Raw genomic sequence first — 57484 nt, forward strand, 5'->3', positions numbered from 1 at the left:
GTGACCTTGAAATGAAACTGATTAATGCAAAAGACGAACGCTGCTGGCAATACGCCTCGAAAATCTTAACGCAAGTGGTGCTGTCGCTACAGAAAAAATCCCGCCCTTTGTGGACGCAGCGGCAAGTAACGGTAGCGGCACTGAAAGAATCTTACCAGTTGGCTGAGCTTTTCTTTCTCGTGGTGGATAATGCCACGGTGGGAGTCGTTTTTATTCAAAAAACCGATCCAGATTTTTGGCCCGAAATAACTGCAATGGACACCTGGTTTGTGCACAAGCTGGCGATTCTTCCGGCGAACCAGGGTGCTGGCATCGGCAACTTGGCTATGGAGTGTATCGAACGCGTGGCTAAAAACAATAATATCCGTTGGCTGCGGCTGGACTGTGACGACCGCCCGGAATTACACCGTTTTTATCGCCAGCTGGGGTTTGAGTTTGTCGATATAAAAGATATGAAAGCGTTTAAAGTGGCGCGGTATCAGAAGATGGTTTAATCCCAAGGGTGTATTTTTACGGGGTTGTAAATTCAGTGTTGCCCGGTAATATTGTTGCGGTTGGAGTCGCGATACCATTTAGGTGGGCTATTACTAGGTGAGCTATTACCTTTGGGATAGTTTATTAAAAGAAATCGCGATGACTTTTTGCTTGGCAGGGAAGCTTACGATGGGGCGACTCTTATAATGCTGTTCAGCGTTCAGCGTTCAGCGTTCAGCGTTCAGCGTTCAGCGTTCAGCGTTCAGCGTTCAGCGTTCAGCGTTCAGCGTTCAGCGTTCAGCGTTCAGCGTTCAGCGTTCGTTCCCCGTCAACCGCTCCCCTATCGCTTCAAACGTCCGGCCTCAGACATCCGACACCTCTACTTATTCCCCCATATCCGCGCCACGGCCCGATCTTCCCCCAGCGCCCCCACAATCAATCCATACAGTCCAGCCAGAATAAAAACAACCACGGGAAAGTAGTAACCGGGGTCGGCCCCTTCGGGAATCAGCCAAGCAGCCAGCAAGCCTAAAAAGGTAAAGGCCGTGCCGAAAAATAATAAAATTTTGCGGCTTAGTGGTTTGTAGTGGTAGGGCTCGCTGCCCGCCTCTAGCGGGGCGAGCAGCGGGCGGGCGATTTTACGTAGCGTGGTTTTCAAAACTTAGTCTTCCGCCTCGATGGCCGCTTTGTAGCCGTCGGCGTCCAGGGCGTCTTCCAGCTCGGCCAGGTCGGTGGGCTTAACCTTAAAGAACCAGCCGTCGTCGAAGGGCGAGCTGTTAACCTGCTCGGGTTCGTCTTCCAGGGCTTCGTTAACGGCAATCACTTCGCCGCTGATGGGTGAGTAAATGTCGGAGGCGGCCTTTACCGACTCGACCACACCGGCTTCTTCACCGGCGGATACGGTGGCGCCCACTTCGGGGGTTTCAACGTAAACCACATCGCCCAGGCTGTCTTGGGCGTGGTCGGTAATGCCGATGGTGACGGTGCCGTCTTCTTCCACACGGGCCCACTCGTGGCTGGGCAGATATTTCAGTTCGCTGCGAATTTCGCTCATGGTTGTGTCCTGTAAAAAATTAAACGAGTGACTGTCCGTGGCGGACAAAATTGGGTTTTACAATGCTGACGGGCAGCTGCTTTTTGCGCACCTCAACCAGTGCCTGGGTGTCGGCCGCTGCGGGTACACGGGCCATGGCAATAGAGTAGCCCAAAGTGGGTGAGAATGTCCCGCTGGTAATAATGCCGGTTTGCTCGCTGCCGGGAATGATTACGGTCTGTCCGGCGCGCAGCACGCCGCGCTCTTTGAGAACCAGGCCGACCAGTTTTTCGGTGCCTGTCTCGCGGGCCTGTTCCAGTGCCGGGCGGCCGATAAATTCGCGCTCGGCGGGCTCCCAGGCGATGGTCCAACCCATGTTAGCGGCAAGAGGAAGAACGGATTCGTCCATTTCGTGGCCGTATAGGTTCATGCCAGCTTCAAGACGCAGGGTATCGCGCGCGCCCAAACCACAGGGGCTGACTCCAGCGTCCAACAGCGCCTGCCAAAGGGCGGGGGCTTGATCGCCCGGTAGCATGATTTCCACGCCGTCCTCCCCGGTATAGCCGGTGCGGCCAATAAACCAGTCTTCTACGGGCGTGCCGGTAAAGACTTTTAAACCCTCTACCGCCGTCGCCTGGGCCGGGGTAAGAGCTTGCTTGCATTTGTCCAGCGCCTGGGGGCCTTGCACCGCGATCATCGCCAGCTCGGGTTGTTCGCGAACCACCGCGTCAAACCCGGCGGCCTGTTGGTTCATCCACTCCAGGTCTTTGTCGCGCGTGGCGCAGTTGACGACCACGCGATAGCCCTGAGCCCGGTTGTAGACAATCAAATCGTCAATAACGCCGCCGGCCTGGTTGAGCATACCGCTGTAGAGCGCTTTGCCGGGCTTGTCGTCCAGCTTGGCGACGTCGTTGGCCAGAAGTTTGCGCAGGTAAGCGCGGGCATCGCTGCCGGTGACATCGACCACGGTCATGTGCGATACATCGAACATACCCGCGCCTTGGCGCACCTGGTGGTGCTCTTCAATTTGCGAGCCGTAGTTGATCGGCATGTCCCAGCCGCCAAAGTCCACCATTTTGCCGCCAGCGTCGATGTGGCTTGAGTAGAGCGGTGTTTTCAGTCCCATAGTGTCTATCCGGGTAAAAGGCCACATTTTAGGGTAGAGGCGCACGGATAACCAGTGCCGAGCCTTGTAATCTGTGTCGCAACCACCATGACATTGACATGCTATGCTGAATACCCACGTGACTCGGAGTCTGGACTGTGAAGCTGATACTTAAGCTGTTTATGCTGTTGTTACTGCTGGTGATTCTGGCAGTAGCCTTTGTGTTGTTGTTTCTCGACCCCAATGTCTTTAAGCCGCGCATTCAGGCGTTGGCCGAGCAGCAGGGCATCCACCTGGATATTGCCGGCGATTTAGAGTGGCAGTTCTGGCCCAGTCTGGGTATTGCCATTAATGATCTTTCCGTTGCCAGCGCGGTAACCCCCGACGATACCCTGGCAAGTCTGCGCAGTGCCAGCTTACTGGTGGCGACCAAGCCGTTGTTTAACGGCGAGCTGCAGGTAGAGCATGTGTTGGTGGACGGCGCCGAGTTGACGCTGGAAGCCAGTGAAGATGGCACGAAAAACTGGCAGCAGCTAAAGCCTGACGCCCAACAGCGTGAGGCGCTGGCCAATATGACCGCTGCCGAGCAGCAGCAAGCGCGCCAGAATCAGGCCGCCGACGAGGCCGACGAGGCCGACGAGCCCAGCTCCGCGCCCAATGACGACCCCGGACGCGAACTGTCGCTGGCGGTGGAGCGCATCAGCGTTACCGACAGCCAGGTGGTCTACGCCAATCGGGCCGCCGGGCAAACCCTTGGTTTTACTCTCGAGCAGCTGGAGCTGACACAGTTTAATTTGCTGGAGCAACCTTTTGGGCTCGACCTTAAGGCCCGCCTGGACATAGAGGCGCCTGAGGCCTTGCCCGCCAGCCCGGTGCCGGTACAACTGGAGTTGGGGGCGCAAATGCAGCTTGATGGGGCGCTCAGCCGGTTTACCTTAAGCGATGGCCAGCTGAGCCTGGCCTTGGGGAAAGAGCAAGTGCCTTTAACCACCCAATTTAGCGCTAGCGGTAAAGATTTACAGGGCGCCCTAAGTTATGGCGCCAGTCTGGCGGTAGAGCCCTTTGATCTCAAAGCCGTGTTTGCCAGTCTGGGGCTTGCCCTGCCAGAAACCGCTAACCCTCAGGCGCTGACTCACTTGGCGTTAAACTTGGAAGTAACCGGCGGTCCCAATGCGATTTCACTGTCGCCATTGGAAGCCACTCTGGATAGCACTCAGTTCAGTGGCGAGTTGACGGTTAGTGACTTCTCCACACAGGCGTTGGCGTTAACCCTGGTGGGCGACAAGATTAATATCGACGATTATCTGCCCCCGCCACCGCCCGAGACGGATCAGGCCAGTAGTGCTAGCTCTGCGCCGGTAGCGGGTCAACCTGCTCCTCAGAAGAATCCTTCTGCGGGTTCTGGCAGTCCCAAACCGCAGGTGGATGAAATTCCTTTGCCTCTGGATGCCATTCGCGCGTTAAACGCTCAGGTGCAGTTTGATTTTGGTGAGGCGATTGTCAACAAACTTACCTTGGAGGATCTGCGCTTGCGCATTCAGGCGAAAGACGGCGTGGTGCAACTGACCGAGGCAAGCTTAAACACCTACCAGGGCACCGCCAAAGTTCAGGGCCAGCTGGATGCCCGTGGCTCGCGCGCCACAGCTGAATTTACCGGTGACGTTACCGGCGTGCAGTTAGAGCCTTTGCTAAACGATTTGCAGCTGGAGCAAAATGTGCAGCTGACAGGCGGCTTAAACGTTAAAGCTAAGGGTGCTACGCGCGGCGCTTTTGTCTCTGACTTAGTGAAACAGCTGGACGCCGAAGCGCAGTTGAGTGGGGCTGAGGTGACCATAGCACCGCTCAATGTCGAGAAGTACTTCTGCCAGATAGTCTCGCTGGCGCGAGATGAAGTGCAAAGCGCCGACGGCGAAACCAGTCAGACCCGCAATTGGCCAGAGTTTACCGAGATGAGCGCGCTGGACGGCACGATCAAGCTGAAAAACCAAGTGATCACCGTGGAAAACTTCGAGGCCGGAGTCGAGCAGTTGTTGCTGGCCACCCAGGGGCAGGTGAACCTTGCACAGCAAACTTACGACTTTAGACTGCCGCTGACGTTGCTGGAAAAATACACCAGTGAAGAGGGCTGTGCGGTCAATAGTAACTACTGGCTTAACCGCAGTTTATCCTTGCTGCGTTGTAAAGGCTCGCTTGAGAGCTTATCGCCACTTAAAGATTGCCGCCTGGACGGCAAAGCGCTAGAGTCGCTCACCGGCGATTACGCCAAGTACCGTCTGCAAAAAGAACTAACCCGCCAGCTGGGTGGCGACAGTGAAGACGGCGAAAAAGACGATAAAACCAAAGCGGTTGAAGGCATACTGAACCGTTTATTAAATTAAGAGAGCGAATGACCGATACTTTTGCGCGCGCCGTGCTCGAATGGTTTGACGAGCACGGGCGCAAGCACCTGCCCTGGCAACAAAACATTACCCCCTATCGCGTATGGCTGTCGGAAATTATGCTGCAGCAAACGCAGGTGACAACCGTCATCCCATACTTTGAGGCGTTTACCCAGCGCTTTCCCCAGGTACAAGACCTGGCCGCAGCACCCGTGGACGATGTCTTGCACCTGTGGACCGGCCTGGGCTACTACGCCCGCGCCCGCAACTTGCACAAGTGTGCGCAGCTAGTGGTGAGCGAGCACGGCGGAGAATTCCCCGACACCGTGGAGGCACTATCGGCTTTGCCCGGTATCGGCGAGTCCACCGCCGGCGCTATTGTCAGCATCGCGTTTAAAAAACACGCCGCCATTTTAGATGGCAACGTCAAACGGGTATTGGCTCGCTACCACGCCATCGAAGGCTGGCCGGGGCAGAGCGCGCCGTTAAAAGCCCTTTGGCAGAAAGCGCGCTTGCATACCCCCAAAAAACGCTGTAACCACTATACCCAGGCGATGATGGATTTGGGCTCCATGCTGTGCACCCGCAGCAAACCCGCCTGCGAGCTTTGCCCGGTGGGCGATGGCTGCGTCGCACGCGCTACAGGAAGGCAGCTGGATTACCCGGGCAAAAAGCCCAAAAAAGACAAACCCGTTAAACAAACCTATCTGCTGATGCTGCGCGCGCCCAGCGGTGAGCTACTGTTACAGCAGCGACCGCCCACGGGTATTTGGGGCGGGTTGTGGAGCTTTCCCGAGTTGGCCCTCGACCAGAGCGTAGAAAATTATTGCCACGAGCATCACGGCGAGGCGTTAAGCCTTGAGTACTGGGATAGCTATCGCCATACCTTCAGCCATTACCACCTGGACATTACCCCCGTGCTGGTACAATTGGCCGCGCGCGGCGATAAGGTGATGGAAGGGGGCGGGACACTTTGGTATAACGTCCACCAGCCCGAGGCTGTCGGCCTGGCCGCACCGGTCAAACGGCTGCTGGAAAGCCTCGCCCAGCTCGATCCACTCTCGCAGGAGACTCTATGAGCCGCACCGTATTTTGCCGCAAGCATAAGCAAGAGCTTCCCGGCATGGCACAACCGCCGTTTCCAGGCCCCAAGGGCCAGCACATTTACGAAAATGTCAGCCAGCAAGCCTGGCAGGAATGGTTAGCGCACCAGACCATGCTGATTAACGAAAAGCAATTAAACCTGATGGATACCTCCACCCGGGTCTATCTTGGTGAACAAATGAACAACTTTTTATCCGGCGAAGACTATGACGCCGCCGAAGGCTATATTCCCCCGGAAAACAACAAATAAATTTGTTCTAAGCCCTTGACTCCTAAAGGCGCAAACGGTTTAATACGCGCCTCTTGTGAAGGGCAACCCCCGAACAAGAAATGCCCAGATAGCTCAGTCGGTAGAGCAGTGGATTGAAAATCCTCGTGTCGGTGGTTCGATTCCGCCTCTGGGCACCATAAACAAAACCTCGCCCATTTGGGCGGGGTTTTTTTATGCCCATAGGTCGGATGAGAACCACCGCTTGGTTCGACAAAACTGTCGGGAACAGTTTTGGACGCCCGAATGGGCGGGCCGAAGGCCGAGCCCCAAGGAAGGGGCGAGCATTCCGCCTCTGGACAAAAGGCTCGGTCTTCGGATCGGGCCTTTTTTGTATCCGCGGGTTGAATACTGGCGAAATCGAACCAGCTCTTTATCGTGGTTCGATTGACTCGGGGCGTCCTTGCCCCTCGCCCTTTCGGGCAGCAGAGCTGTCCAGCGCGGCGTCCTATTGAGTTGGCCGCCTCTCGACAATTGCTCCTGCATTGTTCTAATACCTGACGTCCTTGTCAGTATCGACAACTGCTCCTGCGTTATTCTACCTCCTGCGTCCTTGCCGTCGTAGGCGCCATACAAGTTAAAAGGCTCGGTCGTCGGGTCGGGCTTTTTTGTGTTTTCCGCTATTGTGCGGACGCAACCGCTTATGCGGTGGCTCGAACGAATGCGGCGTATTCGATAGCGAGCCTAGTGAAGTCCGATGTGGCCCAATAACATTGGAATTGTAGGGTTTTGGGGTTCTAGCCGTAGGCTGTATGGTCTGAATCTTAGGTTGGTGATTTCGCTTTTTGGGGATGTTTGAGGTTTGGTAGCGACGAACCCAAATTAGTTTGACAACGTTGTCTTTTGGGGGTAGTGTCCAACCTAGGGTGTAAAGTTTGGGCGCCGACGCGATACCGGGGCCCGCAAAATAATGATGAGACTGCTTCGGCGGCATAAAAGGTGTACACACATGACTGAGCAAAAATCGACACAGGCTTCGCACAGTGCTGTAGTCCCGATGACCATTGTGGCCATCCTGTTTTTTATTTTGGGTTTTGCCACCTGGCTAAACGGCTCTTTGATGCCTTATTTGCAGCAAATTTTGCGTTTAACACCGTTCCAGGCTTCGCTCATTCTATTCTCGTTTTATATTGCGGTTACGTTTACCGGTATACCTTCGGCAATCATTGTTAAAAAAGTCGGCTATAAAAATGGTATGGCCCTGGGTATGGGCACCATGATGCTCGCCGGTTTGTTGTTTATTCCCGCAGCCAAAACGCAAATGTTCGCGATGTTTTTGTTCGCCCAGTTGGTCATGGGGACGGGGCAAACACTGCTGCAAACGGCGGTTAACCCTTACGTCGTGCGTATCGGGCCCGAGGAGTCGGCAGCGGTGCGGGTCAGTATTATGGGCATTTTAAATAAGGGGGCGGGCATTTTTGCTCCCATGGTGTTTACCGCCTTGATTGTCAGCAACTTCACTGGTCTGGTGGGCCAAGAGCTGACCCAGGAAAATATTAACGATATGGCGAACAGTTTGGTGTTGCCTTATTTGGGGATGGCACTGTTTATGGGGTGTCTGGCGTTAGCGGTTAAGTTTTCGCCGTTGCCCGAGCTGGTAGATACAGAAGATCACGAGTCCGGCAAAGGTGATGTTAAAGCAGTACTGGCCCATCCCAGCTTAGTGCTGGGGGTGGTCGCCATCTTTTTGTATGTCGCAGTAGAAGTGATCGCGGGAGATACCATTGGCGCCTACGCGCTGTCTTTAGGGATTGGTAACTACAGTGTTATGACGTCGTACACCATGGCGTGTATGGTGATCGGATATATTTTGGGGATCATTCTGATTCCGCGGGTGATTTCGCAGCAGACGGCCCTGAGCTCTTCAGCTGTATTGGGTTTTGTATTGGTTCTGGCGCTAACCATGGTGGACCGTGAAAGCACGGTCATTGCCAGTGCGATTTTGGTGCCGTTTGGTGCGGGCGCAATTCCGGATACGGTGATGTTGTTGGCACTTTGTGGTTTTGCGAATGCGGTCGTGTGGCCTGCGGTATGGCCTTTGGCACTGTCGGGTTTAGGGCGATTGACCAGTGTCGGTTCAGGGTTACTGGTGATGGGGATTGCCGGTGGAGCCTTTGGCCCTGTCTTGTACAGTTTGGCATCAGGATCTTCCGGTGCCGCTGAAGGGCAGCAGCAAGGTTATTTGGTAATGCTGCCATGCTATTTGTATATTCTGTTTTACGCCCTAAAGGGGCACAAGATGGCGTGCTGGAAAAAGAGCGAAACCTCGTCTGCGGTTTCGGGTAATAGTTAATCTTTTTGTGACCGATGTTGGTGCCCGGCCTAGGCCGGGCTTTTTTGTGCCTGTAATTTTAGGGAATCTCTGATTGCTTGTTTACATAGGTCATAATGTTGCGGTAGGTGTCGGTCCAGTAGCGATCGCGGTTGCGATCCAGAAACGCTAATAGCTCTCGGTGAGCCGAGTCGCTCACTGACAGGTGATCGCCGCCAATGCCGTGAAAAATAATCTGAACTAAGCCGGCATTGGCAGTCTGTTTTTTTACGTATTGAATGAGCTCTTCGCCGCTTTCGCCGTTGGGAAGCGCAATAACGCTAAAGTCGTCAGGTAATTTTGTTTCTTCACCTTTGATGGCGATAAATAAATCTGCAACCTCCTCCAAATAATTGCCGTCAGCGGTTTGTACGTGGCCGCAGGGCGGCGTAAAGGTGCGCAGGGTTTCGCCATCAATGGCGTACAAAAAGCTGTTGGCGAGTGTGACTTCGGCGCGCATCTGTTCGCGGGTGCGTTTGTCCATGTCGTTATAGGGTTTTACCCAGGCGGTACCCGGTTGGGATTTACTGCACGGGTGATATAGCGTGTGGTTGCCCAGTTCGTGCCCCTGTGTGGCGGCTTGTCGCCATTCGCTTAAACGCTGAGGAACCACTTGCGAGGCGAGTGTGAGATAAAACGAACCTTTGAGGTTGTACTCATTGAGCGCTGGAATAGCGTTATCCAGTTGGCTGTTCAGCGCATCGTCGTAGGAAAGACTGACGGCAGCTTGCTGGTTTTGTGGCCACTGGAATTCTGCCCAGGCCAGCGTGCAACTGCACAGTAGGAGGAGAAAGAGGTTGGATTTCGATAACATATTCGTGGTTCCTTGAGGCTATTTTTTTATTGCTTTGAAGGTTGGTCGGTTGGGCGGTACGCTCAGCTCCGGTTTTACAATAATCGCCATGACCGGCGGTAGTTTTTGCAAAAGACTATTCGTGATGTCTATCTAAGTGTTTGATTCTTAAGATTTATTCATATTGGTTCGCTTTCTGCATTAGAGCGTTTAACAGTCACGATATGGATAAAGCGTATGAATATAGTAAAACAAAGCCTATCAAAGCGCCTTCTCTTGAGCTCTTGCATTGCAGCCTTGGGGTTAACCGGTTGCGGGAGCGATGATGATTCCTCATCTCCAGTAATGTCCTCTTCCAGCAGTCAAATATCGTCCAGTCAAGCTTCATCCAGCAGTAGCTCGGTTGCCGATAATACGGCTCCGGTGGTTAATGCAGGCGGTGATCAGACAGTCACCGCCGGAGACCAGGTGGATCTTTTCGCCGAGGCGAATGACGCCGATGGTGAAGTGGCATCGCTCGCCTGGGAACAGGTGTCTGGCCCGCGTGCGCCTCTGACAATTGTGGACGGCAACACCGGCCACTACCGATTTACCGCGCCTAACACTGGTGTGGATGAGACGGTTGCGATGCAGTTTCGTTTAAGTGCGACAGACGATCAGGGCGCGACCAGTGTCGACACAGTTGCAGTTACTGTCAGCCGGGTCAATCAGGCGCCGGTGGTCAATGCCGGTAATTTCCGCACGGTTAATAATTCCTCGACGGTGACGCTCTCCGCGAGCGCCTATGATCCGGATGGTGAGATTGTCAGTTATCAGTGGCAGCAGGTCGATGGGGTCTCGGTTCAGCTGAATGACGCCACAACCAGAACCGCGAGTTTTGAGTTGCCCGAGGCGGAGGGAGAGCAGCGCTTTCGCTTTACCTTGCGCGCCGAAGATAACGATGGCGTAGCGAGTACCGATGCAGTGACCATTGTTGCGACTAATGCCGACGTGCCAGTGGTGGATATTGACTTTCCGCCGGTGCAGGGCGTTTATGCCGCCGGTGAAATTGATGTATTTGGCAAGGTCGCGCTGCAAGAGGGGGCTGAGCTGAGTAAAGTTACCGTGGATGGCGGTGTGACTGCAGTTGAAGCCGACGTTGATGATGATGGTTTTTGGCGTGCAGAAAATGTGCTTCTGCCCGAAGGCTCGCAAGAGGCGCGGGTTATGGTGTCGGCTTATGATACCGATGGCCGAGTTGGCTACGCCGAATCGGCTTTAACCCTAAGTGAAGAGGGGCGCGCCGGTGGCGGTGAGCAATGGATTCAGTCGACCGCTATGGTGCTTTCACCCGCTGGCGATCAGGCTTGGGTGCTTTCATCAGGGGATCTGGAAAGCGACGTGAAGCTGATTAGCATTGATTTACAAACCGGTTATCGCTCTACAGGCATCACTGATTTTACCGATGTGTCTCAGGGTTATTCAGCCGCCAATTATACCGATATGGTGTACGCCACTGATCGCGAAATGTTTTATCTGAGTGCCTGGTCAGAGATCGAGATTGAAGATCCGGAGACGGACGCCACTTACACCGAAGCGCGTGGACACATACTGGCCGTGGATCAAAACACCGGCTCGCGCACTGAGCTCGGTGTTAACAGCGAACGCGAGGCGCCTTTAAGTGGACCGCAGGGGTTGCTGTATCGCACTGATGAGCAAGCGATTTATATTGCCGACGAGTTTGCCGGTGAAATACTAAGCTACAACCTAGAGGCCGATATAACGACGCTAATCGCAGACCAGAACACCGAAGACGAAAGTATTGATACCCCTGTGCAATTGGGTTGGGATGCACCGCGCAACCAATTGCTGGTTATGCAAAGCGGTAATGCTGGGGCGGTTGACATGATGTCACTGGATTTGAGTCAAACCCCTGCGGTCAGTCGTTTGCTGTCCCCCGGTGACTCGGTATCTTTTGGGCCAATTCCTCTGGAAACCTCGGAAGCGGTAGCGATTGACGACGTCCGCGAGCGTGCCTATGTACTGACTAAAACCGCCGACAATATCACCGCCATTAATTTGGTGTCCGGCGAGCGCAGTATTATTGTCGAAGACGTCGATCCGCGCGGCCAAGCTTCTCAGGATATGGTTTACAGCCCCGTGCAAGATCTGCTGTATGTGGTAGGCGGTGAAGATTTTTATCAGAAGTTGCAGGTTGTTGACCCGCAGAGCGGGGATAAAGTTGTCTTGAGCAGTAGTCGTTTTTAAAGTGTCTAGAATGGCAGTCATCTTGGGGGCGTAAAGCCCCCTTTTTTGTGTGTTGTGCAGAGCGAACATACGAATTTAAAGCCCACGGCGATTAAATTTTTGACTATCCTGATGCGAATAGCGCACAGAGGAGGGGGCCCGCCTTTAGAAGAAAATCGCCCAGTGCGGGAAAATACCTCTGAATTTACAGATTGACCACTTCAGACGCTGCCACAGGTGAAACCCTCGCTGCCACTGGCTTTACCGAGCAAAGGCTTGTAGCATGACGGAAGGCGCAATATTCAACATAAAAGATTGATCATGACAAACTCTATTCAGCCATCCGATTATCGCGAACTTCCCTGTGACGCGTGTACTCGAGGCCAAGCCCTGGGCTTTGACTTTTCGATGGCGTTTCAGCCTATCGTCGATGTTTCTACCCGTACCGTGATGGGCTACGAAGCTCTTTGCCGGGGCCTTAACGGCGAAGGCGCGGGCCAGGTAATGTCCCAGGTGGATGATTCCAATCTGTACCGCTTTGATCAAACCTGTCGGGTTAAAGCTATCGCTCTGGCGGCGCAATTAAAGCTGCGGGGCTATCTCAGTATTAATTTTTTGCCCAACGCGGTCTATCGCCCCGAGCTTTGTATTCGTACCACCCTGGCCGCCGCACGCGAACACAATTTTCCGGTCGAGCGCATTATGTTTGAGATTACCGAGGCAGAAAAGGTCAGCGATTCGGCGCACCTGCGCCGCATTGTTGACTATTACCAGCGCAGCGGCTTTACCACTGCGCTAGACGACTTTGGTGCGGGCTATGCGGGGCTTAATTTACTTGCGAGCTTTCACCCCGATGTGTTGAAGTTGGATCGCGAATTGATCAGCGGGGTTGATGAAGCGCCGGTTAAAAAAATTATATTGCGGCACACGCTTGCTATGTGTCGCGACCTGGACATTATACCTTTGGCCGAAGGCGTAGAGACTCGCGCCGAGTTCGATACCTTGGTGGCTATGGGGGTCGAGCGTTTTCAGGGGTACTTCTTTGCCCGTCCGGGATTTGAGGCTTTGCCCGAGGTTAACTGGCCTTTGTAATATCGGTCTATTACCTATTTGGGAGAAAATTCTTTTCAGTTGCTCTCTCAGCTATATTTCATAGTGTGATATTTACAATTCCTTGCGCTGTTTCGGGGCGCATTTTCAACCCTCTCTGCCCGCTTGCACTGCTTTTGCCGTTTTTTTGCGTTTCGGACGTTGATTTCTGCGTTGGAACAACCCTTGCGTAGCGTCTAGTATCAAACAGTGAATTAAGTCACTTGCCGAAACAGATAGTGGAGCTTTATGACCCAAGACTGGCAGCAGCTGATGAGCGAGGCCCAGCGTATGCGGCGGCAACTGCACGCCGCTCCCGAGCTGGGATGGCAGGAAACCGGCACCGCCGAGGTGATCCGCGCAGAATTGACGCGTTTGGGTATTGAGTGGCGGGCCTGCGCCCAAACCGGCACCGTGGCTACCCTTAATGCCCAAGCGAAAGGTGAGCACATTGCCTTGCGCGGCGATATCGATGCATTACCCATTATCGAGCGTACCGATGTACCCTGGCAGTCTGCCCATGACGGCTGCATGCACGCTTGCGGTCACGACGGCCATACGGCCACCCTGTTGGCGTCCGCCGCTTGGTTAAAACGGGTAGAGTCTCAGCTATCCGGTCCAGTCACCCTTATCTTTCAGCCCGCCGAAGAGGGCGGCCATGGCGCGCGCGAAATGATTAGCGATGGCGCCCTGGAAGGCGTGGATAAAATCTACGGTTGGCACAACTGGCCCGCCATCGAGTTCGGAAAGCTTTTGTGCCCCGATGGTATTGTCATGTGCGGTAACGGCACCTTCGAGATTACCCTAACGGGGGTGGGCGGCCACGCGAGTCAGCCCGAGTTGTGCCGCGATCCGGTGCTGGCCGCCAGTGCGCTGGTGCAGGCGCTGCAGCAAATCGTTAGTCGCCGTCTTGCGCCACAACAGGCTACCGTGGTCAGTATTACTTCTATCAATGCGCCCAGTGCGCCGACAGTTATTCCCGAGCGAGCGGTTATTGGCGGCAGTATTCGAGTATCCGACACTCGAGCGCGCGATCAGGTCAATCAATTAATCGAATCGATTAGCCACCAGGTGGCCGCCAGCTACGATGTGGGGTGCGATGTAAAAATCATTCCCCGCTATCACGCCACCATTAACCATGCCCGCGAGGCTGCGAATGTGCGCCACGCCTGGACGGCACTTAATGGCGAGATGTCATTAGACTGCAAAAGTTTAGTGCCCATTATGGCGTCAGAGGATTTTAGTTATTACTTGCGGGAAATTCCCGGCGCTTTTGCGCTAATTGGCGCCGACGATGGGGGAACTCATCATCGCCATCCCTGCCACAGTCCCTACTACGATTTTAACGACCGCTTGTTAGAGCCGGTCACCCGTTTATACAGCCAACTGGTTGGAGCACCTTTACCCGATTGATTTAAAAACCCCATAAAACACTGCGACACGCGTGACTAAGGAGAAAGCTATATGAGCATATTTGAACAGCGTGAGTCTGAAATTCGCGGTTACTGCCGCGTCTATCCCGTAGTTTTTGATACTGCCAGCAATGCCAGGCAAAAAGATGATCAAGGGAACGAGTACATCGATTTTTTTGCCGGCGCTGGGGTGCTGAATTTTGGTCACAATAACGAGCGAATGAAGCGGGCGGTTATCGATTACATCGAAAGGGACGGGGTAACCCACCACCTGGATATGCACAGCACCGCGAAACAGACGTTTATGGAAAGCTTTGCCAAAACCATTCTCGAGCCTCGCGATATGCCTCATAAAATGCAGTTTATGGGGCCCACCGGCACAAACGCGGTAGAGGCGGCGTTAAAGATTGCCCGTCGCGCCACCGGGCGGACCGAAATAGTCGCCTTTACTCACGGTTTTCACGGTATGACGTTAGGGGCTTTGGCTTGCACTGCCAACCAGGCGTTTCGGGGTGCGGCCGGAGTACCTTTGAATCACGTTTCCCATTTCCCGTTCGGCGCCGAGAAGCACACCAGCGATAATCCGCTGAGTGGTGGCAAGGATGTGATTGAGCAGCTGCGCGTGCTCTATCGCGACGGTTCCAGTGGCTTTTTGCCGCCCGCTGCCTTTTTGGTTGAGACCATACAAGCCGAGGGCGGCGTGAATGTGGCCGATAAAAAATGGCTGCAAGATTTGCAGGCGCTGGCCCGCGAAGTGGGTGCGCTTTTGATTCTGGATGACATTCAGGCTGGTTGTGGTCGCACTGGTTCTTTCTTTAGTTTTGATGACTATGACATTGACCCTGACGTTATTTGCCTGGCCAAAGGTTTGGGTGGCTGGGGAACGCCCATTGCCATGAACCTAGTAAAACCTGAGGTGGATAAACACTGGAAGCCCGGTGAGCATACCGGCACCTTCCGGGGGCAGGCTTTAAGTTTTGTGGCCGGTAACGAAGCGATCGCCTATTTTGACGATGCAAGCTTTTTGCAGGGTGTTCGCCACAAAGGCGAAACCATGCTGAAAAAAGTATCGCCGCTGGAAGACAAATTTTCCAAAGTTCAGGTGCGCGGTAAAGGCATGATGCTGGGGGTAGATGTCGGTTCGGGAGACAACGCCAAGCAAATAGTCGCCGATTGTTTTGCCGATGGCTTGCTGGTGGCGGCCTGCGGTTCCGGTGGTCGGGTGGTTAAACTGATTCCGCCGCTCACCATACCCGAGGAAGACTTACAAACTGGGTTGGCCACTTTTGTACGCCATGTGGAAAAAGTGATGGAGGCCGCGTCATGATTCAACGTGATGATATGACTTTTCCGTTCGAGGAGTATGAGCGCCGCCTGGGTGAGTTGCGTACCCGAATTGCCGAGCGGCATCTGGATGCGGTAGTGATTACAGACCCGGAAAATATTATGTATTTAACGGATTACCAAACCACCGGTTATTCGTTTTTCCAGGCTTTGGTGGTGCCGCTCGAACAAGAGCCCTTTATGATTACCCGGGCCATGGAAGAGTCCAACGTATTTGCCCGCACTTGGGTTGAGCGTACGCGGCCTTACCCTGACACTGGCGGCGCCATTCAAATGCTGGTGGATGCCCTCCGTGAATTCGGTTTGGCGAATAAGCGTATCGGTTATGAGCGCAATAGCTATTTCTTTCCTGCGTATCAGCAGGATTTTATTCACACCACCTTAACCGACGGCAAACTTTTAGATTGCTTTGGCATTGTGGAAGAGGGGCGGGTCTGTAAATCGCCCCTGGAAATAGACGTTATGCGCAAAGCCGCGCGCGCCACCGAGGCGGGTATGCAGGCAGGTATTGAGGCCTGTAAAGCCGGCGCCACCGAAAATGAAATCGGTGCCGCCATCAGTGCGGGAATGTTTCGCGCCGGCGGCGAGCCACCAGCGGTAATGCCCTATGTCACCTCGGGTCCACGCACCATGATTGGCCACGCCACTTGGGAGGGCCGTGTGGTGCAACCCGGCGAGCATGTGTTTTTAGAAGTGGGGGGCTGCTACCGGCGCTACCACACCGCCATGATGCGTACCGTGGTGCTGGGCGATTTAACCGACTCTATGTACAAGGCCCAAGAGAAAATGAAGCAGGCACTGTCCATGGTGCACAATTATTTTCAGCCGGGAATGACAGTTTCCGATGCGGATAATTTAATACGCAATATTATTTCCGATAATGATATCGGTGCGCGCTTAGTGACTCGCTCGGGTTACGCCATCGGCATTGCCTTCCCGCCCAGTTGGGACGAGGGCTATATGGTCAGTTTAAAACAGGGTGAATCCGCGGTACTCAAAGAGGGCATGACCTTCCATATTATTCCCTGGATGTGGGGCGTGGATGGCGATAAGACCTGCGGTATTTCCGACACCATTCACGTGACCTCAGAGGGCTGTGAATCCTTTTTTTCCGTGGATCAGGATTTTACGGTTAAACCCGATCAAGGTTCCAGTATTGCCAAGCTGGATTCCCATCGCAATAAGTCGGAAAAAGCGGATAGTAAGTCGGACAAAAAGGCCAAAGCGTCGAGTGCCGAATCATCCGAACCCCAGAGCTAGGAGGTTTTATGCTAACAGCAACCAATCCGTTCAACGGCGAAAAAATTGCCGAGTACCCGTCGCTGAGTGATGCCGAAATGAATCAGCATATTGATGCGGCGCGGGCGGCTTATCCGGCCTGGCGTAAAACTTCGTTTGCCGAGCGAGCCCGAATTTTACAAGCCGTGGCCGACGAATTGCGTCAGCGCAAAGCACATTTGGCCGAGCTAATGGCTATGGAAATGGGCAAGCCGGTAAAAGAGGGTGGCCCCGAGGTGGAAAAAGCGGCTGTGTGCGCCGAATTTTACGCCGCCAATGCCGAGCGCTTTTTGCAGAGCGACGTATTGGAGTCTGATGCGTCTAACAGCTATGTGCGCTATCAACCTTTGGGAACCCTCTTGGGTATTTTGCCCTGGAACGCGCCCCTGTGGCTGGCGTTTCGTTACCTGGCGCCCGCGTTAATGGCAGGCAATACGTGTGTGCTTAAACACGACCCCAATGTCCCCGCCAGTGCCCACGCTATTGCCGAGGCATTCACGGCCGCCGGAGCCCCAGAAAATATTATGGTTAATCTGCCGGTGACGACTCCTCAGGTTGAAGCGGCTATTCGCCATCCGGCCATTGCCGCGGTTTCCTTTACCGGCTCGGCGGTTGCCGGGGCCAAAGTCGCGGCGACGGCGGGCAGCGAAATTAAGCCGTGTGTGATGGAGCTGGGCGGCTCGGACCCCTGCATTGTCCTCGCGGATGCCGACCTGAGTACAGCGGCGGATATCGCTGTGCTCTCGCGCATTATTAACGCCGGTCAGTCCTGCATTGCCGCCAAGCGCATTTTGGTGGAGAAGTCCGTGTACAGTGAATTTACCGTCATGGTCGAGGAGCGCTTAGCTAAGCTCAAGCTGGGCGATCCGCGGCTTCCGGAAACCGATGTTGGCCCTATTGCCCGGGATGATTTGCGCCAGAACCTTCACCGCCAGGTGGCGGACTCTATCGCCAAGGGCGCCAGCTGCCTGTTGGGGGGCGAGCTGCCCGCGGGCGAAGGTTACTTTTACCCGCCCACCCTGCTGGCGGATGTTCACCCAGACATGCCCGCCTTCTGTGAGGAAACCTTTGGGCCCGTGATGGCGCTGACCCCTGTGGCCGACATTAATGAGGCCCTAACCCTGGCCAATCAAACCGAATACGGTTTGGGCGCGGCCATCTGGACCGCCCAGGTGGATAAGGCGGAACAATGGGCCGGCGAGATTGAATCCGGCCAGGTGGCGATTAACGGTATTGTCAAAACCGACCCCCGCCTACCCAGCGGCGGCATCAAGCGCTCGGGCTTTGGGCGTGAGCTGGGCCCCCACGGGATTAAAGAGTTCGTGAATGCCAAGCAGGTGTGGATAAAGTAAAGGAATACGGTTGACGGACGACGGGGTACGGATAGTCTTTCCGCACCCCGTAGCCCGTAGTGGTGTAACGGGTTACATCGCCCCTGAAAGCTGTTAAGCTTGCGCCAGTTTTGATAACAACAGTTAGTTAAAACAGGTGCCCTATGAACCTTCTGCAGCGACTCTCCATCTCCGCGCTTACCCTTTTCAGTGTCCAGGCGCTGGCCTTTGACGATTTTATTACCCGCGATGGACATCGCTTAATGGACGGTGAGCAGGAGTTTCGCTTTGCCGGTATCCACGCGCCCGAGCTGCATCGTGTTGAGGACGATGCCCGCGGTATCTGCGAAGCCGACCCGCGCGGCTGGGGGCAGTACTTTCGCTGGCCCACGGCCGATGAGCAGGAGAACTGGATTAAAGCGCTGGTGAAAAGTGGCCATAAGGCTATGCGGGTTTATGTCCTATCCATTGAGACGCCTTACGATGAGCCCTGCGGTCGCGAAACTCATATTCTCGCGCCGGCGCAAAAAGGGGGGATGCCAGAGCTTAATGAAGCGGCCATGGTGCACTACGATCGTATGATCGCGTTGGCCGAAAAGCATGGTTTGCGTTTAATTTTGCCCTTTGTGGACCACTGGAAGTGGTGGGGTGGACGCGAGCAACTCGCGGCTTTTTACGGCGAAAGCGCCGATGATTTTTACGATACCAACAGTCAAACTTACGCGGCCTATCAGGATATTATTCGCCAGGTAATCAACCGCACCAACACTTTAACCGGGCGCCAATACAAAGATGAAAAAGCCATTCTGGCCTGGGAAACCGGTAACGAGCTCAAGGCCTCCACTGAGCCTTTTGTAAAACAAACGGCAGCTCTGATTAAATCACTGGACAGCAATCACTTGGTGGTTGATGGTACTTATCTGAAGATCAATGCGTTTTCCTTGACTGACCCCAATGTGGATATTATTTCCAACCACTTTTATACCACCAACGACAATAATAACCCCGAACAAGTGCGCAAGGACCTGAAGAAAATTGATGCACAAAAAGTGTATTTAATCGGGGAGTTTGGTCTGCGCGATGCTCAGGGGCTAAACGACATTATGCAAGCGGCGGTTCATACCGAGCACAAAGGCGCCCGTGCGGCGGGGGCGTTTATTTGGGGTTTTCGCGGCCACCGGCACAACGGCGGCTTTTACTGGCATAAAGAATACACGGGTCACTACAGCTACCACTTGCCGGGCTTCCCCGAGGGCGAACCCAACGAAGAGCAGGCGGTGGTCGATTTAGTGCGCAAGGCTCAAGCGCAAATGAATGGTGAAGACTCCGCGCCGCCATTGCCCGCGCCCGAAGCGCCCATTTTGCGTGGGATTGTCGACCCGCGCGAGCGCATTAATTTTATGGGGGCGCCTCTGGGGCGGATCTATCGCATTGAGCGCGCCACGGATAAATCCGGCCCCTGGCAGGTGATTGCCGATAATGTTTCCGATGGTATGCAAGAGTACCGCCCGCTGGAGCAGGCCATCGTTAAGGACGAAACCCCGATGGTGCCGGGGCAGATGTACTTTTATCGGGTGATTGCGAAAAACGAAAGTGGCGAGTCTGCCCCGTCGAATATCCGGCCGGTAGTTTTGCCATAACGCTTGTGCGCCGCTAGACTAGGCCGCTCTGAATAGGGCGGTAGTATGATGCGCGCAGGTGTGACAACAAGTTTAATAACGAGTGTGCTGGTGGCGGGTGCGACTATGGTCGGTTGCTCCAGCACTCCCTCCTATGGAGACGCGCCTGAATCGCTCACGGTGCGTATTCTTCCCAATGCCAGTAAGCAGTTTATCTATCGGGTCGGTTTGTCAGCAGAGCGAGACCGCAAAGCGGATATTCGCCATATACCGCGCCGCGCACCCGATAAGCGTGATTACGAAAAGCTGCAGCGGCGCGCCGGTTATGTGGTGGCGGCCAGCGGCTATTGCCGCAATGGCTATCTGGAACTGGATTTTCGCCTCAGTAATTATGTGCAATGGCTGCGTGGTGAATGTCGCGAAGGCGCCACGGCGGCCGATATGCAAGCGTTTGGTGATAAAACCGAATTGCCCTTGGATAATCTAGGGCCTGCTAAGACTAATTAAATGCGCCTGCTGGAAGCCAGTTTTGTCTCCAGCTAGGCGCCGTGAGCGAAGTTTGGTTATTCCAAATAAGCGATCGGCAACAACGCTGGGGGCAAAACTGGCTCCAGCCCTTCGGGTTGTGGCTAAAAATCCGCCACTCTGCGTTGCTCGTCGTTCATTTGGAGTAACCAAACCACTCTCCTCGCGCCTTAAATTGGCAAATTTTTAGTCGCAACAGGCTGCATCTAATTAGTGTTAACAGGCCCTAGAAGAGCAATAGTCTGCTTGTTCGCGGGTGTATAATGCCGCAATTTCCTGCGGAGCCCTCCCATGACACTTCCCAGCCTCTATCTAAAATCGCAAATGGATCGCCGCATTACTCGCGGTCATTTGTGGATTTACAGTAACGAAGTCGATGTTAAACGTTCACCTTTAAAGGGGCTTGAGCCAGGCACACAAGTGCAGGTTTACAGCGCCAAAGAGCGCCTGCTGGGCGTCGCTCAGGTCAATCCCGCTAATTTAATCTGTGCCCGTATGGTGAGCCGAACCGCTGAGCCTTTGGGGGGCGGGCTTTTGCGCGAGCGTCTGGCCCAAGCCCTGCAGCTGCGAGAGGCAGCCTTTGACCAGCCCTATTATCGACTGGTGTATGGCGACAGTGATCTCTTGCCGGGGCTAGTGGTGGATCGTTTTGGCGATTACCTGGTGGTACAAATTGCCAGTGCAGGTATGGAGCAACTTAAAGACGAAGTAGTGGACGCACTGACAAAGCTTCTGTCGCCGGCTGGCATTTTATTGGCCAACGAGCACAGTGCCCGCGAGCTAGAGGGACTGGAGCGCTATACTCAAGTGGCTTACGGCGAGGTGCCCGAGCAAGTCGAACTTATTGAAAACGGCGCCCGGTTTATGGCGCCGGTGCAGGCGGGACAAAAAACCGGTTGGTTTTACGACCACCGTCAGGGGCGCAAGCTGCTTAACCAGTGGGTTGAAGAGGCGAGGGTGTTGGATGTGTTTTCCTACATCGGCGGCTGGGGCGTTCAGGCTGCGGTAGCCGGGGCGAGCGAGGTTGTGTGTGTGGATGCCTCGCCAAGCGCCACCGACGGTGTTATGCAAAATGCCGAACTCAATGGTGTCGCCGCCAAGGTGACGACCCAAACCGGCAAGGCCATTGAGGTTTTAAAAGCGCTTATTGCGGCGGGCGAGCGCTTTGATGTGGTGGTGCTCGACCCGCCGGCTTTTATTAAAAAACGCAAAGATCAAAAAGCCGGCGAGGCCGCCTACCGGCATATTAACGAGCTGGGGTTGAAGCTGCTTAACAGCGGCGGTCTGTTGGTGTCGGCCTCCTGTTCAATGCATTTGGCCGAAGATACCTTAATCGATATTGTGCGCGGCAGTGCCTGGAAACAGGGCCGGGATGCGCGAATTATTGCCCGTCAGGGGCAGGGGGCGGATCACCCGATTCATCCGGCGATTGCTGAGACTTGCTATTTGAAGGCGGTGTTTGCGCGGGTGTTTGCTTAGCGCCAGCGGCTTTGTCCGGTAGGGTTTGCGACAATTGCTGCAGCTTTTGCTTAAGCCTAGGGTCGTCAGCAATTAAGTTGGGTGAACTTTCATCGGTTAAGGCCAGGATTTGCTTTGTGGCCCGGAGTATTGGCGCCGCCCGGGGGCAGCCGCCGGGGGCAAAGTCACAGTGATTGACGTCCGCCGTGTCCAATTCCGCAGCAATGGCTTTGTGCCAAAGGGCAAGCTGGCTCGCTGCGGGCAGTCCGATATAGGGCGCGCTGGGCGCTGTTAGGTTTGTGCTCAGGGTTTGCATATCGTCGCAGAGCAAACGGCTGTTAAGGCGCAGAAAGGTTCGGCGGCGGTTTTCCGGTCGCTGATGCGCGCTGAGCTGTTCGGTGTCCTGGGTCTGCTGAATGAAGTCTGCGGCGGTCCGTGTGCCGCCCTCGCCAAACAGGAAGAATTCCTGCGCGTGTAAGCCCAGTAACACTTCGCTTTCGCCGGTCAGTTGATGTTGATTGCGCAAAGTGTCGCGGCTGATAGGAACGCTGAAATCGTGAATTAAGCCGCTGTAAGGGTAGCCGTTAATGCTATCCAGATAGCCCGGTGCAATGGGGTAGGGGGCGATACGGTTAAGTTGTCGCTTGAGTTGCGCGAATAAATCGGGGCTGGAACTGGCGAGCCCGTGTACCGGTGCTGTCTTTGCCAGCTGGGTGTGCAAAGTCCTCCAGCCGGTTTGTGCCTGCTGCAGTGATTGCGCACCCGGCGCGGCTAAAAAGCTTTCAATCAAATCATGCTGTTGCTCGCAGTGCTTGGTCAGGGTGTTTAGGCGTGTTGCCAGTTGCCGCCACAGTTGCTCACTGAGCTGTTGATCCGAAACGTGAGTTTCGGGCTGGGCTGCGATGGGCGCCTCGCGCTCGGGCTCGGTTGGGGGCGGGGCGTCACAGGCGGCAAGAGCGCACAGCAGAATCAGCGAGCAGAAATACCTCATGCGTCGCGCAAATCCATTACTGGCCAGTCACGCTCTTCGGCCAGCGCTTGCAAGCGCGGGTCTGGATTGACCGCGACCGGATGGCTCACTCGTTCAAGTAGCGGCAAGTCATTGATCGAGTCGCTGTAAAAATAGCTTTCCTGCAGAGAGTGCGGTGAGCCCTGCAGCCACTGCTCCAGGTTCGTGACTTTGCCTTCACCAAAACAGGGGGTGCCCAAATAGCGTCCGGTGTAATGTCCGTCAACCAGCTCCGGGTCGGTGGCGAGAATTTCATCCACCTGCAAAAGCTCGGCAATGGGGCGGGTAATAAAGCCGTTGGTGGCGGTTATGATCAGCAGATAGTCGCCCCGGGTGCGGTGCTTTTCTATCAAGTCCAATGCCTTGGGTAGCAGGACAGGGTGGATGGCTTGAGTCAGAAACTTATCGTGAATGCCTTTCCATTGTGCCGGCGTGCGCTCGGGCAGCGGGGACATGGCAAAGCGCAAATAGGCGTCGATATCCAGGCGGGCGGCCTTATAGTCTTGGTAAAACTCTTCATTGCGCTGGCGGTATTCGCTTTCATCGACCAGCCCTTCAGCGACCAGATATTCGCCCCACAAATAATCACTGTCGTCGCCAATCAGGGTGTTGTCCAGATCAAAAATGGCTAGGGCCATGGCTGTCTCCCGTCAAAAAATGCGTAGCATAGCTTTCTGGGGCGCACTGGGCCAGAGTTCGGTAGCAGAAAACAGACGGCGCATATACGGGGCCACACTAATTGCTGCCGTGACGGGTTTTGTGGAACAATGCGGTAAAGTTCCTCTTCGTGCGCCTGAGCGCGGAGTGTAAGCGCACATGAAATAACAGGGTTCTAACGTGATAGATGCCGATGGCTTTCGCCCCAACGTGGGAATTATGCTCAGCAATGATAAAGGGCAGTTACTGTGGGCCCGGCGTGTCGGTGGACAAGATGCTTGGCAGTTCCCCCAGGGGGGGATAAACCCCGATGAAACCCCCGAGCAAGCGCTGTATCGCGAGCTGGGAGAAGAAGTAGGGCTAACGCAAAACGATGTCGAAATTCTGGCCTGTACTCGCGGTTGGTTGCGTTACCGGTTACCTCAGCGCTTGATTCGCCAGCACTCGCACCCCATTTGCGTGGGGCAGAAACAGAAATGGTTCTTGCTGCGGCTGGTCTCGGGTGATCATAACATTACCCTGGAAAACGGCGGGCGCGCCGAATTTGATGACTGGCGTTGGGTCACCTACTGGTACCCCTTGGGTAAAGTCGTGGCGTTTAAACGCGATGTCTATCGCCGCGCGCTCAAAGAGTTGGCGGCGACGCACAGTCAATTGGAACGTATTGGCTCGCTGTAAAACCCGAGTGATAAGAACGGACGATAGCTCATGGCCTCAATGCTAAACTCGCTGCGCAGTATTGTGCAGGAAGTCAATTCCGCCCGCGACCTGAACAAGGCGCTGGCGATTATTGTGACCCGGGTTAAACAGGCGATGCATACCCAGGTCTGTTCGGTCTATCTGCGCGATCCGGCGGGTGATTACGTATTAATGGCCACAGAGGGCTTGCAGCAAGCGGCCGTGGGTCAGGTTCGCTTGGGGCGCGGCGAAGGCCTGGTGGGCCGGGTCGTGGCCCGCGAAGAACCCGTCAACCTGGAAGATGCCGAAGCCCACCCCGCCTACCAGTATTTTCCCGAAACTGGCGAGGAGCGTTACAGCTCGTTTCTGGGCGTGCCTATTATCCACCACCGTCAGGTGTTGGGGGTCTTGGTGGTGCAGCAGATTGAGCGGCGCCGCTTTGATGAGGGGGATGAGGCGTTTCTGGTGACCATGTCGGCCCAGCTGGCCGGGGTAATCGCCCACGCCGAGGCAACCGGCACTATGGTGGCCGTGGGCAATACGGCCGCCCAGGCCAAATTTCTGGGGGTCTCGGGCGCGCCCGGTATCGCCATGGGTGAGGCGGTGGTGGTTGCGCCGCTGGCCGATCTCAAATCCGTTCCCTATCGCCCGTGCGATGACATCGACGCCGAAATCGAGTTTTTTCAGCGCTGCCTGATGGCGGTGCGCGAAGACATTAAGGGCATGGGGCGACAGCTGGAAGAGCGCTTAAACCGTGAAGAGCGAGCGCTTTTTGATGCTTACCTGGCTATGCTGGACGATGCTTCGCTGGGCGGTGAGGTGATCGCTAAAATACACGAGGGTACCAGCGCGCCCTATGCCTGGAGCGAGGTCATTCTCGAGCATGAAAATACCTTCGCCAGCATGAGTGATGCGTACCTTCGCGAGCGCGCCACCGATGTGCGGGACCTGGGGCGCCGGGTACTGGCGTATCTGCAAGAGTCCAATCAGCACTGCAAGGTCTACCCCGACAAGACAATTTTAATTGGCGACGATCTGACCGCCTCAATGCTGGGCGAAGTGCCCGAAGACAAACTGATTGGCTTAGTGTCGGTTCAGGGCTCGGGCAACTCTCACGTCGCGATTTTGGCGCGCGCCATGGGAATACCCACGGTGATGGGGGCGGTGGATTTGCCCTATACCCGCATGGATGGCCGCCCGGTGATTGTCGATGGCTACAAAGGTGCGGTTTACAGTGACCCCAGTGCCCAGCTGAGCAAGCATTACAGCGCCATCGCCCGCGAAGAAGAGGAGATGGTGAAAGGGCTGGAGGCGCTTAAGGAACTTCCCTGTGAAACCCTGGATAAGCACCGCCTGCCCCTGTGGGTAAATACCGGTCTGATGACCGATGTGGTGCGCTCGCTTGAGCGCGGCGCCGAAGGGGTGGGACTTTACCGTACCGAAGTTCCCTTTTTACTGCGCGACCGCTTTCCGTCAGAGGAAGAGCAGCGCATTATTTACCGCGAGCAGCTGGAGGCGTTTGCGCCTCACACAGTCACCATGCGGACCTTGGATATTGGCGGTGACAAGGCCTTACCATACTTTCCCATTACCGAGGACAATCCCTTCTTGGGGTGGCGAGGCATTCGGGTCACCCTGGATCATCCCGAGATTTTCTTAGCCCAGATTCGCGCCATGATGAAAGCCAGCAGTGGTTTGGATAACCTGCGTATTTTGTTGCCCATGATCAGCGGTGTACAGGAGCTGGAAGAAGCCAAAACACTGATCTACCGTGCTTATCACGAGCTTTTGGAAGAAAATCACGACGTTAAATTGCCGCCGATTGGGGTGATGATTGAAGTGCCTGCGGCGGTCTACCAAGCGCGCGAGCTGGCGGCAAGAGTGGATTTTCTCTCGGTGGGTAGCAACGATTTAACCCAGTATTTGTTGGCGGTGGATCGCAACAATGCGCGGGTGGCCGATCTTTACCAGGCCTTCCACCCGGCGGTGTTGCGCGCGCTATTGCAAGTGGTGCAAGACGGTCACTCTCAGGGCGTGAGTGTGGGTATTTGTGGCGAATTAGCCGGCGACCCCGGTGCGGCGATTTTGCTGATGGCGATGGGGTATGACGTGCTGTCGATGAACGCGACCAACCTGCCCAAGGTTAAGTCGGTGATTCGCGCCATCAATCTGGAGCAGGCTGAAAGCCTCTTGGCGGATGTGATGTTACTGGCGGCGCCGGCCGATGTGCGCGAGCGCATAGAGGCGACCCTGCGCGACGCTGGGGTAAGCCGGGTGGTGCGTCCCTTGGCCGAGGCCGATTAATCGAGAGTGTCGGCGGGGATTTCCCGCGTCTATTCGCGAGTGTTCTCGCGGGGTATCGGGTGTTATCATACCCCGCATTTTTTAATGGCGCTGTATTATGCTGACCCATCCCGATTTTGATCCTGTTGCCCTGTCATTGGGCCCGCTCGATGTGCACTGGTACGGCATCATGTACCTGTTTGCCTTTGCCTCGGCCTGGTTTATCGCTATGCGCCGCGCACGTCGCGACGACACCCCAATCAGCCAACCCCAAGTGGAAAACCTGATTACCTACGGCGCCTTTGGTGTGGTGCTCGGCGGGCGGATTGGCTATGTGGTGTTTTATAATTTTGAAGCCTGGATGCGCGACCCGCTGCTGTTGTTTCGTCTCTGGGAGGGCGGTATGTCCTTCCACGGCGGTCTGATTGGTGTGCTGCTGGCAATGCTTTTCTATGCCCACCGCATTCACATTCCTTACTTGCGTCTTACCGATTTTGTTGCTCCTATTGTCCCGCTGGGCTTGGCATTTGGCCGCCTGGGTAATTTTATTGGTCAGGAATTGTGGGGCCGTCCCACCGAAGGGCCGTGGGCCATGGTCTTCCCCAAAGACCCGGAGCTACTGCCGCGCCACCCGTCGCAGCTGTACCAGTTCGCCATGGAAGGGGTGTTGTTGTTTATTATCGTCTATGTTTTTTCGCGCAAGCCTCGGCCTACTGGTGCGGTGAGTGGGGTGTTTTTGGTGGGCTATGCCTGCTTCCGAATTATCGTGGAGTTCGCGCGCGAGCCGGATCAGCATATTCAGTTTGATTTATACGGCTGGGTGACGCGGGGGCAATTATTGTCTCTGCCCATGTTGGCGCTGGGGATTGGCTTGTTGGTTTACGCGTACAAATTCCCCAAATTGGACAAACAGGGGCAAAGCCCGGAGCAAAAGGCGTCATGAAGCAGTATTTAGCACTAATGCGCGATGTAGTCGATAACGGTACCGATCGCGGCGATCGCACAGGCACAGGCACCCGCTCGGTGTTTGGCCGGCAAATGCGTTTCGACTTGCAGCAGGGCTTTCCCCTGGTGACCACCAAGCAGGTGCATTTAAAAAGTGTGATTGTCGAGTTGTTGTGGTTTTTACAGGGGCGCACCGATGTGCAGTGGCTGCAAGAGCGGGGCTGCCGTATTTGGAACGAGTGGGCGACCGATGAGGGAGATCTGGGGCCGGTTTACGGCAAGCAGTGGCGCAGCTGGGCCTGTCCCGACGGCTCAACCATCGATCAGGTTACGCAGGTTATCGAGCAGATAAAAACCAATCCAAACTCTCGCCGCTTGATTGTGAGCGCCTGGAATCCGGCCGATTTGCCGGACGAGGCGGTGACGCCGCAGCAGAATGCCGAAGCCGGGCGGATGGCGCTGGCGGCCTGCCATACACTGTTTCAGTTTTATGTTGCCGACGGCAAGCTGTCCTGCCAGTTGTACCAGCGCAGCGCTGATTTGTTTTTGGGGGTGCCGTTTAATATTGCCAGTTATGCGCTGCTGACTCATATGATTGCTCAGCAATGTGACCTGGCGGTTGGGGATTTTGTGCATACGTTTGGTGATTGTCACCTCTACCATAACCACCTGACCGATGATATCGTCTACGCTCAGTTGGCGCGCGAGCCCAAACCTTTGCCAACATTGAAAATTGCCCGCAAGCCCGATTCCATTTTCGGCTATGAATGGGAAGATTTTGAGTTTGAGGGTTACGATCCCCACCCGCGTATAAAAGCCCCAATTTCAGTTTAGGAGCAATGATGAAGGTGTCGATGATTGTGGCCTGTGGTCGCGACAACGCCATTGGCAAAGGTAATGCTATGCCCTGGCATCTGCCCGCCGATTTACAATACTTTAAGTGCACCACCTTGGGTAAGCCTATTATTATGGGCCGCAAGACCTATGAGTCGATTGGCCGCCCTTTGCCCGGGCGCGTTAATATCGTCATCAGTCGCCGTGGCGACTGGCCGGCACCCGACGGGGTAGTAGTGGTCAGCTCGGTAGAGCAGGCCATTGAGCGGGCGCGGGAACAATCCCCTGAAGAGATCATGATAACCGGCGGCGAGCAAATCTATCGCGCTGCGCTCGGTTTTGCCGACAGGATATATAAGACAGAAATTGATATCGAGGTAGAGGGCGCCGATGCGCACTTCCCCGAACTGTCGGCAAACGAATGGCGGGAAGTATCCCGGCAGCAAGGTGAGGCGGAAGCTCCGCTGTCTCATCGGTTTTTGGTATTGGAGCGAGTAACTGAAGCCGAATCTTAATAATTCTATTGTATAAGTTTGGTAGGTTTAAGTGCCTGGTGCTGGTTGATAATTGATCAGGTGTTACCGGTCTCAAGTGAATTAACGCCTTGGTGTTACCCATTTGCTACCCAAATACACAGGCATTCAGGCATTTGGATAAAGCATTGAATGTAGAGGAACCCTCTTATTACAATGCTGCGTTCTTGGCTGCCTCGAAAGAGGTTCAGTGGATATGCGTCTGTGGCAGCAGTCTGTCGCACAAATCTGATTGAAAGCACCCGAGTTGGGGGAAATATGAAAAAGCAGCGAATGAAAGCCGTGGCTCTGTCCACAGTGCTTTCTGCCGGAGCGCTCATGGGTAGCGCAACGATGGCAGATGAAACCCTGGATCAAATTCTCCAGGTAAGCCAGGCCAAAACAACCTTGGCTCAAGATTCACAACAGCGTATTGATCGCCTGGCGCAAGAGACCGACGATCTGTTGGCTCAGTTCAAACAGGTGAACAAGCAGATTGAAGATATCCGTCTGTATAACAGCCAGCTGGAAAAGCAAATTGCCAGTCAGCTTGCGGTTATCAATGACCTCGACGACTCAATCGAAAATGTGACCGTTATTGAACGTCGCATTCAGCCTCTGGTTCTGCGCATGCTGGACGCTCTGGAACAGTTCGTTGAGCTGGATAAGCCTTTCAAAATGGAAGAGCGCCTGGATCGTATCGCCATGCTGCGTAACAACCAGGACCGCGCCGATATTTCGGTTGCTGAAAAATTCCGTCAGGTGCTGGAAGCTTACAAGATTGAGAGTGAGTACGGCCGCTTTATTGAAGCCTACCGTGACACTCTGAACATTGGTGGCCAGGATCGCGAAGTGAACATTCTGCGTGTAGGCCGCGTTTCTCTGATGTATCAAACAACCGATACCGAGCAGTCTGGCGCTTGGGATCCGGCCCAGGGTGCGTGGGTAGAGTTGGACGACTCTTACCGCAACCACATCCTCAAAGGCCTGCGCATCGCGCGTAACCAAGCCGCTAAAGACATTATGTTTGTACCTGTCCAAGCACCGGAGGCAGCGCAATGAAAATGAAGTTTGCTAAAAGCTGCCTGGTAGCCGTCGCTGCCGGCCTGTTAAGCACAAGTGTAGCCGTAGCGCAGGAAGACAAGGCAGCCAGCCTTGACGAACTGTTGAATATGGTTAAAGACTCTCGCATCCAGGAATCTGCCGAGCACAAAAAGCGCGAGCAGCAGTTTTTGCGTGAGAAAAACAATCAAGCGTCTCTGCTGACTCAGGCTCAGAACACTCTGGCCTCTGAAGAAGCACGCTCTGAGCGTCTGGAAGACACCTACGCCGAACAAGAGCTGGAAGTAGAAGCTAAGCGTCAGCAGTTCAACGAGCGCTTGGGTTCACTGCGCGAGCTGTTTGGTCACCTGACCTCGACCGCTGGCGATTTGCGTTCGACTCTGAGCACCTCGCTGATCTCGGCTCAGTACCCCAATCGCGGTGAGTTCCTGACTGGACTGATCGACAAAATGAACAGCAACACTCGTCTGCCTTCTATCGAAGAGATTGAGCGTCTGTGGTACGAGCAGCAGCGTCAAATGGTAGAGAGCGGTAAAGTTGTTAAGTTTAACGGCACCGTGATCAAATCCAACGGCGACCGCGTTGAGCAAGAAGTGGTTCGTATCGGTTCTTACAACCTGGTTTCAGAAGGTAAGTACCTGAACTACATTCCCGACGGTTTCAAAATGGAAGAGCTGGCGCGTCAGCCCGATGCGTTCTTAAGCTCAGCCCAAGAACTGCAAGGCGCCTCTGGCGGTCTGGTAGGCGTGGGTATTGACCCCACAGGTCCTACCGGCGGTTCTCTGCTGACTGCTCTGATCGACAGCCCCACCTGGGGTGAGCGCTGGCACCAGGGCGGCGGTGTGGGTTACACCATTACCGTTGTGGGTATCATCGGTCTGTTGATTGGTCTGTGGCGCATCATTTACCTGACTCTGGTAAATGCCAAAGTAAGCAGCCAGCTGAAGTCTAAGAAAGCCAACACCAACAACCCGCTGGGTCGCGTGTTGAAAGTGGCCGAAGACAACCCGAACGTCGATGGCGAAACTCTGGAGCTGAAGCTTGAAGAAGCCGTGCTGAAAGAGCGTCCCGCGATTGAGAGCGGTCTGGCTATCTTGAAGATTATCGCCGCGGTTGCACCGCTGATGGGTCTGTTGGGTACCGTTGTGGGTATGATCCTGACCTTCCAGGCGATTACCATCTTCGGCGCCGGTGATCCTAAGAACATGGCGAGCGGTATCTCCTCTGCCTTGATTACCACCGTACTGGGTCTGGTTGTGGCCATTCCAACTGTACTGCTGCACACCATTGTTAATGGCCGTGCCAAGCGCGTAATCCACGTTCTCGAAGAACAGTCGGCGGGCATTATTGCCGAAAACGCCGAGCGTAAGTAGGAGATAAAGCATGCTGGCATTAATGGAAGCAATCGCAGCCATTAAAGCCTTTTTGGATCAGGGCGGTACTGTATTGTTATGGATCGCCGCCCTAACCTTTGTCATGTGGACCCTGATTTTCGAGCGGGTGTGGTATTTCAAAGGCGGTCTAAAAGGTGATGTACAAGAGGCCTTGGACGCTTGGGAGGCGCGCCCCGAGCGCAAATCCTGGAATGCCCACCAGGTTCGTTATGCACTGATTTCTCGTGTCGGGCAGAAGATAAACGCCAATATGGACATGATCGCCACTATGGTGAGCTTGTGTCCTCTGCTCGGTCTGCTGGGTACGGTTACCGGTATGATTGAAGTGTTTAACGTTCTCGCTATGACCGGTGGCGGTGATGCCAAGCAAATGGCAGGCGGTGTATCAAAAGCGACTATCCCGACAATGGCGGGTATGGTGGCGGCACTGTCTGGCGTATTTGCCAATACGTATCTGACCCGTACGGCCGAGCGTGAGAATCAGCTGTTTGCCGACCATTTGACAATGGATCATTAAGGCTGGCACGTCGTTTAACCCAGTGATAAGAGATATGCCATGAGCAGTAGAAACCAAGCTGAAGATGATCAGACCGGGGCCATCGATTTGACCCCCATGCTCGATGTGGTGTTCATCATGTTGATCTTCTTCATTGTGACTGCCACGTTCATTAAAGAGACCGGGGTAGAAGTGACTCGGCCTGAAGCAACCACTGCTGACGAAAAGAAAAACGCCAGTATTTTGATTGCGATCACCGACTCCGATGAAATCTGGATCGATAAAAACCAGGTGGATCCCCGTGGGGTGCGGGCGCAAATTGAGCGTCTGCTTGCTGAAAATCCAAACGGCAGTGTTGTTATTCAAGCGGACTCCGAGGCCAGTGTAAAACTGCTGGCTGAAGTGGCCGATACCGCTCGACAGTTGAGTGTGAGTAACGTTGCTGTTTCAACACTGAAGAACTAAGCCGCTATGAAACTTGCAAGAGTATTAATTGCTGTCGTGCTGGCGGTGGTTATAACCTTTGGTCTGCTGTATTTGATGCAGTATCTGATCAACTCCGATCTCGAGGCGGATGACAAGCCTGAGACTACGCGCATTGAAGACATTCATATGCCGGAGATGGAGATTGAAACCCGCTACGAAACAGCAAAACCCGACAAGCCGGAAACCCCGCAAGAGCCACCACCGGATATTCCGGAGCCCGATTTCGACGCTCCTGATGTCAACCCCGATGGCCTGAATATGGATACGCCTACCATGGGTAACGATATCCAGATCAGTACCTCAGGTTTGGGTGGTGACGGTGAGTATCTGCCGATTGTTAAGGTAGCTCCGCAGTATCCTCGTCGCGCGGCACAGCGTGGTGTAGAGGGCTTTGTAACTGTTGAGTTTACGGTAACAACTACCGGTGCCACTCGCGATGTGGTGGTTATCGAGGCAATTACCAAAGACGGTGACGAAACCAGCATGTTTAACCGCGCTGCGATTCGGGCTGCCGAGAAGTTCAAGTATAAGCCGCGCGTTGTCGACGGTACCCCAATTGAGGTGCCCGGTGTTCGCAACCGCTTTGTGTTTGAACTGGCACAGTAATAGGTGATGAAAATGAAGACGTTAAAATCAGTACTTTCAGCCACCTTGCAAAAGTCAGTGGGCGTTGCGGTATTAGCCGCAACCCCCTTGCTGACCATGGTGTCGGTTGACGCCCTGGCCGTCGATGGAATTGCGCCTGCCAACGCCTCGCCGTTGCAGCCTGCTGAGCAGCGCCCCGATCCGCGTCGTTTGCCGGGTTTACCGCAGAGCTTTATCGAAGACTATTCGGAAATCACCTCCACCATGGAACCTTCTGAAGAGCAAATCGCCGAGGGTGCGAAAGCCGATCCGGCCAAAGCTTTTCAAATGGCAAAAGAAATGGAGCGTGAAGCCGGTGAGCTGAACCCTTACGCCAAGGCGATGCTCTTTCAGGTTCTGGGCCAGCTCTATTACGAGCGCGAGGATATGCCCAATACCATTAAGTACTTTGAAATGGTTGTTGCGCAGTCGCCCAATTTACCTGTAGGTACCGAAGCGCAGTTTTATTATTTCTTGGGGCAGCTTTACGCTCAGGAAGAAAATGAAACCAAAGCGGTTGAGTATCTGGAGCGTTGGTCGAAGATGGTGACCATGATTTCAGCCACTCAGTACGCGACCTTGGCGCAGATTTATTACGGCGCCGAGCAGCATGACAAAGCCCTGGCTAACATGCAGCAAGCGGTCAAAATGTACGAGTCTGAAGGCAAGGTTCCTCGCGAAGAGTGGTTGAGCTTTTTACGCGCCCTTTACTTCTTTAAGGAAGACTACAAGTCAACCTTGGCCGTAGTGACCGAGCTGGTTCGTTTGTACCCTAAAATGAGCTACTGGTCGCAGTTGGCGAGCTTGTACTACGAGCTGGGTCAGCTGGATAACTACTATCGCACCATGGATTCCATGTATGTGATGGGTGGCCTGAAAAAAGAGAACGAGCTGAAAGGTCTGGCCGGTCACTTTATTGAGAATGACGCTCCTTACAAGGCAGCTAAGGTTCTCGATAAAGGCATCAATCAAGACAAGATTGTCGAGCCCACCGCGACCAACCTGGAACTGTTAGCCAACTCCTGGCGTCTGGCTCAGGAAACTGAGAAGGCCCTGGTGGAAATGAAGCGCGCTGCCGCTAAAGCGGAAGATGGCGATCTTTATTTCAACTTGTCTCGTTTGTTGTTCGCCCGCGACGAGTTTGATGCGTCAGTCTCTGCCGCTGAAAACGCTCTGAGCAAAGGTGGTTTGAGCCGTCCCGATTCGGTCTACCTGACCATTGGGCAGGCTGAGCTGGCTCGCAACAATTTTGATGCAGCTATCGATGCCTTTAAAAAGGCGTCACGTGATAAGCGCAGTCAGAAGTTTGCCAGTCAGTGGATTACCTACGCCGAAGGCGAGAAAAAGCGTCAGGATGCGTTGAAAAACAGCGACGAAGGCTAATTCCCTCGGGCGATTGACCTTTTCGTTAAAAAGCCGATCTGGAAACAGGTCGGCTTTTTTGCGTTTTAAGGGAAAGGGGACATAAAAAAGCCCGCGAAGCGGGCTTGATCGGCGGCTGCCTAGCAGGCTGTTGAAAAACCCCTTACGTACTCAGACTTTCAGGCTGGTTCGTAATCTAGGCGCCGCTTTGAAGGTGTGTGCCCACCCATCGAGAAGTGGCAACGACGAGTACGGGCCAGCCTGGAAGTCCCGCAGGGCGAGGCCTGAAGCGCACATCTGCCGCACCTTGCCTCTAGGAAAGGGAACCACCCTGTCCGTCGAGACAAAGCACGACAGCTGCACGCTTCAGGCCACGCTGAGTATGCAAGGGGTTCTTCAACAGCCTGCTCGTGTCAATCAGTCGAGCTTATCTAGGTCGCGCACTGCACCTTTATCGGCGCTGGTAGCCAGTAGGGCGTACGCCTTAAGTGAGGCACTAACTTTACGCGGACGTTCTTCCAGCGGCTTCCAGGGTTTTTCGCGAGCTTCCATTTTTTCGCGGCGCTCGTGTAAGTCACGCATAGAGAGTTTTACATCAATGCTGCGGTTGGGAATGTCGATGCGGATAATATCACCCGTTTCGATCAAGCCGATAGCGCCTCCCGCGGCTGCCTCGGGCGAGCAATGGCCGATGGAAAGACCCGAGGTGCCACCCGAGAAGCGACCGTCGGTCAGCAGGGCACAGTCTTTGCCGAGCCCCTTGGACTTTAAATAGCTGGTGGGGTAGAGCATCTCTTGCATGCCTGGCCCGCCGCGCGGCCCCTCGTAGCGGATAATAACCACATCGCCCGCTTTGACTTTTCCGTCCAGCACATTCGCAACAGCCGTTTCTTGGCTTTCTACCACATGGGCCGGTCCTTCAAACACCAGGATAGATTCGTCGACACCCGCTGTTTTGACCACACAGCCATCCTCGGCAATGTTGCCGTACAGCACCGCTAACCCACCCTCTTTGGAAAAGGCGTGCTCCAAGTTGCGAATACAGCCTTCCTCGCGGTCGCCGTCCAGACTGGGCCAGCGGGCGCTTTGGCTAAAAGCTACCTGAGTGGGAATGCCGCCGGGGCCGGCTTTGAAAAATTCCACTACCTCGGGCGACGGGTCGCGCATAATGTCCCATTCGTCCAGGGCCGCTTTCAGGGTGTCGCCGTAAACCGTAGGCACGCTGGTATCTAACACGCCGGCCCGATCCAGTTCGCCCAGTATCCCCATAATGCCCCCGGCACGGTGAACATCTTCAATGTGGTACTTTTGGGTGTTGGGGGCGACTTTACAAAGCTGCGGCACCTCGCGGGAGATGCGGTCGATGTCGGACATGGTAAAGTCGAGCTCGGCCTCTTGCGCGGCGGCGAGCAGATGCAAAATGGTGTTGGTGGAACCGCCCATGGCGATATCCAGCGCCATGGCGTTACTGAACGCGGCGCGGCTGCCGATGGCGCGGGGCAGCAAATGCGCTTCATCGCCCTCGTAATAACGCTTGGCCAGTTCGACAATTTTGTGGCCCGCACGTTTAAACAGTTTTTCGCGGTCGGCGTGGGTGGCCACAATGGTGCCGTTGCCGGGTAGCGATAACCCCAGCGCTTCGGTCAAACAGTTCATGGAGTTAGCGGTAAACATACCCGAACAGCTGCCGCAGGTGGGACAGGCGCTGCGCTCAACTTCGGTCAGGGTTTCGTCGTCGACATTGTCGTCGGCTGCCATCACCATGGCGTCAATCAAATCCAGGCCGTGATCCAGTAGCTTGGTTTTACCCGCTTCCATGGGGCCGCCGGATACGAACACGACGGGGATATTGAGGCGCATGGCGGCCATTAACATTCCCGGAGTAATCTTGTCGCAATTGGAGATACATACCAGGGCGTCAGCGCAGTGGGCGTTGACCATATACTCGACCGAGTCGGCGATGATGTCGCGCGAGGGCAGCGAGTACAACATGCCATCGTGGCCCATAGCGATGCCATCATCCACCGCGATGGTGTTGAACTCTTTGGCGACGCCTCCTGCTTTTTCCACTTCGCGGGCAACCAATTGGCCCATGTCTTTTAGGTGGACATGGCCGGGGACAAACTGAGTAAAAGAGTTGGCGATGGCGATGATCGGCTTTTGGAAGTCGTCATCTTTCATCCCGGTGGCGCGCCACAGGGCCCGCGCGCCCGCCATATTGCGGCCAGCGGTGGTGGTTCTGGAACGATAGGTCGGCATAGTCTTACCCACTAAAGTAAAAACAGGTCAAAGAAAAGCCGCATAGGATACCAGATTGTGGGTGAATACGGGTCGGAAGCCTGACGCAGTTGAGCGTTGGAGTTGGGCAGACTCCGTGCAGAGCAAACAGCGGTTGCGTCGGATGACGGACGTCTGATGTCCGACGCCAAAGCTTGCTTTATTGGCTTGGGCTATCGCTGTGGCGGATATTGATCGTCAGACATCTATTCACCCAATCTCTTTAAAAAACACCTTCGATCCGCGCTGATAGTTGTACAGCGAGCGACGCTGCAAGGGGAGTTGCTCGATATCGCCGGGCACAAAGCCGTGTTCGATAAACCAGTGGGCCGTTTGTGTGGTCAGCACGAACAGGGTGCGGGTCCCATGGCGTCTGGCTTGTTGCTCCAGTTGCTCCAGTAGCTGCCCCGCACGGCCGCCTTTGCGGTAATCCGGGTGGGTGGCCACACAGGCCAGCTCCGCCACATCGTCATAGGGGTAGAGCGCGGCACAGGCGATGATGGTGCCGTCTTTCTCCATCACGTGAAATTGTTTAATTTCAGTTTCCAGCAGCTCCCGTGAACGGCGCACTAAAATGCCCTGTTCTTCCAATGGAGCGATCAGCTCGATAATACCGCCCACATCGTCGATGGTGGCGGTGCGCAGCTGTTCGTATTGGCCGGAATAGACCATGGTGCCCTGGCCGTCGCGGGTGAACAGCTCGCCCAGTAGGGCGCCATCGCTCGCAAAGTTGACCAGTTGCGCGCGCTGCACGCCTTGCAGGCAACTGCTGTAGGCACTCTCGAGGGCCTGGCGGGTCATATCGGTCAGTTGTCCGGCGCGGGCCGCTAAATAGTCTTTGCACTGGGCTAACGGCAGCTGGCGCATCAGTTCGCCGTGCTCGTTGTAGGCGCCATCGCTATCGCAGTAGGCCAGTAACTTGTCGGCTTGGATGGCGCTGGCGACCTGGGTGGCGACGTCACTGTAGCTGAGGTTAAAGACCTCGCCCGTGGCGGAATACCCCAGCGGTGAAAGCAGGGCGATGGCGCCGGCGTCCAGCGAACGGGTAAGCTGGCGGGCGTTTACCCGGCGCACCTTGCCCGTATGCTGTAAATCGATTCCGTCCAGCACGCCCAAGGGCATGGCCGAGATAAAGTTACCGCTGATGACTTCGATGCGCGAGCCGTGCATGGGGGAGTTGGGCAGCCCGGTGGATAAGGCTGCTTCCATGGTGATACGGGCTTCACCGATGGCCTGCATAACCCCTTCGAGGCTGGCGGTATCGGTAATCCGCAAACGCTTGTGAAACTGGCTTTGCCGATTATCGCGGGCCAGTCGGCTATCAATTTGCGGGCGCGCGCCGTGGACCAACACCAGGCGTACGCCCAGGCTTGAGAGCAGCGCCAAGTCGTGAATAATGTTGCTAAAGTTGCCGTCGCGCAGGGCTTCACCGGGCAGCATGACGACAAACGTCTTGCCCCGGTGGGCATTGATGTAAGGGGATGAGTGGCGAAACCACTTCACGTAATCTTGTTGTTGCTCGTCGCTCATGCTGGGGGCGTCTCTTCCATGCAAAAGTGCTCGATCATACGGCGCAGAGTCTCGACCGCGGGTTCGAGCTGATTAATATCGATATATTCGTTGCTCTGATGCGCCTGGTCAATGGAGCCCGGGCCCATTACTACCGTTTGCAGTCCCAGGTCGCGAAAAAACGGCGCCTCGGTGGCAAAGGCGACGCTGGTGGCTTCTTGCCCCGTTAGCCGCTCACAGGTTCGGATCAGCTCGGAGTTTTTGTCCTGATGGAATGGATCTACCCCTTCAAAAAGCGTGGAAAAGACAATGTCCAGCTGGCGGCGTTCGGCAATAGGGGTCAACAAACCGGAAATCTGCTCGCGCAGCTGGTCGTTGTGCATGCCCGGGATGGAGCGCAAATCAAAATGCAGCTCGCATTCGCCGCAGATTCGGTTAGCGCCATCGCCGCCGTGGATACAGCCCAGATTTAAGGTGGGTATGGATACCGCAAACCCTGGGTTTTGGTGACGCTGTTGTAAATCCTGGCGGTAGCGAATCAACTCGCCCATGACCTCGTGCATGGCTTCCAGGGCGCTGTTACCCAGCGCCGGGTTGGAAGAGTGACCCGCCGCGCCTTTGACCCTTACCGCCTCCATTAGGATGCCTTTGTGCATATGAATGGGCGTCATTTTGGTGGGCTCGCCCACCACCGCGTAACGCGCTTTTAACCCGCCGGCGGCCGCCAGTGCCCGCGCGCCACTCATGCTGCTCTCTTCATCGGCGGTAGCCAATACCATCACCGGCTGTTTGAGTTTGCCCGCATCCAGATCTTTGACCGCTTCTAGCACGGCGGGGAAAAAGCCTTTCATGTCCGTAGCGCCTAAGCCATACAGGCGGCCATCTTTTTCGCTGAGGGTAAGAGGGTCAGTTTGCCACAGGTGTTCGTCGTAGGGCACGGTATCACTGTGGCCGGCAAACAGGAGTCCGCCGTCGCCCGCGCCGATGCTGGCGAGCAAATTAAATTTACCCGGGTGATCGGGAACCGGCATGATTTGGCATTCAAAGCCGTGCTCGGTAAGCCAGTTGGCCAGTCGCTCAATGACCTTTTGGTTACTCATATCCCACGAGGGCACAGCGCAGCTCACCGAGGGCTCGGCCACGAGTTGATGCAAAAAAGATTTATAGCGGTTTAGATCGAATCTGGACATTGAGCAACTCCGACACTGGGAGCGCCAGTATAAACCAGATGACGGCTGGGGATGAGAAGGCGCCGCCCGGATAAGGGCGGCGCCAGGCGTTTTTAGCCGAAAACACCTTTGAAGAAAAAGAAGAACAAAATGGACAGGCCGGCACCGGCGGGTAGGGTTACCACCCAGGACATAAAGATAGAGCCCACCACGCCCAGATTCAGCGCGCCGATACCTCTTGCCAGACCCACACCCAATACCGCACCCACCAGGGTGTGAGTGGTGGAAATGGGCAGGCCGGTGCCCGAGGCCAGAACCACCGTAGCCGCGGCGGCCAGCTCGGCGGCAAACCCGCGGCTGGGGGTTAACTCGGTAATCTTTTTACCGATGGTGGCCATTACCTTAAAGCCGTAAGTCGCCAGACCAATGACAATACCCACACCACCAATCAATAGCACCCAACTGGGCATGACCGACTGTGCGGCCACGCCACCGGAGTTCACCACATTGATTACTGCCGCCAGAGGCCCAACCGCATTGGCAACGTCGTTGGAGCCGTGGGCAAAGGCCATAGCGCAGGCGGTAAAAATCATCAAAATTGCGAACATTTTTTCCACATTGGCAAAACGATTACCCGAGGCCGGAGTCGCTTCGGGTTTAACCCGGCGCAGCATGACGACCCCCACGGCGCTGACAATGGCGCCGATAACCGCCGCAACCAGGGCGCTTTCGACAAAGCTGAGGGAAAAGCCGCTGTCTTTGAATACGTGCTTTAAGCCCTTAAGCAAGGTCACCATGGCGATCAAAAAACCCACCGCAAACATGTAAAAGGGAATGTAGCGACGGGCATTGCTCATGGGATCTTCGGTGTTGAGGATCAGCCTTTGCACCGAGCGGAAAATAAAGAAGGCGATGGTGCCGGCGAGCATGGGTGATACTACCCAGCTGGCAACAATGGATAGTACCTTGCCCCAGGCGACCGCATCGGCAGAAATCCCCACGGCGGCAAAGCCCACAATGGCCCCCACAATGGAGTGAGTGGTGGAGACCGGCCAGCCCAGAATACTGGCGATTAGCAGCCAGGTGCCCGCTGCCAAGAGGGCCGAGAGCATCCCGTAAACTAATAGCTCGGGTGAGCCCGACATTACCGCCGGGTCGACAATGCCTTTGCGAATGGTTGAAGTTACCGCGCCCCCGGCGAGATAAGCCCCCAAGAATTCAAAGATCATGGCGATGATAATCGCCTGTTTAATGGTCAGTGCCTTAGAGCCAACGGATGTCCCCATGGCATTCGCCACATCGTTGGCACCTACCCCCCAGGCCATAAAAAGGCCAAAAATACAGGCGAGTATGAGTAAGATCTGGCCGTATTCAGCAATCACGGTCATGGAATTCCCCAGTTTTTAGTCTGTGCTTAATCATTAAGTAAGTGTTAGCGGGCCAGCAACAGCTGCAAGCGGCTGCCCACGGTTTGTGCTCGGTCGGCCAAATCGCCAATCCAATCAATAATTTGATACAAAAACATGACATCCACCGGTGGAAGTTCCGCTTCCAGGGCAAAAAGTCCGGCGCGCAGCTCCACCTGCTGCTGATCGTTAATGCGCTCGTACTGGTCGAGTTTCTCAATCATATTTTCCACCAGGCTGACCTCGCGCCCGCTAAAGCCGGTTTCCAGTAGCTCATCCAGCTCATTGATGGCGGCCAGCGCTTGCTCGGCGGTTTTTTGCGCCGATTGGACGAAATCAGTGAATTGGGGCTGCAGCTGGGCCGGAATCGACATCTTGCGCCCCAGCATAATGCCGGTGATGTCCTGGGCCTTGTTGGCAATGCGGTCCTGGGTGCCCAAAAGCTCCAGCAGATCGGTGCGGGGTACGGGCAAGAAAAGACTTTTGGGTAGGTGCAGGCGCAACTGCTTTTTCATATCGTCGGCCTGGCTTTCGATCTCAGAAATCTCTTTCTGAATGGTGGCCGCCCGGCTCCAGTCGTTGGCGATCACCGCCTCAAAGAAGCCTGATAACCGGCTGGAGGCCTCTACTACGGCGGTCATATGCTCTTGCATGGGTTTGATGGGCGAGCGCCCAAACATATTGGAAAACGGGTTGCTGAAAGCCATATTCTTTATTCCTCTCGCAGAATCAGCGGGCAGTATAAAAACATTGTTCGCTCAGGTCACGCTGGGCGGGTGACGGATTCGCAGCCGGCGGGCTACAATCGCGGTTTGCGAGCATAAAAATGGAGTCTGCTATGCCCCAGCCGGTGCCGGCCGATACAGTGTTGGATTTGCGCTTTGTGATTAACGAGTTGGTCGCCGACGGACGCTTAAGCCGCGCGGATGCCAACATCCTGTTGGGCGCCAACCGTACCCGGGCCCAGAGTGCGATGCACCCCATGGCGTATATCGCCACGCAAAATATGGATGACGCCGCGCGCCCGGGCAAGCTGCTGGACGGCGAGGCGCTGACGCGCTGGATGGCAGAGCGTGCCGGGCTTGAGGTGGTACACATTGATCCGCTAAAAATTGATGTTTCCAAAGTGACCTCAGTGGTGTCTTACGGTTTTGCCAAGCGCCACAATATCCTCTGTGTGGAGGTGACGCCTGACGAGGTGGTTATTGCCTGTGCCCAGCCTTTTGTCTCAGGGTGGGAGCCTCAGGTGGAACATGTCGCCCGCAAGCGGGTCAGGCGCGTGTTTGCCAACCCCGCCCATGTTGAGCGCTACCAAGTCGAATTTTATACCCTGGCTCGCTCCGTAACGGGCGCCAGCGGCGGCCCTGGCGCGACCGGCGCCACCAACTTTGAGCAGCTGGTAGAGCTTAAATCTTTAGGCGAAGCCGATGCCGACGACCAGCACGTGGTCAATATTGTCGACTGGTTGTTACAGTATGCTTACGATCAGCGCGCCAGCGACATTCATATCGAACCGCGCCGGGAAATGGGCCGGGTGCGTTTTCGCATTGACGGTGTGTTGCACGATGTTTACGAGTTTCCCGCCTCGGTGGCGCTGGCGGTGGTCAGCCGCTTTAAAGTGCTGGGGCGCATGAACATCGCTGAAAAGCGCAAACCCCAGGACGGCCGCATTAAAACCCTGCGCGCCGATGACAGTGAGGTAGAGTTGCGTCTGTCCACCTTGCCCACCGCTTTTGGCGAAAAGCTGGTGATGCGGATATTTGACCCCGAGGTGCTGCTGCGCAGTTTTCACGACTTGGGGCTGGTGGGGGATGACTTTAAGCGCTGGGACGGTATGCTTACCCGACCCAACGGCATCGTATTGGTTACCGGGCCCACCGGCTCGGGTAAAACCACCACTCTGTATTCATCCCTGCGCAAGCTGGCTACCAGCGAAGTGAATGTCAGTACCATTGAAGACCCCATCGAGATGGTGGAAGAGAGCTTCAATCAGACCCAGGTGCATCATAAGATCGAGCTGGATTTTGCCGCCGGTATCCGCACCCTGATGCGCCAGGACCCCGACATTATTATGGTGGGGGAGATGCGTGACCTGGAAACCGCACAAATGGCCGTGCAGGCTGCGCTGACGGGCCACTTGGTGCTGTCGACGTTACACACCAACGATGCCCCGGCGTCGGTCGCGCGTCTGCTGGATTTGGGTATCCCCTCGTATTTGATCAACGCCACCTTGCTTGGGGTTATGGCTCAGCGGCTGGTGCGCACCCTGTGTCCTCACTGTAAAGAAGAGGGGAGCATTAAAGCCGATGATTGGCATACCCTAGTGTCGCCCTGGAAAGTCAATGTACCGGAAAAAGTCTACCGCCCAGTCGGGTGTTTGGAATGCCGCAACACCGGGTATTTGGGGCGTCAGGGCATCTACGAAATCCTTATGTTGAGTGATTCCATTCAAGACCTTATTACCGAACGCTGCAATTTGCAGGCATTGCGCAAACAGGCCATGCGTGAAGGTATGCGCACGCTCCGGCTTTCTGGCGCGCAAAAAATTGCCGCGGGCCTGACCACCATGGAAGAAGTGCTGCGTGTGGCGCCGCCACCGGAGCGCAGCGAACGCTAAAACCTAAGAGTTGTTTATGACCCAAAATACCGCTAATACAAAGCCTTTAGAAATGCCTCGCGCCCTGACCGAACAGGCCGCCCGCCAGCGCGAGGCACTGGCCGAGGCCTGTACTCAGCAAGCTCTGTCGTTGGACGAGTTGGTCGCCGCCGCCCCCGAGGCGTTTGCCGAGCAGTTAGAGGTGATGTTGGGCTGCAGTGAGTTTGTGGCGCAAACCTGTAATCGCAATCCCCAGCACTTGCAGTCTCTGGTGGATAGCGGTGATCTGTACGAGCCGCAAAGCAGCGATAGCCTGACAGCACTGAGCGAGCAGCTGTTAAGTGCCGAGGATGATGCCGAGTTGGACCGACGGGTGCGTTTGGCCCGCAATCGCGCTATGGTGCGGATTATCTGGCGCGATTTTAATCGCCTGGCGGATATGAGCGAGATTACCGCCGAGCTGTCCGCCTTTGCCGATACCGTCATCAGCGCCTGTTTAAACTGGCACTACCGCGCCCTGGTAGAGCGCTATGGCCAACCCATCGGTCGCGACACCGACGAGGTGCAGCCACTTGTCGTGTTGGGAATGGGCAAGCTTGGTGCCCGCGAGTTGAACGTCTCCTCGGATATCGACTTAATTTTTTCCTACCCCGAGGCCGGTGAAACCAACGGCGAGCGCAAAAACTTAAGCAACCAGGAGTTTTTCGTTCGCTTGGGACAAAAGCTGATTAAGACCCTGGATGCGCAAACTGTCGACGGTTTTGTGTTTCGGGTGGATATGCGTCTGCGCCCCCATGGCCAGAGTGGCGCTTTGGTGCAAAATTTTGATGCTATGGAGGGGTACTATCAATCCCAGGGGCGGGATTGGGAGCGCTACGCGATGATCAAGGCGCGCCCCGTGGCCTGGGTTGAAGGCGGCGAAGCGGCTGGCAAAGAGTTAATGCAGATGCTGGCGCCTTTCACTTATCGCCAGTATGTGGATTTCAGTGTGATCGATTCGCTGCGGGATATGAAAGGGCTGATTAACCGCCAGGTGCAGCGCAAAGGCATGGATTTGGACGTTAAGCTGGGCGAGGGCGGTATCCGCGAAGTGGAGTTCGTGGTGCAGTTGTTCCAGCTGATTCGAGGCGGTAAAGAGATCGCCCTGCGCGAGCGGCAGGTGTGCAAGCTTTTGCCCATGCTGGAAAAAGAAAAATACCTACCGAGCGGCAGTGGCCAGACTTTGCTGGATGCCTATATTTTTTTACGCAATACCGAACACGCTATTCAGGGTTATCAAGACCGCCAAACCCAGTCTCTGCCTTTGGATGATTTCGGTCAAAGCCGTTTAGCTTATGTGATGGGCTTTGCCGGCTGGGATGATTTTTACAGTGCGCTGGTGGCCCATCGCGAGCGGGTTAACGCCGAGTTCCAGCAAGTGATTGCCGATCCGGACGACGAAACCCAAATGGACGACAGTGAGTTGGCCAACTGGTTGGGGCTATGGGATGAGAGCCTTGCCGGTGACGAGGCGCTCGAGTTTTTGAGCGCGCAGGGATTTAGCCAGGGCGAGCAGGTAATGCAGTGGTTGCAGGACCTGAAAAGCTCGCGCCAAGTGCTCGCGATGCAGGCATCCAGTCGCTCGCGTCTGGATGCCTTTGTGCCGCGCTTGCTAGCGACTGTCGCGAGCGAAAAAGTCGAGCCGGAACAGACCCTCAAGCGAATACTGCCTTTTGTATTAGCGGTGGTTCGCCGCAGCGCCTATTTGGTGCTACTGGTGGAAAACCCCACCGCGCTGACGCAGCTGGTGCAGCTCAGTTCTGCCAGTCCCTGGATCGCCAACGAGCTGGCTCAGCATCCGATTTTGCTGGACGAACTGCTCACGCCCGAAAGCCTTTACGCGCCCCCCGATAAAGACGAGTTGCGCGACGAGTTGCGCCGCGAGCTGCTGCGCCTGGGCTGGGACGATCTGGAGGGGCATATGGAGTCACTGCGCTATTTCCGCAGTGCCCACGCCCTGCGGGTGGCGGCCAGTGAGGTCACCGGCGCTTTGGCGCTGATGAAGGTCAGTGACTACCTGACCTATATTGCCGAGGTCATCCTTGAGCATGTGCTGGTGTTGGCCTGGGAGCAAATGGTGGCTCGCCACGGCTACCCCGCGCGCGCCGAAGGTGGCGAGGCTCGCGAACCGGAGCTCACGATTGTGGGTTACGGCAAGCTCGGCGGCATTGAGCTGGGGCATGGCTCGGATTTGGATTTGGTGTTTATTCACGATGCCTGGTCCGGCGGCGCAACGGGTGGGGAAAAGTCAGTGGACAATATCACTTTCTACACCCGCCTGGGACAGCGGATTATCCATATTCTTAATACCCAGACCGTTTCCGGCAAGCTTTACGAAGTGGATATGCGGCTGCGGCCTTCGGGCAATTCGGGGATGCTGGTCGCCTCCATGGATGCGTTCGAAAAGTATCAGCGCACCGAGGCCTGGACGTGGGAGCACCAGGCGCTGGTGCGAGCGCGCCCCGTGGCAGGTAGTGAGGCACTGGCCGAGCGCTTTGCCGAGGTGCGCGCCGAGCTCCTGCAGCAAGCTCGTGACCCGGTCAAGCTGCGCAAAGATGTCGTCGAGATGCGGGAAAAAATGCGCACCCATTTGGGTAGCGGTACAGATAGCGGTAAATTTCACCTTAAGCAGGACGCCGGAGGTATCGTCGATATTGAATTTATGGTTCAATACGCCGTTTTGGCGTGGGCCCACAAAGCGCCCGCGCTCACCCGGTATACGGATAATATACGCATACTAGAGACCCTGCAGCAGGAGACCTTGCTACCGGCTGAGGGGGTATTGCAGCTGATCGAAGCCTACAAGGCCTACCGATCCACCGGACACCGCCTCGCGCTACAGCACCAGCAGGCGATATTGCAAGGTACACAGGAGTTTGCCGCCGAGCGCAAACAGGTCAGCGAATGGTGGCACAAACTGTTGCTTCCGGATTGATCTCAATCGCCGGCCGTTAAACCCATAATCCCAGAATGACTTGATACTGTTTAGGAGTTGGCTATGTCATTTGCCGATCGCGACGGCGTAATATGGCTGGATGGCGAACTGGTGCCGTGGCGCGATGCCCGAGTACACGTACTGACCCACACCCTGCATTACGGCATGGGCGTTTTTGAAGGCGTGCGCGCCTATGAAACCGCCGAAGATGGCACCTGTATTTTTCGTTTGCAGGAGCACACCGACCGGTTGTACCGCTCGGCGCACATCATGCGCATGAAGCTTCCGTTTGAAAAAGACGTATTGAACGATGCGCAAAAACTGGTGGTGCGGGAAAACAACCTGCAAGAGAGCTACCTGCGCCCCATGGCTTTTTACGGCTCTGAGGGGATGGGCCTGCGCGCCGATAACCTGCGAGTGCACGTGATGGTGGCCGCCTGGAACTGGCCCTCGTATATGTCGCCCGAAGCGCGGGATTTAGGTATTAAAGTGCGTACCTCAAGCTATACCCGCCACCATGTGAACATCTCCATGTGTAAGGCAAAAGCGAACGGCCACTACATCAACTCGCTGCTCGCCCTGCAAGAGGCGTTGGACAGCGGTTGTGAAGAGGCGCTGCTTTTGGACAACGAAGGTTATGTGGCCGAGGGCAGTGGCGAAAACGTGTTTGTGATTCGCGACGGTATTATTTACACGCCCGAGCTGACCTCTTGCCTGGACGGTATTACCCGCAACACGATTTTCACCCTGGCGGCCGAGTGCGGATACGAAGTGCGCGAAAAACGCATAACCCGCGATGAAGTCTATGTGGCCGATGAAGTTTTCTTTACCGGTACTGCGGCCGAGGTACTGCCCATTCGCGAGCTGGATGGTCGTCAGATCGGCGCCGGCAAGCGCGGGCCGATGACGACCCAGCTGCAAAGTTTGTATTTCGATGCAGTGAAGGGGCGGCTGGCGCAACACAAAGCGTGGCTGGCACCGGTTAAAGGCTAAGCGTGGCCGGGGGAGAGCGGATACTGATCGTCGGCCCCTCGTGGGTGGGCGATATGGTGATGGCGCAGTCACTGTTCAAAGTGCTGCGTCAACAATACCCACATGTGCCTATTGATGTCTTGGCTCCGGCTTGGAGTCGCCCCCTAATTGAGCGAATGCCCGAGATCGAAGCAGGGATTGATATGCCTGTGGGGCACGGCAAAATTATGCTCAAACAGCGCTGGAAGCTCGCTCGCCAGCTGGCCTGCAAAGGCTACACCCGTGCCTATGTGCTTCCCAATTCACTTAAGTCAGCCCTTATCCCAGGGTTTGCCGGCATTCCCACACGTGTGGGCTGGCGCGGTGAAATGCGCTATGGCTTGCTCAATGATATCCGCAAGCTGGACTCCGAGCGCTATCCGTTAATGGTCGATCGCTTCGTTGCCCTGGCCTATCGCCCGGGGGCAGAGCTTCCCCCGGCGCCTCGCCCTGAGCTCGTAGCGGATATTGGTCGGCTACCCGCGCTGCGGGGAAAATATCAATTAAACGCTGATCGTCCCGTACTGGCTTTGTGTCCTGGCGCCGAGTTTGGCCCCTCGAAGCAGTGGCCTGCGAGTCACTATGCCGAGGTGGCGCGGGAGATGATTGAGCGCGGATTTCAAGTATGGATTTTCGGATCGGCGAAAGATGCCCCTGTGGCACAAGAAATTATCGCGTGCCTGAAAGGATCTGACCACGTTCACTCGCTCGCGGGGCAAACCTCTTTAGCTGATGCGATCGATCTAATGGCGGCGAGCGATTCAGTGGTTAGCAACGACTCAGGTTTAATGCATATCGCGGCAGCCTTGGGGCGCCCGTTGGTCGCGGTTTACGGCTCCACCTCACCCTCTTTTACCCCGCCACTGGGGGAGAAGGTGAACACGTTGTCGTTGGGGCTCAGCTGCCAGCCCTGTTTTTCCCGGCAGTGTCCTTTGGAGCATAAAAGGTGTCTGGAAGACTTGCAGCCTCAGCAGGTTTTGAACCATCTGAGGTTGCAGGAGTCGGTGGGTCGTTAAGAATTAACAAAGTAAACCCAATGAGTAACGTCAACCTTGGGCGTCCGTTCTACGGGTATTTTATACAGGTCGGATTTTAATTTATGACAGCAATTGGTGAGAGTGCCGAGCCGGTAAAATTTCGCTACTGGATATCGGCCTGCATTGGGTTGACCTGTGCTCTGTGTTTTTTAGTCCCCAGTGGTTATTCCTATGGTCCGGCACTGATTTTTTTAAGTGGTTTAGTCTGGCTGCCTAAGACCCGCCCGGCTTTAAAGCTTAATCGCCGCGACAAGATATTGCTGGCCACATTGATCGGTTACTTTGCCGTGAGCGTCGTTATTAACCTGATTCATGGTGCCTCGTCGCGTTACTATGAAGAGCCAAGTCGCTACTTGTTGGGAGCCTTGGCACTGTTAGTGATTCTGGGGGTGAGGCCGGTTGCTGCTTTTTGGTGGGCTGGGCTGTGTGTAGGTGCTGCGTCAGCGGGGCTGTTCGCCCTTGAGCAAATGTTTTGGGAAGGACGTGAGCGGGCTTTTGGTTTAATGAACCCGATTCAGTTTGGCAATTTGGCCATATTGATGAGCGGCTTGTGCTTAGCGGGTTTGGGATGGGCAAAGCAACAGCACAAAAGCCAGTATTGGATGCTTGCGATCGTGGTCTGTTCTACTTTGGGTGTCATTGCATCGGTTCTATCCGGTGCCCGTGGAGGGTGGTTGGCCCTGCCATTTATCGCTTTAATACTGTTTATAAATTTGCGTAACTATCTACCGCGCACGGTGATGTATGCCAGCATTGTGGGCGGCCTAGTCTTTGTGGTGCTGCTGTATTTTGTCCCTCAGACGGGTATTCAGGAGAGGGTGAATCGCGGAGTCACCGAAGTCGGGCAGTATTTAAGTGGCAAGCATGTGGGGCGCTCGGTGGGGCTGCGTTTTGAAATGTGGCGCGCGGCATCTACTATGGTAGATGAAAAGCCGTGGGTCGGCTGGGGCGAAGAGGGGTACATTGAGCCGATGCTTGAGCGCATCGAAGGCAAAAAAATACGCAAAGGCGTTAGCCACTTTACCCATGTGCATAACGATATGTTGGATGTGACAGTGAAACGTGGTTTGCTGGGGTTGGCCGCGTTGCTGATAGTGTACTTACTGCCTCTAGCCATTTTCTCCGTGGAAGCAATACGAATGAAAAGCCAGCAAGTCGAGGCTAAGGCGTTTGCCATGTCAGGGGTTATCCTGGTGAGTTCGGTGGCGCTTTTCGGGTTGACGCAGGCGTTTTTTCGTCACAATAGCGGCGTGACCTTATACGTATTTTTTATCGCTGTGATCTGGGGGTTTATGCGTTGCGCCCAGCAGCGGGAGGCGGAACTTGAGCTCCGCTAAGGCGATTCAGTTAAGTGCTGTTCTGATTGTGAAGGACGAAGCGGATAAGCTGGCTGAGTGTTTACAGTCGGTTGGTTTTGCCGACGAGATCGTTGTGCTTGATTCTGGTAGCAGTGATCAAACTTGCGAAGTCGCGGCAAGCTTCGGAGCACGGGTCGAGATCAATGAAGATTGGCGAGGCTTTGGTGTACAACGTCAGCGCGCTCAGCAACTCGCCCAGGGGCGTTGGGTTTTTGTTCTGGACGCTGATGAGCGCGTAACCCCTAAACTCCGTCAGGAGATATTAAACGTATTAGAGGGTGGCGAATGTATCTATGAGGTAAATCGTTTAAGCTGGTGCTTTGGGCGTTTTATGCGACATACCGCGATGTACCCGGACTGGATTCCTAGATTGTATCCCCGCGAAAGCGCGGGCTTTGACAATACCCGGGTTCACGAGCGTTTGCAAAATCCCAATAAGCTGCCGGTCAAACGCTTGGATGGAGATTTGTTGCACTATGTTTATGACAGTGTGCGTCATCTGGTTAGCAAATCTGCCCTGTACTCTGAACAGTGGGCCATCGCTCGGCAGGAACAGGGGCGCAAAGGGTCGCTGTTATCGGCGTGCTTACACGGTTTGAGTTGCTTTGTGCGCATGTACATACTCAAGCGCGGCTTTCTCGATGGCGGACAAGGTTTGCTGATAGCGCTGGTGATGTCCCACGCGACTTTTGCAAAATACGCCGATTTGTGGGTGCGCACGCGCACAAAATCTTCTTAAGTCTAGAGCATAGAGAGCATTATGAGTTCACAACAAGGCTCCCCCAACCGCTCCTCGGATACCGCGTCGTTAAAGGTTTATCTGCGCCTTTTAGGTTACGTAAAGCCTTATTGGGTAAGCTTTTTGATTAGCGTGCTGGGCTTTATTGTCTATTCGGCTTCACAGCCAGCTATGGCTCAGTACATGGAGTATCTGCTCAATTTTATTGAGTCGGAAGAGCGCGGCCCACTCTGGTTGCCGTCGCTTATTATCCTGGCCATCATTTTTGTGCGTGGTTTCGGTGGCTTTTTAGGTAACTTTTTTATCGCCAAGGTATCCTATCGGGTAGTGGATACCTTGCGGGTTCAGTTGTTTAGTCACATGGTGTATTTGCCCGCCGAGTATTACGAGCGCAATGATTCAGGGCAGTTAATGTCACTGGTAACGTTTAATGTTAACAATGTCACCACTGCCTCGACCGAAGCCCTAAAAACCATGATTCGCGAAGGCACCACCGTCATCGCTCTGTTGGGGTACTTGTTTTACAAAGACTGGGTGTTGACCCTGTTGATGATGGCCGTGGTGCCGTTAATTGCTGCGTTAGTGGGTTATGTGGGTAAACGTTTGCGCCGCTTGAGTACCAAGGTGCAGCACAGTATGGGCGATATTACCCAGGTCACCTCGGAGATGATTAACGGCTATCGGGTGATGCGTAGCTTTGGTGGTGAAGAATATGAAAAGCGCCGTTTCGCGGAAGCCAGTTGGCGCAACTACCTGCAGAATTTAAAGATTGTTTTAACCTCTACACTCAATACGCCACTGATTCAAATATTGGTCGCAATCGCTATGGGTGGGCTTTTGTGGGTCGCCCTTGGGCAGATGCAAATTCAGGATTCGGGCGCCTTTGTTGCCTACTTCTTGGCGGTCGGGATGGTGTTAAAACCCATGCGTCAGTTGAGTGAGATGGTGCCGGTAATTCAAAAAGGTGTGGCCGCCGCCGATAGTATTTTTCAGGTGTTGGACGAGAAGCCCGAGCAAGATGATGGGATTTATCGGCCCCAGCGAGTGTCTGGCGCCCTGAGCATTCGCGACTTGCACTTTACCTATGACGGCAGTGAGCGCGAGGCGATAAAGGGGATAGATTTAGATATTGAGCCCGGCCAGGTGGTGGCGCTGGTCGGTAAGTCGGGTAGCGGTAAATCTACCTTGATGAACTTGCTCACCCGGTTTTATCACGGCCACACAGGTTCTATTCGCTTCGACGATAAAGACATTAACGAATTCAATCTGGCGAGCCTGCGCGCTCAGATAGCTTTGGTGACCCAGCAGGTTGTGCTATTTAATGATTCGGTGGCCGCGAATATCGCTTACGGTGCGCTGGATGCTACTGAGCACCAGACGATAAAGCAGGCCGCTGAGCTGGCCTATGCATCGGAGTTTATCGAGCAACTGCCTCAGGGATACGACACCGTGATCGGTGAAGGGGGCGCTAAATTGTCCGGTGGTCAGCGTCAGCGCTTGGCGATTGCCCGCGCTATTTTAAAAGATGCCCCCATCTTAATTCTCGATGAGGCGACCTCGGCGTTGGATAACGAGTCTGAACGCTACATTCAACGAGCATTGGAAACCGTATCGCGCGGGCGCACGACCATTGTGGTGGCGCATCGCTTATCGACCATTGAGAACGCCGACGTGATCGTGGTGATGGACGAAGGCACCATTGTGGAGCAAGGCAGTCATAGCGAGCTATTGGCTAAGCAGGGCTATTATGCGCGTTTGCACAGTGCCACTCAGTCCGATTCGCTTACATTGTAATAGGGTAGTTATATGCATCTCTCTTCGCCTCGGTTTGACCGCGCCCGGGTACTGGTAATTGGCGATTTAATGCTGGATCGCTACTGGCATGGTGGCACCTCGCGTATTTCACCCGAGGCGCCGGTGCCAGTGGTGAAAGTCTCCCAGACCGATGATCGCGCTGGCGGGGCCGGTAATGTTGCGCTCAACTTGGCCGCCCTGGGTGCTTCGGCCGCGCTGATTAGCGTTGTCGGGCGCGATGAAGCGGCCACTGTGTTAGAGGGGCAGCTCCGCGCAGCTGGAGTCGATACAGATCTGCAGGTATCAATGGATAAGCCGACGATCACTAAACTGCGGGTTATGAGTCGCCACCAACAATTGTTACGCATGGATTTTGAAGAGTCTTTTACCGCCGCCGATAGCAGCGAGCATTTGCTTAAGATAAAGCGGCAGCTGGATGAGACCGATATTCTGGTATTGTCGGATTACGCCAAAGGCTCGCTGGGAGACCCCCAGGCACTTATTAGTGCGGCGCGCCAGGCGGGGGTGCCGGTGTTGGTCGACCCCAAAGGTGTGGAGTTTTCCCGCTATCGTGGGGCCACTTTGTTAACGCCAAATTTACACGAATTCGAAGCGGTGGTGGGTCCCTGCGACAGCGAGCAGATACTAATTGAAAAAGCTAATAACCTCATGCGCGAGCTGGACTTGCAGGCACTTTTGGTTACCCGGGGTGAACAGGGGATGACACTCTTGCGCCCGGGAGCCCCAGAGTTACATCTGCCTGCCCGCGCGCGCGAAGTCTTTGATGTGACCGGTGCCGGTGACACCGTTATCGCGGTTTTATCGGCATCTATCGGCGCGGGTTACAGCCTGCCAGAGTCGGTTGGACTCGCCAATCTCGCCGCTGGTATGGTGGTGGGTAAACTGGGTACTGCGACGGTCAGTGGGCCGGAGCTGCGTCAGGCCGTTGAGGGCGAGCAGGGGGTTGAGCGGGGCGTGGTTTCTCTGGAACAGTTGCAGTCGGCGCTGAACGAAGCGCGTCGCAAAGGTGAGAAAATAGTTTTTACCAACGGCTGTTTTGACATCATTCACGCCGGACATGTGGGTTATCTGGCTTCGGCGCGTGAACAGGGTGATCGTCTGATTGTAGCTGTCAACGCCGATGAATCCGTGTCGCGGTTAAAGGGGCCGTCTCGTCCTATTAATCCGGTAGAGCGACGCATGGCTGTATTGGCGGGTCTGGAGGCCGTGGATTGGGTGGTTAGTTTTGACGGCGATACCCCCGAGTCTCTTTTGCGGCAAGTGCGCCCGGATGTTTTAGTCAAAGGTGGTGACTATACGGCCGAGCAGGTGGTGGGTGCTCCAATCGTACGCGAGTACGGCGGCGAGGTCCGAGTACTGCAGTTTGTGGACGACTGTTCGACAACAGGCATTGTCGAACGCATAGTGAAACAAGTGGACTCACAGTAGAGCGCGTTAAGGGGAGCAAGTGCAGACTTTTTCAATCGTCATACCCACCTGGAATAACTTGGCCTATTTGCAGAATGTTCTGCGTAGCTTAGAGCTGCACAGCCGTGTAAAACATCAGGTTATCGTGGTGGTTAATGAAGGTGTGGATGGTACGACCGAATGGTTGGATGCTGAGCAAATTCCTTATGTTCATCATCGCGAGAATGTTGGTGTTTGTGTCGCCCTAAATTCCGCGACTGAGCATGTCAAACACGACTATTTGCTTTACCTTAATGATGACATGTACGTGTTGCCGGGCTGGGATACCGCTCTTGCCGAAGAGATAAACATGGTTGGCCATCAGCGTTTTATGCTCAGCGGAACCATGATTGAGCCGGAGTTCACCGGCAATGCCTGTGTCCAGGTGCAAGACTTTGGTGATAACTTGGACGATTTTGATGAGGCCGGCTTATTGCGGTTTCATGGGGAGAGTGAAGTTCCGCAAAACTGGAGCGGGGCGAGCTGGCCGCCACTATTGGTTCCCTTTACTTTGTGGCGTGAAGTTGGCGGTATGAGTGAAGAATTCTCTCCGGGGATGTACTCCGATCCGGATTTGAGTATGAAATTCTGGCAGGCCGGGGTGCGTTATTTTAAAGGCGTAGGGCGTGCCCGGGTGTATCATTTTGGCAGCAAAAGTACACGTCGCTTAGGTAAGAATATTGGCCGCCAAACTTTCCTGAATAAGTGGGGAGTAACCCCCGGTTTTTTTTACCGTCGTTATCTTAAAATGGGTGAACGCTGGTGCGAACCCCAAAAAAACTTTAGCCCTTCGGCTGGGCGTACCTTAATTCACTGGTGTAAGCGTACGTTTTTTTAAGGCTGAGTACGTCCACGAGGATGGTAAATACGATAGTAGGCGAAAAAGGCCAGAATAAAGCCCAGTGGGGCTCCCAGCTCTAACACTTCTTCGGCAATGGTGGTTAATATTTCCTGATGTTCGGAAAAACTGATATTCCAAACTGCCAATTTACGGGCGATACCGTCCAGTAAGCGGGCGATAAACAACATGCCACAACTGACTCCCGCGATAATCGCCACCGCCTCAAAGCGCAACGCGCCGAGTAAAAGAGGTTTGATATAACGCTTGGTTGTGAGTACCAACAGCCAGGCTACAGCCAAAACAATCAGTACTGACACGCCTTTCTCTAGCCAAGAGACATCTGGCGAGCGAAACGTCTGGCTCTTGAATAATCCAAAGGTGGAATAGCGTTTGTCCATGTCCAGCTCTCGGAGGCCCAGCAGCGTGACCCCCACAATTAGTGGCCAGTGGTGTTCTCGTACATGGTTGCCGCCTTTCCATAGCATCAATGCTGCGCACAAAAAATAACCCAGCGCGGAGGATAAGTCGATAGGGCCGCCTTCGTGCGCGGCGCTTTGCGCAGTCTCATCGCCAGCGTATAGGTAGTAGACAATAATAGCGGCCATAGCTACCAGTAGCAGTATTAGCTGAATAAAATAGCGAAGCGGCCGGGGGTTGATGTTCGACATGAAAATTGTCGCTTTTTCAATGATGTAAAAACGACAGTATAACCGATTGCCAGCAATGATTGCGAAGCCGAGCCGAGAGCCTGGCTTAGGTCAGCCTTACCGCGCTGGTGTGAGGGTCGCGACTAACGCCAGCCAGCTCAAGCGCTTGCAGGTACTCTCGCCATAATTGATCTCTGTGTTCGCCCAGCTCTCTCAGCGCTTTCCAGGTATAGATGCCCGAGTCGTGGCCATCACTGAAAATCAAGCGAATACCATAGTTGCCTACGGGCTCTACGGTTTTAATGCTGACGTCGCGTTTGCCAAACTGCAGCTTAGCCTGATCGGGGCCGTGGCCCTTAACCTCGGCGCTGGACGAGTGTACCCGCAAAAATTCCGCGCTCAAACGGTAGTGTTCAATGCCGAACTGGATTTCCAGTTCGGCGGTATCGCGATGCAGCTTGATTTTGCTGGGTGCTTGCATAGGACTAATGGCAGTCTTTATAAAATGTAACGACTTAAATCTTCGTTTTGCGCCAGCTCGCCCAGGTGCTTGTCGACATAGGCTGCATCAATCACAAAGTTTGTGTCGGCACTGCCCGCATCAAAGGAGATGTCTTCCAGCAGGCGCTCAAGCAGTGTATGCAGACGTCGGGCACCGATATTCTCGGTGCGCTCATTGACATCGAACGCCGTTTCGGCAATGCGGCGAATGCCGTCTTTGGTAAATTCGATATCGACGCCTTCGGTTTTAAGCAGGGCGTGATGTTGCTCGGTCAGCGATGCCGAGGGCTCGGTTAGGATGCGCTCAAAATCATCTGGGGTCAGTGCGTTCAGCTCGACCCGAATGGGTAGACGGCCCTGCAGCTCGGGAATCAAATCCGATGGCTTCGACAGGTGAAACGCGCCCGAAGAAATAAACAGAATATGGTCGGTTTTAACCATGCCGTGTTTAGTGCTTACGGTGCAGCCTTCAATCAATGGCAGTAGGTCGCGTTGCACACCTTCGCGGGAAACATCGGTGCCGCCGCTTTCGCCGCGCTTGGCAACCTTGTCGATTTCATCCAAAAAGACAATGCCGGTTTGCTCTACCGATTCCACCGCCTGGGTCTTAATATCATCGTGATTAACCAGCTTGGCCGCCTCTTCTTCCTGTAGGACTTTCAGGGCCTGCTTGACGGTTAGTTTGCTGGTTTGGGTTTTGCCGTTGGACATGGAAGAAAACATGTTCTGCAGTTGGCTGGTCATTTCTTCCATGCCAGGGGGCGCCATAATTTCTACCCCGGCGGCAGGGGCCGATACATCCACCTCAATCTCTTTATCGTCAAGGTCGCCCTCGCGCAGTTTTTTACGGAAAATCTGGCGGGTGTTGGCGCCGCTTTCAGTGTCGGATTCACCGCGCGCCTTGGGCAATAATGCGTCCAAAACACGTTCTTCCGCTGCTTCGGCGGCGCGCACCTGAACGCGCTTCATGGCCTCTTCGCGCTGCATTTTAATCGCGCTTTCCACCAGGTCGCGAATAATGGATTCGACATCGCGGCCTACGTAGCCCACCTCGGTGAACTTGGTGGCTTCGATTTTAATGAAGGGCGCCTTGGCCAGCTTGGCCAGACGGCGGGCAATTTCGGTTTTACCTACACCCGTGGGGCCAATCATTAAAATATTCTTGGGGGTGATTTCGCCGCGCAGGTCGGTATCCACCTGTTGGCGACGCCAACGGTTGCGCAGGGCAATCGCTACGGCGCGTTTGGCTTCGTGCTGGCCGACAATAAAACGGTCGAGTTCGTGTACGATTTCTCGCGGAGTCATGCTGGACATAAAGGGGCTCGCAATCAGTAATCCAGTGATTCGATAGTCTGGTTGTGGTTGGTGTAAATGCAGATGTCGCCGGCGATGGACAGGCCTTTTTCGACAATGGATTGAGCGTCCAGGTCGCTGTTATCGAGCAGCGCGCGTGCGGCAGACTGGGCGAAAGCGCCGCCCGAACCGATCGCAATCAAATCGTCTTCGGGCTGAATGACATCGCCGTTACCGGTGATGATTAGCGACGCCTCTTTATCGGCAACCGCCAGCAGTGCTTCTAGGCGACGCAGAGAGCGTTCGGTACGCCAGTCTTTGGCCAGCTCGACAGCGGCGCGGGTCAGTTGCCCGCCGTAGGCTTCCAGTTTTGCTTCAAAGCGTTCAAACAGAGTGAACGCATCGGCGGTGCCGCCGGCAAAGCCTGCTAACACTTGGTCTTTGTACAGGCGTCTGACTTTGCGGGCATTGCCTTTCATTATGGTGTTGCCCAGTGATACCTGGCCGTCGCCGCCAATAACAACGGTATTGCCGCGGCGCACGGACAGTATGGTGGTACCTCGGTACTGTTCCACGATAGTTCCTTAACGGTTTGGTCAGTGAGTGGCCGGTTTCACAGCCGGGCCGCGTTTGCGGCGGATAGAGTCGAATTGGGGGCGGCGGCCTGGATTTCAAGCCGCGGGATGCTGATCGGCAGTTTTATCCTTCGGGGCTGCGCTTTAAAACCAGGGCGTTGTAGCGGTTGGACACCAGCGTAGATCTGGTTTTTGCCAGG

Annotated in this window: 50 protein-coding genes and 1 tRNA gene (1 of these 51 only partly in view); 35 read left to right on the forward strand and 16 right to left on the reverse strand. The window is 55.0% G+C overall.

All coding sequences use genetic code 11. The annotated features are described in order from the left end of the window. The first annotated feature begins 11 nt into the window (after positions 1-11). Positions 12-494 (forward strand): GNAT family N-acetyltransferase, encoded by a 483-nt coding sequence (locus tag M6D89_RS15330; RefSeq protein WP_253968973.1) that lies wholly within the window; start codon positions 12-14, stop codon positions 492-494. Positions 495-853: 359 nt separating this feature from the next. On the opposite strand, the gene M6D89_RS15335 is transcribed toward M6D89_RS15330, so the two are convergent. From M6D89_RS15335 to gcvT, 3 genes are read right to left on the reverse strand one after another with little or no spacing between them, the layout of a single operon-like run. Beyond that, the gene (locus M6D89_RS15335; protein WP_253968974.1) at positions 854-1132 is read right to left on the reverse strand and encodes a hypothetical protein; all 279 of its coding nucleotides are present in this window, start codon (positions 1130-1132) and stop codon (positions 854-856) included. Positions 1133-1135: 3 nt separating this feature from the next. Further along, complete coding sequence (gene gcvH, locus M6D89_RS15340) at positions 1136-1528, reverse strand: glycine cleavage system protein GcvH (protein WP_253968975.1); 393 nt, start codon at positions 1526-1528, stop codon at positions 1136-1138. A gap of 19 nt (positions 1529-1547) precedes the next feature. Then, complete coding sequence (gene gcvT, locus M6D89_RS15345) at positions 1548-2633, reverse strand: glycine cleavage system aminomethyltransferase GcvT (RefSeq protein WP_253968976.1); 1086 nt, start codon at positions 2631-2633, stop codon at positions 1548-1550. 137 nt (positions 2634-2770) lie between these two features. Here gcvT and M6D89_RS15350 point away from each other — a divergent pair, with 137 nt between their 5' ends. From M6D89_RS15350 to nagP, 5 genes are all read left to right on the forward strand, one after another. After that, positions 2771-4990, forward strand: a complete 2220-nt coding sequence (locus M6D89_RS15350; RefSeq protein WP_253968977.1) for an AsmA family protein — start codon at positions 2771-2773, stop codon at positions 4988-4990. An 8-nt stretch (positions 4991-4998) separates the two neighbouring features. After that, positions 4999-6069 carry an A/G-specific adenine glycosylase gene (mutY, locus tag M6D89_RS15355; protein WP_253968978.1) on the forward strand — a complete coding sequence of 357 codons (1071 nt, stop codon included), beginning with the start codon at positions 4999-5001 and terminating at the stop codon, positions 6067-6069. Continuing rightward, the gene (locus M6D89_RS15360; protein WP_253968979.1) at positions 6066-6344 is read left to right on the forward strand and encodes an oxidative damage protection protein; all 279 of its coding nucleotides are present in this window, start codon (positions 6066-6068) and stop codon (positions 6342-6344) included. Before mutY ends, M6D89_RS15360 begins: the two co-directional genes overlap by 4 nt. Positions 6345-6426: 82 nt before the next feature. Beyond that, positions 6427-6502: transfer RNA gene (locus M6D89_RS15365), tRNA-Phe, on the forward strand. An 809-nt stretch (positions 6503-7311) separates the two neighbouring features. Then, on the forward strand, positions 7312-8655 hold the full coding sequence (nagP, locus tag M6D89_RS15370) for an N-acetylglucosamine MFS transporter NagP (RefSeq protein ID WP_253968980.1): 1344 nt from the start codon (positions 7312-7314) through the stop codon (positions 8653-8655). A gap of 58 nt (positions 8656-8713) precedes the next feature. Here the strand turns inward: nagP and M6D89_RS15375 are convergent, their stop codons facing one another. Then, the gene (locus M6D89_RS15375) at positions 8714-9487 is read right to left on the reverse strand and encodes a polysaccharide deacetylase family protein (RefSeq protein WP_253968981.1); all 774 of its coding nucleotides are present in this window, start codon (positions 9485-9487) and stop codon (positions 8714-8716) included. Between the two features lie 216 nt (positions 9488-9703). On the opposite strand from M6D89_RS15375, the gene M6D89_RS15380 reads away from it, so the two are divergent. The 9 genes from M6D89_RS15380 (at position 9704) to M6D89_RS15420 (ending at position 21769) form a co-directional block, all read left to right on the forward strand. Beyond that, positions 9704-11713 carry a PKD domain-containing protein gene (locus tag M6D89_RS15380; protein WP_253968982.1) on the forward strand — a complete coding sequence of 670 codons (2010 nt, stop codon included), beginning with the start codon at positions 9704-9706 and terminating at the stop codon, positions 11711-11713. 300 nt (positions 11714-12013) lie between these two features. Beyond that, positions 12014-12784: an EAL domain-containing protein gene (locus M6D89_RS15385; RefSeq protein WP_253968983.1), complete on the forward strand. Its 771-nt coding sequence runs from the start codon at positions 12014-12016 to the stop codon at positions 12782-12784. Positions 12785-13030: 246 nt separating this feature from the next. Continuing rightward, on the forward strand, positions 13031-14194 hold the full coding sequence (gene doeB2, locus M6D89_RS15390; protein WP_253968984.1) for a N(2)-acetyl-L-2,4-diaminobutanoate deacetylase DoeB2: 1164 nt from the start codon (positions 13031-13033) through the stop codon (positions 14192-14194). Between the two features lie 51 nt (positions 14195-14245). After that, the gene (locus M6D89_RS15395) at positions 14246-15520 is read left to right on the forward strand and encodes an aspartate aminotransferase family protein (RefSeq protein WP_253968985.1); all 1275 of its coding nucleotides are present in this window, start codon (positions 14246-14248) and stop codon (positions 15518-15520) included. After that, positions 15517-16797: an ectoine hydrolase gene (doeA, locus tag M6D89_RS15400; protein WP_253968986.1), complete on the forward strand. Its 1281-nt coding sequence runs from the start codon at positions 15517-15519 to the stop codon at positions 16795-16797. Before M6D89_RS15395 ends, doeA begins: the two co-directional genes overlap by 4 nt. 8 nt (positions 16798-16805) lie before the next feature. Next, on the forward strand, positions 16806-18167 hold the full coding sequence (locus tag M6D89_RS15405) for an NAD-dependent succinate-semialdehyde dehydrogenase (protein ID WP_253968987.1): 1362 nt from the start codon (positions 16806-16808) through the stop codon (positions 18165-18167). Positions 18168-18310: 143 nt separating this feature from the next. Beyond that, on the forward strand, positions 18311-19786 hold the full coding sequence (locus M6D89_RS15410) for a glycoside hydrolase 5 family protein (protein WP_253968988.1): 1476 nt from the start codon (positions 18311-18313) through the stop codon (positions 19784-19786). 45 nt (positions 19787-19831) lie between these two features. Then, complete coding sequence (locus M6D89_RS15415) at positions 19832-20272, forward strand: hypothetical protein (protein ID WP_253968989.1); 441 nt, start codon at positions 19832-19834, stop codon at positions 20270-20272. Between the two features lie 309 nt (positions 20273-20581). After that, the gene (locus M6D89_RS15420; protein ID WP_253968990.1) at positions 20582-21769 is read left to right on the forward strand and encodes a class I SAM-dependent rRNA methyltransferase; all 1188 of its coding nucleotides are present in this window, start codon (positions 20582-20584) and stop codon (positions 21767-21769) included. On the opposite strand, the gene M6D89_RS15425 is transcribed toward M6D89_RS15420, so the two are convergent. Beyond that, the gene (locus M6D89_RS15425; protein WP_253968991.1) at positions 21672-22739 is read right to left on the reverse strand and encodes an imelysin family protein; all 1068 of its coding nucleotides are present in this window, start codon (positions 22737-22739) and stop codon (positions 21672-21674) included. The two genes, M6D89_RS15420 and M6D89_RS15425, sit on opposite strands and share 98 nt — an antisense overlap. Next, positions 22736-23395 (reverse strand): histidinol-phosphatase, encoded by a 660-nt coding sequence (locus tag M6D89_RS15430; protein WP_253968992.1) that lies wholly within the window; start codon positions 23393-23395, stop codon positions 22736-22738. Before M6D89_RS15430 ends, M6D89_RS15425 begins: the two co-directional genes overlap by 4 nt. A gap of 199 nt (positions 23396-23594) precedes the next feature. Between M6D89_RS15430 and M6D89_RS15435 the strand changes: the two genes are divergently transcribed. The 11 genes from M6D89_RS15435 to M6D89_RS15485 all read left to right on the forward strand — a co-directional run bounded on the left by M6D89_RS15435 (position 23595) and on the right by M6D89_RS15485 (position 34111). Further along, entirely contained in the window at positions 23595-24092 is a 498-nt protein-coding gene (locus tag M6D89_RS15435) for an RNA pyrophosphohydrolase (protein ID WP_253968993.1), read from the forward strand. Positions 24093-24131: 39 nt separating this feature from the next. After that, positions 24132-26396: a phosphoenolpyruvate--protein phosphotransferase gene (gene ptsP / locus M6D89_RS15440; RefSeq protein ID WP_253969056.1), complete on the forward strand. Its 2265-nt coding sequence runs from the start codon at positions 24132-24134 to the stop codon at positions 26394-26396. A 97-nt stretch (positions 26397-26493) separates the two neighbouring features. Further along, entirely contained in the window at positions 26494-27318 is an 825-nt protein-coding gene (lgt, locus tag M6D89_RS15445; protein WP_253968994.1) for a prolipoprotein diacylglyceryl transferase, read from the forward strand. Beyond that, positions 27315-28154, forward strand: a complete 840-nt coding sequence (locus tag M6D89_RS15450) for a thymidylate synthase (RefSeq protein ID WP_253968995.1) — start codon at positions 27315-27317, stop codon at positions 28152-28154. The genes lgt and M6D89_RS15450 overlap by 4 nt, the downstream gene beginning before the upstream one ends. Positions 28155-28159: 5 nt before the next feature. Further along, positions 28160-28669, forward strand: a complete 510-nt coding sequence (locus M6D89_RS15455; protein WP_253968996.1) for a dihydrofolate reductase — start codon at positions 28160-28162, stop codon at positions 28667-28669. A gap of 276 nt (positions 28670-28945) precedes the next feature. Continuing rightward, entirely contained in the window at positions 28946-29728 is a 783-nt protein-coding gene (locus M6D89_RS15460; RefSeq protein ID WP_253968997.1) for a DUF3450 domain-containing protein, read from the forward strand. Further along, on the forward strand, positions 29725-31101 hold the full coding sequence (locus M6D89_RS15465; RefSeq protein WP_253968998.1) for a MotA/TolQ/ExbB proton channel family protein: 1377 nt from the start codon (positions 29725-29727) through the stop codon (positions 31099-31101). The genes M6D89_RS15460 and M6D89_RS15465 overlap by 4 nt, the downstream gene beginning before the upstream one ends. A gap of 10 nt (positions 31102-31111) precedes the next feature. Then, positions 31112-31639, forward strand: a complete 528-nt coding sequence (locus M6D89_RS15470) for a MotA/TolQ/ExbB proton channel family protein (RefSeq protein ID WP_253968999.1) — start codon at positions 31112-31114, stop codon at positions 31637-31639. Positions 31640-31678: 39 nt separating this feature from the next. After that, positions 31679-32083: an ExbD/TolR family protein gene (locus M6D89_RS15475; RefSeq protein WP_253969000.1), complete on the forward strand. Its 405-nt coding sequence runs from the start codon at positions 31679-31681 to the stop codon at positions 32081-32083. 6 nt (positions 32084-32089) lie between these two features. Next, complete coding sequence (locus M6D89_RS15480; RefSeq protein WP_253969001.1) at positions 32090-32710, forward strand: energy transducer TonB; 621 nt, start codon at positions 32090-32092, stop codon at positions 32708-32710. Between the two features lie 12 nt (positions 32711-32722). Beyond that, positions 32723-34111 (forward strand): tetratricopeptide repeat protein, encoded by a 1389-nt coding sequence (locus M6D89_RS15485; RefSeq protein ID WP_253969002.1) that lies wholly within the window; start codon positions 32723-32725, stop codon positions 34109-34111. A 396-nt stretch (positions 34112-34507) separates the two neighbouring features. Here the strand turns inward: M6D89_RS15485 and ilvD are convergent, their stop codons facing one another. The 5 genes from ilvD to M6D89_RS15510 form a co-directional block, all read right to left on the reverse strand. After that, on the reverse strand, positions 34508-36349 hold the full coding sequence (ilvD, locus tag M6D89_RS15490; protein ID WP_253969003.1) for a dihydroxy-acid dehydratase: 1842 nt from the start codon (positions 36347-36349) through the stop codon (positions 34508-34510). Between the two features lie 228 nt (positions 36350-36577). After that, positions 36578-37897 (reverse strand): amino-acid N-acetyltransferase, encoded by a 1320-nt coding sequence (argA, locus tag M6D89_RS15495; RefSeq protein WP_253969004.1) that lies wholly within the window; start codon positions 37895-37897, stop codon positions 36578-36580. After that, positions 37894-39066, reverse strand: coding sequence for an acetylornithine deacetylase (gene argE / locus M6D89_RS15500; RefSeq protein WP_253969005.1), 1173 nt, complete (start codon positions 39064-39066; stop codon positions 37894-37896). Before argE ends, argA begins: the two co-directional genes overlap by 4 nt. Before the next feature lie 92 nt (positions 39067-39158). Next, positions 39159-40433 (reverse strand): inorganic phosphate transporter, encoded by a 1275-nt coding sequence (locus M6D89_RS15505; protein WP_253969006.1) that lies wholly within the window; start codon positions 40431-40433, stop codon positions 39159-39161. Positions 40434-40477: 44 nt separating this feature from the next. After that, entirely contained in the window at positions 40478-41158 is a 681-nt protein-coding gene (locus tag M6D89_RS15510) for a TIGR00153 family protein (protein ID WP_253969007.1), read from the reverse strand. 131 nt (positions 41159-41289) lie between these two features. Here M6D89_RS15510 and tfpB point away from each other — a divergent pair, with 131 nt between their 5' ends. The 9 genes from tfpB (at position 41290) to M6D89_RS15555 (ending at position 54265) form a co-directional block, all read left to right on the forward strand. After that, entirely contained in the window at positions 41290-43068 is a 1779-nt protein-coding gene (gene tfpB / locus M6D89_RS15515; RefSeq protein ID WP_253969008.1) for a type IV pilus assembly ATPase TfpB, read from the forward strand. A gap of 16 nt (positions 43069-43084) precedes the next feature. Next, a complete protein-coding gene (gene glnE / locus M6D89_RS15520; protein ID WP_253969009.1) occupies positions 43085-46021 on the forward strand; it encodes a bifunctional [glutamate--ammonia ligase]-adenylyl-L-tyrosine phosphorylase/[glutamate--ammonia-ligase] adenylyltransferase in 2937 nt (978 codons plus the stop codon). 63 nt (positions 46022-46084) lie between these two features. Next, positions 46085-47014, forward strand: a complete 930-nt coding sequence (locus M6D89_RS15525) for a branched-chain amino acid transaminase (RefSeq protein WP_253969010.1) — start codon at positions 46085-46087, stop codon at positions 47012-47014. A 2-nt stretch (positions 47015-47016) separates the two neighbouring features. Next, on the forward strand, positions 47017-48048 hold the full coding sequence (waaF, locus tag M6D89_RS15530) for a lipopolysaccharide heptosyltransferase II (RefSeq protein WP_253969011.1): 1032 nt from the start codon (positions 47017-47019) through the stop codon (positions 48046-48048). An 83-nt stretch (positions 48049-48131) separates the two neighbouring features. Then, entirely contained in the window at positions 48132-49406 is a 1275-nt protein-coding gene (locus tag M6D89_RS15535; protein WP_253969012.1) for an O-antigen ligase family protein, read from the forward strand. Continuing rightward, the gene (locus M6D89_RS15540) at positions 49393-50166 is read left to right on the forward strand and encodes a glycosyltransferase family 2 protein (RefSeq protein ID WP_253969013.1); all 774 of its coding nucleotides are present in this window, start codon (positions 49393-49395) and stop codon (positions 50164-50166) included. Before M6D89_RS15535 ends, M6D89_RS15540 begins: the two co-directional genes overlap by 14 nt. Positions 50167-50187: 21 nt before the next feature. After that, complete coding sequence (gene msbA / locus M6D89_RS15545) at positions 50188-51960, forward strand: lipid A export permease/ATP-binding protein MsbA (protein WP_253969014.1); 1773 nt, start codon at positions 50188-50190, stop codon at positions 51958-51960. A gap of 12 nt (positions 51961-51972) precedes the next feature. Beyond that, the gene (gene hldE, locus M6D89_RS15550; protein WP_253969015.1) at positions 51973-53409 is read left to right on the forward strand and encodes a bifunctional D-glycero-beta-D-manno-heptose-7-phosphate kinase/D-glycero-beta-D-manno-heptose 1-phosphate adenylyltransferase HldE; all 1437 of its coding nucleotides are present in this window, start codon (positions 51973-51975) and stop codon (positions 53407-53409) included. A 19-nt stretch (positions 53410-53428) separates the two neighbouring features. After that, the gene (locus M6D89_RS15555; protein WP_253969016.1) at positions 53429-54265 is read left to right on the forward strand and encodes a glycosyltransferase family 2 protein; all 837 of its coding nucleotides are present in this window, start codon (positions 53429-53431) and stop codon (positions 54263-54265) included. Here M6D89_RS15555 and M6D89_RS15560 read toward each other — a convergent pair. The 5 genes from M6D89_RS15560 to M6D89_RS15580 form a co-directional block, all read right to left on the reverse strand. Beyond that, the gene (locus M6D89_RS15560; protein ID WP_253969017.1) at positions 54262-54936 is read right to left on the reverse strand and encodes a hypothetical protein; all 675 of its coding nucleotides are present in this window, start codon (positions 54934-54936) and stop codon (positions 54262-54264) included. The genes M6D89_RS15555 and M6D89_RS15560 overlap by 4 nt on opposite strands. An 85-nt stretch (positions 54937-55021) precedes the next feature. Next, complete coding sequence (locus tag M6D89_RS15565; RefSeq protein WP_253969018.1) at positions 55022-55396, reverse strand: gamma-butyrobetaine hydroxylase family protein; 375 nt, start codon at positions 55394-55396, stop codon at positions 55022-55024. Between the two features lie 17 nt (positions 55397-55413). Continuing rightward, complete coding sequence (gene hslU, locus M6D89_RS15570; RefSeq protein WP_253969019.1) at positions 55414-56730, reverse strand: ATP-dependent protease ATPase subunit HslU; 1317 nt, start codon at positions 56728-56730, stop codon at positions 55414-55416. Between the two features lie 14 nt (positions 56731-56744). Continuing rightward, on the reverse strand, positions 56745-57284 hold the full coding sequence (gene hslV, locus M6D89_RS15575) for an ATP-dependent protease subunit HslV (RefSeq protein ID WP_253969020.1): 540 nt from the start codon (positions 57282-57284) through the stop codon (positions 56745-56747). Between the two features lie 124 nt (positions 57285-57408). Continuing rightward, positions 57409-57484: the 3' portion of an SPOR domain-containing protein gene (locus M6D89_RS15580; RefSeq protein ID WP_253969021.1), read on the reverse strand. 515 nt of this gene lie beyond the right edge of the window; 76 of the gene's 591 nt are visible here — the last part of the coding sequence; the start codon falls outside the window, past its right edge; the stop codon is at positions 57409-57411.

Origin of the sequence: Gilvimarinus xylanilyticus, from assembly GCF_024195295.1 — a bacterium.
In the GTDB taxonomy this organism is placed as follows: domain Bacteria; phylum Pseudomonadota; class Gammaproteobacteria; order Pseudomonadales; family Cellvibrionaceae; genus Gilvimarinus; species Gilvimarinus xylanilyticus.

What these genes read in the sequence shown, in the direction of transcription:
- M6D89_RS15385 (WP_253968983.1), top strand. Translation starts at nt 12,014, where the DNA reads ATGACAAACTCTATTCAGCCATCCGATTATCGCGAACTTCCCTGTGAC.
- M6D89_RS15455 (WP_253968996.1), top strand. Translation starts at nt 28,160, where the DNA reads ATGATGAAGGTGTCGATGATTGTGGCCTGTGGTCGCGACAACGCCATT.
- M6D89_RS15405 (WP_253968987.1), top strand. Translation starts at nt 16,806, where the DNA reads ATGCTAACAGCAACCAATCCGTTCAACGGCGAAAAAATTGCCGAGTAC.
- argE (WP_253969005.1), bottom strand. Translation starts at nt 39,066, where the DNA reads ATGTCCAGATTCGATCTAAACCGCTATAAATCTTTTTTGCATCAACTC.
- nagP (WP_253968980.1), top strand. Translation starts at nt 7,312, where the DNA reads ATGACTGAGCAAAAATCGACACAGGCTTCGCACAGTGCTGTAGTCCCG.
- M6D89_RS15560 (WP_253969017.1), bottom strand. Translation starts at nt 54,936, where the DNA reads ATGTCGAACATCAACCCCCGGCCGCTTCGCTATTTTATTCAGCTAATA.
- M6D89_RS15565 (WP_253969018.1), bottom strand. Translation starts at nt 55,396, where the DNA reads ATGCAAGCACCCAGCAAAATCAAGCTGCATCGCGATACCGCCGAACTG.
- hldE (WP_253969015.1), top strand. Translation starts at nt 51,973, where the DNA reads ATGCATCTCTCTTCGCCTCGGTTTGACCGCGCCCGGGTACTGGTAATT.
- glnE (WP_253969009.1), top strand. Translation starts at nt 43,085, where the DNA reads ATGACCCAAAATACCGCTAATACAAAGCCTTTAGAAATGCCTCGCGCC.
- ptsP (WP_253969056.1), top strand. Translation starts at nt 24,132, where the DNA reads ATGCTAAACTCGCTGCGCAGTATTGTGCAGGAAGTCAATTCCGCCCGC.
- M6D89_RS15450 (WP_253968995.1), top strand. Translation starts at nt 27,315, where the DNA reads ATGAAGCAGTATTTAGCACTAATGCGCGATGTAGTCGATAACGGTACC.
- gcvT (WP_253968976.1), bottom strand. Translation starts at nt 2,633, where the DNA reads ATGGGACTGAAAACACCGCTCTACTCAAGCCACATCGACGCTGGCGGC.
- M6D89_RS15415 (WP_253968989.1), top strand. Translation starts at nt 19,832, where the DNA reads ATGATGCGCGCAGGTGTGACAACAAGTTTAATAACGAGTGTGCTGGTG.
- doeB2 (WP_253968984.1), top strand. Translation starts at nt 13,031, where the DNA reads ATGACCCAAGACTGGCAGCAGCTGATGAGCGAGGCCCAGCGTATGCGG.
- M6D89_RS15380 (WP_253968982.1), top strand. Translation starts at nt 9,704, where the DNA reads ATGAATATAGTAAAACAAAGCCTATCAAAGCGCCTTCTCTTGAGCTCT.
- M6D89_RS15360 (WP_253968979.1), top strand. Translation starts at nt 6,066, where the DNA reads ATGAGCCGCACCGTATTTTGCCGCAAGCATAAGCAAGAGCTTCCCGGC.
- M6D89_RS15425 (WP_253968991.1), bottom strand. Translation starts at nt 22,739, where the DNA reads ATGAGGTATTTCTGCTCGCTGATTCTGCTGTGCGCTCTTGCCGCCTGT.
- M6D89_RS15510 (WP_253969007.1), bottom strand. Translation starts at nt 41,158, where the DNA reads ATGGCTTTCAGCAACCCGTTTTCCAATATGTTTGGGCGCTCGCCCATC.
- argA (WP_253969004.1), bottom strand. Translation starts at nt 37,897, where the DNA reads ATGAGCGACGAGCAACAACAAGATTACGTGAAGTGGTTTCGCCACTCA.
- M6D89_RS15410 (WP_253968988.1), top strand. Translation starts at nt 18,311, where the DNA reads ATGAACCTTCTGCAGCGACTCTCCATCTCCGCGCTTACCCTTTTCAGT.
- M6D89_RS15330 (WP_253968973.1), top strand. Translation starts at nt 12, where the DNA reads ATGAAACTGATTAATGCAAAAGACGAACGCTGCTGGCAATACGCCTCG.
- M6D89_RS15430 (WP_253968992.1), bottom strand. Translation starts at nt 23,395, where the DNA reads ATGGCCCTAGCCATTTTTGATCTGGACAACACCCTGATTGGCGACGAC.
- M6D89_RS15395 (WP_253968985.1), top strand. Translation starts at nt 14,246, where the DNA reads ATGAGCATATTTGAACAGCGTGAGTCTGAAATTCGCGGTTACTGCCGC.
- M6D89_RS15485 (WP_253969002.1), top strand. Translation starts at nt 32,723, where the DNA reads ATGAAGACGTTAAAATCAGTACTTTCAGCCACCTTGCAAAAGTCAGTG.
- M6D89_RS15460 (WP_253968997.1), top strand. Translation starts at nt 28,946, where the DNA reads ATGAAAAAGCAGCGAATGAAAGCCGTGGCTCTGTCCACAGTGCTTTCT.
- M6D89_RS15375 (WP_253968981.1), bottom strand. Translation starts at nt 9,487, where the DNA reads ATGTTATCGAAATCCAACCTCTTTCTCCTCCTACTGTGCAGTTGCACG.
- M6D89_RS15420 (WP_253968990.1), top strand. Translation starts at nt 20,582, where the DNA reads ATGACACTTCCCAGCCTCTATCTAAAATCGCAAATGGATCGCCGCATT.
- lgt (WP_253968994.1), top strand. Translation starts at nt 26,494, where the DNA reads ATGCTGACCCATCCCGATTTTGATCCTGTTGCCCTGTCATTGGGCCCG.
- mutY (WP_253968978.1), top strand. Translation starts at nt 4,999, where the DNA reads ATGACCGATACTTTTGCGCGCGCCGTGCTCGAATGGTTTGACGAGCAC.
- gcvH (WP_253968975.1), bottom strand. Translation starts at nt 1,528, where the DNA reads ATGAGCGAAATTCGCAGCGAACTGAAATATCTGCCCAGCCACGAGTGG.
- msbA (WP_253969014.1), top strand. Translation starts at nt 50,188, where the DNA reads ATGAGTTCACAACAAGGCTCCCCCAACCGCTCCTCGGATACCGCGTCG.
- M6D89_RS15465 (WP_253968998.1), top strand. Translation starts at nt 29,725, where the DNA reads ATGAAAATGAAGTTTGCTAAAAGCTGCCTGGTAGCCGTCGCTGCCGGC.
- M6D89_RS15475 (WP_253969000.1), top strand. Translation starts at nt 31,679, where the DNA reads ATGAGCAGTAGAAACCAAGCTGAAGATGATCAGACCGGGGCCATCGAT.
- hslU (WP_253969019.1), bottom strand. Translation starts at nt 56,730, where the DNA reads ATGTCCAGCATGACTCCGCGAGAAATCGTACACGAACTCGACCGTTTT.
- tfpB (WP_253969008.1), top strand. Translation starts at nt 41,290, where the DNA reads ATGCCCCAGCCGGTGCCGGCCGATACAGTGTTGGATTTGCGCTTTGTG.
- ilvD (WP_253969003.1), bottom strand. Translation starts at nt 36,349, where the DNA reads ATGCCGACCTATCGTTCCAGAACCACCACCGCTGGCCGCAATATGGCG.
- M6D89_RS15505 (WP_253969006.1), bottom strand. Translation starts at nt 40,433, where the DNA reads ATGACCGTGATTGCTGAATACGGCCAGATCTTACTCATACTCGCCTGT.
- doeA (WP_253968986.1), top strand. Translation starts at nt 15,517, where the DNA reads ATGATTCAACGTGATGATATGACTTTTCCGTTCGAGGAGTATGAGCGC.
- M6D89_RS15525 (WP_253969010.1), top strand. Translation starts at nt 46,085, where the DNA reads ATGTCATTTGCCGATCGCGACGGCGTAATATGGCTGGATGGCGAACTG.
- M6D89_RS15470 (WP_253968999.1), top strand. Translation starts at nt 31,112, where the DNA reads ATGCTGGCATTAATGGAAGCAATCGCAGCCATTAAAGCCTTTTTGGAT.
- M6D89_RS15480 (WP_253969001.1), top strand. Translation starts at nt 32,090, where the DNA reads ATGAAACTTGCAAGAGTATTAATTGCTGTCGTGCTGGCGGTGGTTATA.
- M6D89_RS15535 (WP_253969012.1), top strand. Translation starts at nt 48,132, where the DNA reads ATGACAGCAATTGGTGAGAGTGCCGAGCCGGTAAAATTTCGCTACTGG.